Consider the following 56,306-nt stretch of genomic DNA (forward strand, 5'->3'; position numbering starts at 1 on the left):
CCACGTGCTTGTAGAGGCTCGGACCGCGGATGCCGACGGCGGCTCCGATGTCGGTCATGGTGGTGGACCGGTAGCCCTGCGCGGCGAACAGCCGCAGCGCCGCCTGCCGGATGGCCGAGCGGCGGTTGGCCGTAGGGGTGGCCTCCGGCCGCGCGGGCCGATGCGGCCGCTCGTACGCCCCGCCCTGGGCTGAGCTCATACGAACTCCTGAAGCTATTGCCAGTTAGCCTGTCCACTTTCCTCGAGCCGCTTACTATAGCCCGCCTTCTTGACACGCGGCCCCCTCCGCCCGTGAGATGGCTAATGGCCAGTAGCCAAGCTCGGGAGTGAACGTGTCCATCGGGTTCGAGATCGACGAGAGGGTCGCCGGGATCGCGCGGCGCACCACCGAGTTCGTACGGGATGTGGTGATACCCGAGGAGCAGGCGTGCGACGGCGATGTCCATGCCGGACCGGAGCCGCTGCGCCGCCGGCTGCAGGAAGCGGCCCGCGAGGCGGGGGTGTTCGCCCCCCATGTCGGCGCCGAGTGGGGCGGGCTCGGACTGGACCTGTGCGGGCAGGCAGTGGTGTTCGAGGCGGCCGGGTACTCGCTGCTGGGGCCTCTCGCGCTCAACTGCGCGGCGCCCGACGAGGGCAACACACATCTCCTCGAGGTGGTGGCCGCGGACCAGCAGAAGGAGCGGTATCTGCGCCCGCTGGCGGCCGGTGAGGTGCGCTCGTGCTTCGCGATGACCGAGCCGGCGCCGGGCGCCGGCTCCGACCCGCGTGCGCTGGCGACGACCGCGACGAGGATCGATGGCGGCTGGCGGATCGACGGCCGCAAGTGGTTCATCAGCGGCGCCGACGGGGCGGCCTTCGCCATCTGCATGGCCCGCACCAGCGGCGGCCCCGGTGACGCGGGCGGCGCGACGATGTTCCTCGTCGACGCCGACAACCCGGGCATGAAGATCGTCCGGAACATCGACACGCTGGACCGAGGCCTCTTCGGCGGGCACAGCGAGATCGTCTTCGAGGGCTGCGAGGTCAAGGACACCGCCGTACTGGGCGAGGTGGACCAGGGATTCGCGTATGCCCAGGTACGCCTGGGGCCCGCGCGCATGACCCACTGCATGCGCTGGCTCGGAGTGGCACGGCGAGCGCAGGACATCGCCCTGGAGCGCGCGGCGGACCGTTCGGCCTTCGGCAGGCCGCTGGCCGAACTTGGCATGGTTCAGCAGCAGTTGGCCGACTCCGAGATCGACATCGAGACCGGCCGGGCAGTGCTGTGGCGGGCCTGCTGGGAACTGGACCAGGGCCGCCCGGCCGCCCAGCACACCTCGATCGCCAAGACATATGTCTCCGAGGCGGTGAACCGGGTGGTCGACCGGGCCGTGCAGATATGCGGTGCACTCGGCATCTCGGCGGACACCCCGCTGTCGCGGCTGTACCGGGAGGTGCGCCCGTTCCGTATCTACGACGGCCCCTCCGAGACGCACCGCTGGGCCATCGCCAAGCGCGCGGTGCGGGCGGCACGGGAGCGGAGGGCCATGCGGTGAACACCTCCGAGACGACGGTCGTCGGCGTCGATGTGGCCGCACTGCGGCGTTACTTCGAGCGCCACGTACCCGAGTGCGCGGGCCCGTTGAGGGTCGCCCTCCTCGACGGCGGGCGCTCCAATCTCACCTACGAGGTGACCGACGGGAAGCGCCGGTGGGTGCTGCGCCGACCGCCACTGGGGATGCTGACACCGACCGCGCATGACATGGACCGCGAACACCGCGTCGTCGCGGCGCTCGGCGGCACCGGGGTGCCGGTCGCCCGGGCCGTGCTGTCGTGCACGGACCCGGAGGTGATCGGAGCGCCGTTCAGCGTCGTCGGCTTCGTGGAGGGCGCGGTGCTGCGCGACGGCGACAAGGCCGCCGCCCTACCGCCCGACGACGCCCGGCGCGCCGCCGACGCGCTGGTGGACGCCCTGGTCACGCTGCACTCGGTGGACGCCACCGCCGTCGGGCTCGGTGACTTCGGCCGGCCCGACGGGTATCTGGAGCGCCAGGTGCGGCGATGGCGCGGGCAGTGGGACAAGGTCGCCACGCGGACCCTGACCGACCTCGACGAACTGCACGGCAGACTGGCCCGCGCCCTGCCCACGAGCGGCACCCCAACCGTCGTGCACGGCGACTACCGCCTGGACAACGTCATCCTGGCACCCGGCGACTTCGGCCGGATCGCCGCGGTCGTCGACTGGGAGATGGCCACGCTCGGCGATCCCCTCGCCGACCTCGGGATGCTGCTCACGTACTGGGATCGGACATGCGAACCGGTCCTCGGGGCGCGCCACGTCCCGACGGCCAACCCCGGTTTCCCCTCGGGCCGCGAGCTGGCCGGGCGATACGCCGAGAAGTCCGGACGGGACATCGGCGCCCTCCCCTACTACCAGGCGCTGGGCTGTTTCAAGCTCGCCGTCATCGCGGAGGGCATCCATGCCCGCTATCGCGCGGGACAGACGGTCGGAACCGGATTCGAACGGGTGGGCACCGCGGTGCCCGCGCTGCTGCGCTCGGGGTTGGAGTTGCTGCCATGACCACTGACACGCCCAAGGAAGGAAAGCCCGTGCGAGACCGGCTGTCCGGACAGATCGCCCTGATCACCGGCGCGACCGGCGGCATAGGAACCGCCGTCTCGCGGCGGCTGGCCGCCGAGGGCGCCACCGTGGTGGTGACCGACATGGACGCCGGACGCTGCGACCAGCTGGCGGAAAAGCTCACGGCCGACGGAGCGCGGGCGCTGAGCCTCGCGCTGGACGTGAGCGACGAGGAGGCGTGGCGCGCCACGGTCGAGCGGGTGGTCCGCGACCTGGGCGGCCTGTCCGTACTCGTCAACAACGCGGGTATCGCCGAGATGCGCACCGTGGAGACGGAGACCCAGGAGTCGTGGGACAAGGTCATCGCGGTGACCCAAGGGGGTGTCTGGCTCGGCATGAAGCACGGTGGGCCCGCGATCGAACGCACCGGTGGCGGCTCGATCGTCAACATCGCGTCGATCTTCGGTACGGTCGGCGGCTTCGGCAGCCAGTTCTCCTACCACGCGGCGAAGGGAGCGGTCCGGCTGATGACGAAGAACGCCGCCCTGCACTGGGCCACGCGCGGCGTCCGCGTCAACTCGATCCATCCCGGTTTCATCGAGACACCCCTCTCACGCGAACTGTGGCAGGGAACGCCCCGCCACACCGCGATGGTCGAGGGCACCCCCATGAGGCGGCTCGGCAGGCCGGAAGAGGTCGCGGGGGCGGTCGCGTTCCTCGCCTCCCAGGACGCGAGCTTCGTCACCGGCTCCGAGCTGTACGTGGACGGCGGCTGGACGGCCCGCTGACGGAGCAGGAATCGTGCTTGTCTGGGGGCGGGAGACGGGCAGCAGGACTGGAGTGTTTGGGTGGGGACGGTACTCAAGGGCATGGGCCGCGTTCGGTGGCATGAGTTGACGCATGCGTACGGATCCGCGGAGGACGTTCCAGGCCGACTGTCACGGGTAGCGTGGGGTGACGCCAGGACGAGTGCTGCCGCGTTGAGTGACCTCGGCCTGTGGCTCGGTGAGCTGGCTGTCTTCGATGCGACTGTCGCGGCGGTTCCGTTCCTGTGGGATCTGGCCGTGACCGAAGCCGTCGCCAGCCGGCCCGGGGTGATCGAACTGCTGCTGGCGATCCTCGAACATGCCAACCCTCCGCAGATCGAGGTGCAGCGCGCTGCTCACCGAGCCGTGCTGGACGGCAGGAACATGGTGGACGTGCTGACTCGTGAAGAGGATCCCGCGGTGCGGGCAGCGGCTCGCGACCTGGCGGCCGCGATCGACAGCCACGTCTGCGCGTCCTGCCGGCCGACCTGACGGCAGGCCCTCCCGGTATATCCGTTCGAGCCCGTCGGGAAGACGGAGTCCGAAGATCGGCATGAAAACACTTGGACGCCGCGAGCCCCGTCACGGGACACTGCGGTTCCTGCCTGTCCGTACTCGCGCATCGGTGGCACGTGATGGGCTGCCACACGACAACGTAGGGGTGGGATGGGAACGCCTGAATCGCGCGAGGTCCCGCCGGGCAGGGGCCCGGTCCTCCTCGCACTTCGTTATTACGGACGGGAGTTGGCCAGGCTCCGGCGGGTGACGGTGCCCGCGATGCTCATGCCTGCGCTGGGCAACATCGGCATCAACTACATCGCGCCGCTGATCGTCGCGAAGCTCGTCGCTCGAATCGCCGGCGACGCCGATGTCTCCATCGGTTCGATGCTGCCCTACGCCTTCGGCTTCGCCGGCGTCCTGCTGCTGGCGGAGGCGCTGTGGCGCATCGGCCTTCACTGTCTGAACCGCCTTGACGCTTACGGGATCGAGCATCTGTACGTCATCGGCATGGACGAGCTGTTCGCCAAGGACGCCGCGTTCTTCCACGACAACTTCGCCGGGTCGCTGACCAAGCGGGTCCTGAGCTTCGCCTCCCGCTTCGAACAGTTCATCGACACGCTGACGTTCTCGGTCGTGGGCAACCTGGTGCCACTGTTGTTCGGCTCTGTGGTGCTGTGGCACTACGAACCGCTGCTCGTTGTCGGGCTCTTGGCGATGATCGCACTGACCGCGCTGTGTGTGGCGCCCCTCATCCGCCGCCGCCAGGCCCTCGTTGACCAGCGCGAGGAGGCGATCGCCCGGGTGGCGGGCCATGTCGCCGACAGCCTGATGAACATGGATACGGTCCGGGCGTTCGCCGCCGAGGAACGGGAGGCCGCGGAGCATCGGTCCCGCGTCGCGGAGTCACGGCGGCTCTCGCTGAGGTCGTGGGACTACGGCAACCTGCACATCGACACACTGGTCGCGCCGATGTCCGTGCTGACCAACACGCTGGGCCTGCTGCTCGCGGTCGCGCTCGGCGGGGGCAGCCACGGCGTGGAGGCGGTCGTGGTCGCCTTCACGTACTACACCAACGCGACGCGGATCATGTTCGAGTTCAACCAGATCTACCGCCGCCTGGAGAGCTCGATGACGGAGGCCGCGCAGTTCACCGAACTGCTGCTGACGCCGCCGACCGTGCTCGACCCGGCGTCGCCGGAGCCGCTGCAGTCCCGGGCCACCGACGTCCGCTTCGAGCAGGTGACCTTCGCCCACGCGGGCGCCGAGCCACTCTTCGAGGGCTTCGACCTGGCTGTGCGCAGCGGGGCGAAGATCGGTCTCGTCGGCCGGTCCGGCGGGGGCAAGACCACCCTCACCCAACTGCTGTTGCGGTTGGCGGACATCGACGCCGGCCGGATCCTGATCGGGGGGCAGGACATCAGCCGACTGCGCCAGGCCGATTTACGCAGCCTGATCGCCTACGTGCCGCAGGACCCGGCGATGTTCCACCGCACCCTGCGGGACAACATCGCGTTCGCCCGGCCGGACGCCACCGACGCCGACATCCGCCGCGCGGCCGAGGCGGCGCACGTCACCGAGTTCGCCGATGCGCTGCCGGACGGCTTCCACACCATGGTGGGCGAGCGCGGTGTCAAGCTGTCCGGCGGACAGCGCCAGCGGGTCGCTCTCGCCAGGGCGATACTGCGCGACGCGCCGATCCTGCTGCTCGACGAGGCAACCAGTGCCCTGGACTCCGAGAGCGAGCTCCTCGTCCAGGAGGCGCTGTGGCAACTCATGGACGGGCGGACGGCGCTCGTGGTGGCACACCGACTGAGCACGGTCGCCACCATGGACCAGCTGGTCGTCCTCGACCGCGGACGGATCGTCGAGCAGGGCACGCACAAGGAACTGCTCGCGTCGGACGGCGCCTACGCGAAGCTGTGGCAGCACCAGTCGGGCGGCTTCCTCGATGACGGTCCCGGACGGGCCGACCTGCGCTGACGCGTCTCATGCCGGACGGACCAGTCCGGTGTCGTACGCGAAGATCACCGTCTGGACCCGGTCCCGGACGCCTGTCTTCGCGAGGATGCGGCTGACGTGGGACTGACGGTGGTCTCGGCGACGGAGAGCCGCTCGGCGATCTCGGCGTTGCTGAGACCGGTGGCGATGGCTGTGAGGACCTCGCGTTCACGGTCGGTGAGGGTGGCCAGTTGTTGCCGCTGTACGGGGGTCCGGCCGGGGAGGCGGTCGGAGAACGCGTCGATGAGCTTGCGGGTCAGGCCCGGGGAGATGACGGCGTCTCCGGCGGCCACCGCGCGGATACCGGCGACCAGTTCCTCCGGCTGCACGTGTTTGAGCAGGAAGCCGCTGGCTCCGGCGCGCAGGGCGTCGTAGGCGTGCTCGTCCAGGTCGAAGGTGGTCAGCACCAGGACGCGGGAGCGGCCGCCGGACTCCACGATGCGGCGGGTGGCCTCGATGCCGTCCATGCCGGGCATCCGGACGTCCATCAGGACGACGTCGGGGCGCAGTTCGGCGGTCTTGCGGACCGCCTCGGCGCCGTGGGCGGCTTCCCCCACGACGGTCATGTCGGGGTGCTGTTCGAGGATCATGCCGAAGCCGAGGCGTTGCAGGGCCTGGTCGTCGACGATGAGCACGGTGGTCATACCGAGTGGTTCTCCGTGGTCGTGGCGGTCGCCGGGTCGGGCGGGGTGGTGGTGAGGAGGGCGCGGACGGTCCAGCCGCCGCGGGTGTTGGGGCCGGCGGCGAAGCTGCCGTCGTAGAGGGCGGCGCGTTCGCGCATGCCGACCAGGCCGTGGCCGCTGCCATGGGTTCCGCGGTCTGTTCTCGAGGTGTGCGGCGGGCCGGTGTCCTCGACGATGACGCGGACCAGTTCGCGGTCGGTTGTGACGGAGACGGTGACCGTGGTGTCGGTGGCGGCGTGCTTGAGGGTGTTGGTGAGGGCTTCCTGAACAATGCGGTAGGCGGCGAGTTGCAGCCCCTGGGCGAGGCCGGTCAGGTGCTGGCGGCGGGGTTGCCGGAGGTCAGCTTCCGCCCGCCCGGCGCCTCGAACACGACCCGGGCCGTGGCACCATCGGCGGAAGCCTGCGGGAACTCCTTCCGCAGCAGGTCGATCGCCTGCTGCGACTGCGTGCCGGGCAGGGTGAAGCCATCCGTCGTCTTGCCCGACACGGTGGCCGCGCCGATCCCCACGGCGGCCAGGACGACTATCCACACCATCACGAAGAGCCGTCGTCGCCGGAAGGCGAGCCGGCCCAGCCGGTAAAGGAACGTGGCCACGGAAGTACTCCCACGCAAGAGAGAGGCTGTGCTGGACGGGGCCGCTGCGGCCCGAGCACCACGCTAGGAACGGTCACAGCCGACTTCGGGGCCCGAAGGAACACACTTCGCGACCGGCCGTGTCGTTCGAAAGTAGGAAGGGAGCTCATCCTCGGAGCTCATCCTCGGAGCCCTGCTGATCACCTGGGGCCGCCTGGAACTCGCCGAGTCCGGCAGGGGCGGGCCGGCCCGAGATCGGCGCCGCCGCGGACCGGGCCGCGGCCCCCTCCACCGCCGCCCGCCGCGCGGCCCTGGTTACCGCCGTCGAGCGCCTCTTCCCCCGCGCGGCCTGAGGCGCCCCCAGGGTCGGCCACTCGGCCGCACGAGCGCGGGCCGGCTACTCGAAGCGCGCTGTGTCTCCCGCCCCTCGGCGTACGATCTCGGCTTCGCCGCTGGAAAAGTCGATGACCGTGGTCGGCTCGGTGCCGCAGTCTCCCGAGTCGACCACGGCGTCCACCACGTGGTCGAGCCTTTCCTTGATCTCCCAGCCCTGTGTCATCGGCTCGTCCTCGTCGGGCAGGAGCAGGGTGCTGGAGAGCAGTGGCTCACCGAGGTCGGCGAGCAAGGCCTGGGTGACGACATGGTCGGGAATCCGGACTCCGACCGTCTTCTTCTTCGGGTGCGGCAGTTGGCGCGGCACGTCCTTCGTTGCGGGGAGGATGAAGGTGTAGCTACCGGGCGTCGCTGCTTTGATCGCGCGGAACACGTCTTTGTCGATGTGCACGAACTGACCCAGCTGTGCGAAGTTCTGGCACACCAGGGTGAAGTGGTGGCGGTCGTCCAGGTTCCGGATCGACCGGATCCGGCTGATCCCGTCACGATTGCCCATCTGGCATCCCAGCGCGAAGCAGGAGTCCGTCGGATAGGCGACGAGCGCGCCGGAGCGGATCCGGTCAGTCACATTGCTGATGGTGCGCTGCTGAGGGTTTTCGGGGTGCACGTCGAAGTACTTCGCCATCTGCCGAGCCTACGTCATCAGGAGACGCCTGCTCCGACGCCGAACCATCGCCTGCCGGAGCGTCCGCAGGGCCCGGTCACTGGGCGCCGCCGAAGGCGCCCGTGGCGCGCGCGTCCCAGGCAGCCAAACCCAGCAGGACGGTCGCCGCGCCACCGATGAGCATCAGCGGTGTGGCGATGCCCGCTGCAAGGCTCAGCGCGGCGAGCCCCGCGATCGCGAGCAGCCGTGACCGCGGCACCTGCCCGAAGACGGCACGGGTGAAGAGCAGATGTCCGGTGAGGAAGAGCGCCGGCCCGCCCAGGACCGCGCACGCGGTCCCCGCGGTCACCCGGCCGTCGGGGTGCGCGATGGTGATCTCGACGGCGACGGCGGTGAGGATGACCCCCGCGATCATGGGGATGTGCAGATAGGTGTACGCGGAGCGACCGAGCCGTCCTGGATCATCGGATGCCGCGATCCGTTCGCCGGCGGCATCGGCGGCCCGGTGGAAGTAGATCCACCACAACGCGACGGCAACGGTGAAGGCGGAGAGGAACGCCGCCACCCGCGCCGCCGACGGCTGGCTGTCGCTGAACGTGGCGCCGGCGACCAGGAGCGACTCGCCGAGCACGATGATCATGAACAGCTGACACCGTTCGGCCATGTGCTCGGCGTCGATCGTCCACTCGGAGGTGCGCGAGCGACCGAGGAACGGAGTGGTGTAGCCGTGCCAGGGCGCGGCGTACTCCAGGGCCAGCGCGGCCAGCCACAGGACGGTTCTCGCCGGTCCGACGGTGAGGCCCCCCACGATCCAGACCACGGCGGTGAAGCTGTGCCAGGCCAGGACGCGCTGGAACGTGGGCCCCAGGGGATGGGACCTCGCGGCTGCCGCGACGAAGAGCGACCGGCCCACCTGGATGACGGCGTAGGCGCCGGCGAACCACAGTCCGCGCCCGTCGAACGCCGACGGGATCGCGGCCGCCATGACCAGGCTGGCCAGCATCACAACGACCAGGGTCAGCCGGACCGCGACATGGTCGGGGTGAAACCAGTTCGTGGTCCAACTGGTGTACATCCACGCCCACCAGACCGCAGCCAGGAGAAGCAGTGTCTGTGCTGCGCCTTTGACCGTGAAGTGCGCCACCAGCCCGTGGGCGAGTTGCGTCACCGCGAAGACGTAGACCAGATCGAAGAACAGCTCGAACGGCGTGACCGGCGTGCCCCGTGGGCCACGCCGCCGGAACATCCCGTCGGCGAATCTCTCACCATGCGTGGTCACGACGTGGTGCCGGCCTGCGGTTGCCACGGCGGCAGAGCCCGGTCCCACACCGGCACCGGCACCGGCTCGTCCGTGCCCGGTGTGCTGGCGCCGGGCCGGGAGAACCGCACCGCCATCCGGGTGCCCCACTCCAGGCAGCCTACGATGGTGGCGCGGAACTCGGGGTCTTCCGGCAGCCCGACCTCGTCCGCGGTGTCGAGCAGCAGGTTCATCCAGCGGCGTCGCTGCCGCTCGGTGATGGCCTTGCCGAGATGGCGGCCGAACATGTGCGTCTGAACGCCGTGCTTGTCCGAGTGGACGGGCGGGCCGCCGAGCGCCTCGCCGAACCAGGCCGCGACATGGTGTGGGTGTGCCGGATCCATGTCCTTGGACAGCGGTGCGAGCTCCGGATCGGCGGACACATGGGCGTAGAAGGCGGTGAACAGCCGCTCGAGCGCACTCGCTCCGCCCGCCCAGGTGTACGGGGTCGGTGCCGCGGAGCCCCTGCCCTTGATCCCGGTCGGCCGGTAGTGGCGCATCTCCTCGATGGCGCTCACGTACGGCTTGATCTCGGCGAAGAACGCGCGGAACGCATCGCTGCCCCGGAACCCCTCGAGATGGTCGGCGGTGGAGGTCCAGGTGATCCGCAGGATGTAGTACTCCGGGTCTTCCTCACAGCGCGTCAGTTCGTAGTCGGCGCACTGCGGGGCGCTCGCCAGCGGTACCGACGCGCGGCGGTAGGCCACCTCGAAATCGGCGGCCTGCGCTTCGGGTATCCGGTAGCGGATGTACTCGATGCTCATGCGGCACAGTCGATCACCGCGTATATGTGGTGACAAGAACGAACCTTGTGGTGCGTAGCGGGGAGGAGACGGCGTGAGCATCGCCCGGAAGCGGTATTACTGCCCGGTGGAGGTCGCTGTCGATGTACTCGGCAAACGGTGGACACCGGTGATCCTGGCCCATCTCAAGGAGGGCGTGCACCGCTATGGGGAACTGCGCCGCAGGATGCCGGAGGTGAGCGAGAAGGTGCTGACCCAGCGGTTGCGAGAGCTCGAACGCGACGGGCTGGTGGAGCGGACCGTGCACTCGGGCACACCGGCACCGGTGTCCTACCGGCTCACCGAGGAGGGCCGCGGCCTCGCGCCCGTACTCCAGGCCCTTTACGACTGGGGATGCGAGCGGGCCGGCCGGCACGGCGTGGCCATCGAACCCGTCGAGCCCGTGACACCCGCCGGGCCGTCGGGGTGACCGGCTGAACGATTCCGTGCCCGCGGCCAGGTCATGGACGCGGGCACCGAGGGCGTTGCCTCGCCTTGACGCGGCAGGCACCGTGCAGCCGGGACACCCGAGCACGGTCCGGAAACGGTGAAGGCCGTCTCCGCTACCCGCGGAAACGGCCTCCGACCCAACATCCTACGAGGCGATCGACTCGGCAGCGCCCCCGACACAGACCCACACTGTCTGAACAGTGTGGGCGCAACAGGTCCGCGGTCCGTGACCGTCAGCTGTTGGAGAAGCGACCCGCCTGGGCAAGGATCTCCTCCGGGTCGTCAATCGGCGGGTAGATCCACAGCGTGTTGATGTTCTCCTTGAGGGTCTTTGCTTCCTCCCCGGTCGACACGACCTTGCGGTCCCAGCCCTGGGTGACAACGGCTCCAACAGGGCCGAGGTCCAGGCAAGTGACGTAGGGGTCAGGCGTGAAGGGCAGCAGAGCGTTGCCGAGGAGCTCGGCCACCACGTTATGGCCGGCGAACTTCCCCATCGGCAGGGCGTGCTGGCAGCTCTGCAGCGTGGAGTGCCCCTCTTCCGCGGGGGCGAGTGCGGTGTCGCCGGCCGCGTACACGTCGGGGACTCCGGTCACCCGGAGGTAGGTGTCGACAGTCAGCCGCCCCAGCCGATCGCGTTCGCCCGGGATCTGTGCCGTGAGGGGGCTCGCGGCCATACCGGCCGTCCACACGATGGTTGCCGCGGGGATCACTTCGCCGTCCGAGAGTGTGACGTCCCTGCGGGTCGCCGATGCCACGGTGCGCCCCAGGCGCCGTTCGACCTTCAGTTCGTCGATCGCAGTCTCGATGGTGGAGCGGGGGCCCGTGCCGAGCTCCGGGCCGACGACGTCGGCACGGTCGACCAGAACGACCCGCACGTCGTCGGCATCGCCCTGTCGTTCGGCGATTGCCCGAAGCCGCTCGCCCAGCGCGGTGGCAATCTCCAGACCAGTGAAGCCGGCCCCGACCACGACGGCCGTGTACCGGCCCTGGGACGGAGCCTGCTCGGGCAGCCGCCGCAGGTGAATGTCGAGTGCGGCCGCCGCAGACAGGGTGTCGATGTCGAAGATGTCCTGCGAGCCGGGGAAGTCCGGGCGCACCGCCTGACTGCCCGTGGCCAGGACAAGCTTGTCGTAGGCCAGGTCCAGTTCCTCACCGGTCCGATCGACGGCGCGGACGGTGCGTGCCACGGTGTCGATCCCGGTGACGGTCGCCGTAACACGGCGTACGCCGATGGGACCGAGAACGCGGTCCAGAGGCACCCGCATCCCCTCCGGGTCAGCCTCGTACAGACGCGGGCGAATAACCAAGTCGTCGCCACCGCTGACCAACGTCACCTGCAGGTCCTCACCGGCGGTCGCTGCCTCACGCGCGGCACGAACGGCTCCCGCGGCGCTCCACACGCCGGCGAAACCCCCGCCGATGATCAGGACATGCTTCATGAACTTCTCCCTCTTTCAACACGTTTCAACACGACGGGAAGGTGCCTCTCTCTGACGGGCGCGCCTGCTGCGGTCGCCCGAACGGCAAACCCACCGTCAACAATTCAGGACACTACATATCCTGGATATATAGTGTCAAGATTTCCGCTTCAGTGTGTCCACTTCAGCCACGGCCGAGTCCTCGACCACGGATGTCTCCACGTGGGTCGATCTCAGGCATGTAATGTCCGCGATATGCGAATGGCTAAGGGTGTTGAGTGGGCACTGCACACACTGCTCAACCTGGACATGGTCGGCGGCGGCCCCGTGGGCAGCGGCCAGCTTGCCGAGGCTCACGGCCTGTCAGCTTCCTACCTGAACAAGCAGCTCCAGCAACTCGCCAGAGCGGGGCTCGTGATCTCTGTTCCCGGGCCGCGTGGAGGTTTCCGCCTGGCGAGATCTCTCGGCGACATCACGCTGCTGGACGTGGTCGAGGCCATCGAGGGGGACACGCAGCTCTTTCACTGCACAGAAATCCGTTGCTACGGCAAGATCGGCGAACTTTCACCGCCGCCTACAGACGCTTGTGCCGTCAACACAGCCATGCGTCGCGCAGAACAGGCATGGCGCCTGGCTCTGGCCGCCCAGAAGCTTGCCGATATCAGGTCAGAGCTGGACCAAACTCCGATGATACGCCAGGTCGTACAAACTGCTTTTGACTGAGCGTGCGACCTGGCAAGCGAGTCGTATCCAGCGCCACGCCTCCTCTCGGTTCGGTGTTCAGCGTGCGGATCGGCGCAATGACGGGTGCAGAGCGGTCATGCCACGATGTATTGAGGAACGCACAGCGACCATACAGTGGGAAGCAACATACTGTCACACGCTACCGACCGCCGCTGCCCGCCTGCACCCAGGGTCGCACCGCTTCGACGACACAGACGAGACGCACGTCACGCCGGCCTTCCTGTCACACTTTGCCGACCTATCCCGTCAGTAGTGTGTATCTGCAACGTGGCTAGGAGATCTCCATGGATTCGCGTCTCAACTACTTCGGCAATCCCCTCGCGGCCAAGGTGCTGAAGCACATCAACTCAGCCGGCAAGGCGGTATCGGACTCGACGCTGCCGACCGCGACACAGGAACTGGTGAAGATTCGCGCAAGCCAGATCAACGGCTGCGGCTTCTGCACTGATATGCACACCAAGGACGCCGCCGCCGCGGGGGAAACCTCGCTGCGCCTCAACTTGATCGCGGCCTGGCGGGAGGCCACAGTCTTCACCGACGCCGAGCGCGCCGCACTGGAACTGGCGGAGCAGGGCACCCGCATCGCCGACGCAGCCGGTGGTGTCACGGATGCGGCCTGGGCGAACGCTGCCAAGCACTTCGACGAGGAGCAGCTCGTCGCCCTGATGTCCCTCATCGCCATCATCAACGCCTACAACCGCATCAACGTCATCAACCAGCAGCCCGCCGGGGGCTACCAGCCCGGCCAGTTCGGCTGACCGGCGAACTGTCCCGGCCCGGACTCGTGCTGTCCGTCTCCGCGCCACACCGGCCTGTGGTGTGGGGACGGGCCGCCGACGCGTGACCGTGAGCGCGTACTGCCGCGGCTTGTAGACTGGTGCTCCGAAGTTGGAGGACCAATATGCACGCCGGGGACGACGCAGCCTCCCTTGAACAGGCAACGCGAGAGTTCGTCGCAGCGCGTCCACAGCTTTTCGGCATCGCGTACCGCGTACTCGGTAGTAGCGTGGAAGCCGAGGACATCGTTCAGGAGGCGTGGCTGCGATGGCAGAACGCCGACCGTGCCGACGTCCGCGAGCCGGCAGCGTTCCTGGCAACTGTCACCGCGCGTCTGGCCATCAACCACGCCCAGTCCGCCAGGGTGCGGCGCGAATCGTATATCGGTCCCTGGCTTCCGGAACCAGTCGATACCAGCCTGGACCCGCAATTGGGCGCGGAGCGGGCTGAGGCGCTGGAGCTGGCGGTTCTCTTTCTTCTGGAGAAGCTGAACCCGGTGGAACGGGCCGCTTACGTGCTGAGGGAAGCCTTCGGCTATCCATACAAGCAGATCGCAGACATGCTGGAGACGAGCGAAGCCAATACACGCCAGCTGGTGAGCCGCGCCCGGAAGCACCTGGTCGCCGAAAGAAGGGAGCCGACCAGCCCGGCTGCTCACCGGCGTCTGATGGAAGTTTTTCTCGCCGCAGCACAGACAGGCAATCTATCCGCGCTCGAGGATGTTCTCGCTGCGGACGTTGTCAGCTATTCCGACGGCGGAGGGGTACGCGGAGCATCCAAGATTCCAGTCATCGGACGTCTGCATGTCTCCAAGTACCTTGTGGCCTTCGCACCACGCTTCTGGCCTCAGTCCGACATTCGTTGGGTCGAGGCCAACGGTCGGCCGGCGGTCCTCATCTCGTCCGGCGGAAAAGATGTGGCTCTGCTGTCCGTCGACGTGTCGGCAGAGGGTATCGACCGGATCATGTGGGTGATGAACCCGGCGAAGCTGACGCCTTACGTGGCCTCGCTGAGCAGCTGAGACCGCCTGTTCACCGAGCACGCGGCGGCGGCAAGTGTCACAAACACCCGGATCACCTGGTCGTAGTGAACGACAACCCGGCGATCGGAGTAGAACAGTGGCTGTCATCGAACGACGTCTTTCCACCATGGTGCTGGTGATCGGTACGGGGGGAGCGGGACTGCGGGCAGCGATCGAACTGGCCGAAGCCGGTGTCGACGTCCTCGCCGTCGGCAAGCGCTCCAAGGAAGATGCCCATACGGCACTCGCTGCCGGGGGAATCAACGCGGCCCTGGCCACGATGGACTCCGAAGACAGCTGGCAGCAGCATGCCGCCGACACCCTCAAGGAGAGCTATCTGCTCGCCGACCCCCGCACCACGCAGATCGTCACCCAGGGCGCGGCCCGGGGCATCGATGATCTGGAGCGGTACGGCATGGCCTTCGCCAGGGAAGAAGACGGCCGGATCTCCCAGCGCTTCTTCGGCGCGCACAAGTTCAGGCGCACCGCCTTCACCGGGGACTACACCGGCCTGGAAATCCAGCGCACTCTCGTCAGGCGCGCGGAGCAGCTCAATATCCCGGTGCTCGACGGCGTCTACATCACTCGGCTCCTGGTGCATGACGGTGCCGTTTTCGGCGCCTACGGTTTCGACCTCACGCGTGGCACGCGGTACCTCATCCATGCCGACGCCGTCATTCTCGCGGCGGGTGGCCACACCCGCATCTGGCGGCGCACGTCCTCACGGCGCGACGAGAACACCGGTGACTCGTTCCGTCTGGCCGTGGAGGCAGGAGCCCGCCTGCGCGACCCTGAGCTGGTTCAGTTCCACCCCTCCGGGATCATCGAGCCGGAGGACGCGGCCGGCACCCTCGTGAGCGAGGCAGCACGCGGTGAAGGCGGCATCCTGCGCAATGCCCTCGGGGAACGGTTCATGGCCCGCTATGACCCCGAACGCATGGAGCTGTCCACCCGCGACCGCGTGGCCCTCGCCTCATACACGGAGATCAAGGAGGGACGCGGCACCCCCAAGGGCGGAGTGTGGCTCGACGTCTCTCACCTGCCACGGCAGACGATCATGACGCGGCTCCCCCGGGTCTATCAGACTCTTCTGGACCTCCAGATGCTGGACATCACGCGCGAGCCCATCGAGATCGCCCCCACCGCGCACTACTCGATGGGCGGGGTCTGGGTACGGCCCGAAGACCACAGCACGGACGTCCGCGGCCTGTACGCGATCGGCGAGGCATCGAGCGGGCTGCACGGCGCCAATCGCCTCGGTGGCAACAGTCTGATCGAGCTGCTGGTCTTCGGCCGGCTCACCGGCCAGGCCGCCGCCGCCTATTCACTGGCGCTGACCGCGCAGCAGCGGTCGGCGTCAGCAGTGGCCCAAGCCCGTGCCGAGATCGACGATCTCCTCGCAGCGGACGGACCGGAGAACGTCCGCGCCCTGCAGCGCGCCATCCGCAACACCATGACCGAGCACGCGGGAGTCGTACGCGACGAAGAGGGGCTGCGCGCCGGGCTGGCGGAGCTCACCACGATCGAGAAGAGGATGGAAGACGTCGGCGTCCACCCCGATATAGCCGGCTATCAGGATCTCGCACACGCCTTTGATCTCAAATCCGCCGCTCTGGCAGCCCGGGCCACGCTCGAGGCAGCACTTGAGCGCCGTGAGACCCGTGGCTGCCACAACCGCAGCGACTACCCGGACCTGGATCCCGCGCTGCAGGTCAATCTCGTCTGGTCCCCGGCGACGGGTGTCACCCACGAGAGCATTCCGGCCATCCCGGACGAGATTTCCTCTCTGATGGAGGAGGTCTCGACCGAAGGAAAGCTCGCTGAATGATCAGCTCGTCGCAGCATACGCGCCACGCATGACAGCGACCGAAAGGATTCGTCCTGCAGGGCGCGTCGGTCGTCGTCGACGTATCCAATTCCCCCTCGTTCGAGGACGAGGCCGTCATGGACTTCTTCCGCACCTCGACCACCAACCTTCTGAAGGCGGAGGCCGAGGCCGGCGTGACCCACCACGTGGCCCTGTCCGTGGTCGGCACCGACCGGCTGCAGGAGAGCGGATACTTCCGCGCCAAGCAGGCCCAGGAAGAGCTGATCAAGGCATCCGGGATCCCGTACTCCGTCGTCCACGCCACCCAGTTCTTCGAGTTCATGAAGGCGATCGCGGCCTCGGCGACGGAGGGCGACACCGTGCGCCTCGCCCCCATCAAGATCCAGCCCATCTACTCCGACGATGTGGCCGCTGCCGTCGGCCGCACTGCGGTCGGCGCCCCAGTCAACGGTGTGGTGGAAGTCGCCGGACCCGACGAGTTCCGGCTCGACGAGCTCATCCGCACGGAACTTGCCGCCAAGAACGACCCCCGCACGGTCGTCAAGGATCCGCATGCCCCCTACTACGGTGCCGAGCTGAAGGAGACCACGCTCCTGCCCGGTCCTGACGCGCACATCGCCGTGACCCGGTTCGCCGACTGGCGCGCGCGGCAGTAGAGATGAGCTGATCGGCGAGGTCACCGCGGCGATTGCGGTCGGTCCGGATGCGCATCAGCGGGAGCGTGAATCAAGGAACGCGGCGATTTTGTCCGGGTTCCACAGCCACATCAGCTGGTAGATGCCTTCCCGCGAGGCCGCTGTCGTCAGGAGAGTTGTGGGTTCGCCCGCTCGGTAGATCATCACTCCCGTACGCCCGTTGGCCTCAACGGATCGGAGATCCACACCGCGCCAGAATCGCGGATAGGCAGTCGCCAGGTTCGCCACGCGCGCACGGCCCAGAACGGGTACGCGAGCAGCGCCCCGGATACCGTTGCCGTCGGACAAGCTGACGGCATCCGGGGCGAGGAGGGCCTCCAGTGAGGCGACATCGCCCGTTTGGGCCGCGGAGACGAAGGCTTCCAGGAGGCGTCGGTGTTCCGCCGCGTCCACGGTCTCCCGCTGTTCTGCTGACAGATGCTTGCGGGCACGGCTTACGATCTTCCGCACATTGACGAGGCTGAGTTGCAGGATTTCAGCGATCTCGGAATAGGCATAGTCGAACGCCTCACGCAGTACAAAAACCGCGCGCTCCGTAGGGCTCAGCTTCTCCAACACCAGTAGCAGCGCCAGCTCCAGAGCCTCCGCCCGCTGCGCGCCCACCTCCGGGTCCGAGCTCGTATCAATGGGCTCGGGCAACCACGGCCCGATGTAGGTTTCCCGGCGCACGCGAGCAGACTGGGCGACGTTGATGGCCAAACGGGTCGTCGTACTCGACAGAAAAGCCACCGGGCTGACCACCACGGAGCGGTCGGTCTTCCGCCACCGCAGCCACACGTCCTGGACCACGTCCTCAGCCTCGACCGCGCTACCGAGCACGCGGTACGCGATACCGAAAAGGCGTGGCCGGAGCTGCACAAAGACAGAAGCAGCCTCGTCGAGGGCACTGGCCGTGTGGGACGGCTCGGGATGCATATTCCTGCGGTCTCCGTTCCTCCGGTCGCAGCCCCGGAGCGGCAGGCTTCCCGCGAGTACACAGAGTTTCCATGCGCTCACAGCCCGACTACCGGATCGCATCACATATCCGAGTAAAAAATGGTTTCCGACGCTGCCATTTAAAACATTGACGCGTTACTGATCGTTGGCTGGTGTCGCGCTGCGCCCACCCGGAGGCCGCCGGTCGCTCAGCGTCGGAGAAAACACCGTGTGACTCTAATGCTCGGACACACGGTCCGGGCCAGGCGACACGAGGCACGGCATCCAGCGCACGGCTGTCACAGCTCCCGCAGCTGTTCGGTCAATCCGGGTAGCGGCTTGCACGCCGCTCACACAAGCCCTCGCAGCGAGGAAGGGAGCACATATGACTTCAGAAGTCAGGGACCGCCGATGCATCCGCGCGATACCTGCTCACGGGGCCGCAGCCGGTTCGGGGTACCGGCCGCAGGCCGTCCTCAGCAGCGTGCGGCTGCGCCGCCCGGTGTCCTTCTGCCCATCCACACGCACTCGGGTTTCGCACGACTCCCGACTTGAGCCGAAGAAAGACGCATGATGCCCCGAGACCCTGCCATGCACTTCGACCCTGCCGCCGTCAGTGTGTCTCTGGCAACCGAGGCCGCCCTGCTCGAGGCTCGGCTCCGCATGCTCCGAGAGGCGATTGACACTGTCGACGCACGCATCAAGACGGTCTCCGACGCGCTGCACCGCACGGGCTCCGCCAGAGCTGTAGAGGGTGAGGATCGCTCCATGCCGTGCCGGCCGTGACGGAACAGCTGATGACACGGCTCGGCCCCGTAGCCGGTGGGCGGTGCCCCGCCCACAGGTCGGGCACTTCGCTGAAGTGTCATGCCCATTGCGTTTGCCGCGGACAACGTGTGGGACGTCTGGTTCATCTATGTCCCACGTGGGCTACTGCATATGATGTCCGGGGATACCCATCCCGGGTCCGGACCGAACAGCACCGCAGGTGGGCCGGGGCGTGGCAAGAAGGGTCGAGAATGAGAGGAACACATGGTTTCTGTGACCCACGCGGCGCATAACGTTGAGATCACGGCTGAGAGCCTACAGAAGGACCTGGTTCGCCTGCAGGTCCAGAAGCAGGCGCTGGAGAGAGAACTGGCTGCGGTCGTAGCGCATCTTGGTTCGGTGCAGCAGGCCCTCAGCGTTCTGGAGAGCCTCATGCTCGACTCAGCTGCTGCGGCCGCTACGAGCACCGTCGGTGGTGCCTCTGCGGAACAGGACCAGGCTTCGACACCCTCAGAGCCGCACCCCGGCGTTGTCCCCGCCGAGTCCGCGGACGTCACAACGAAGGCCGGGTTTCCGGTTCAGGAGCCACAGGGCCGCGCGAGCGCACAGCATCCCGTTTCCGCCGGAGCCGGAGCCGGAGCCGACCCGGACCGGCAGCGGAAGTACGGCAAACTCACCGAGCAGATCATGGAGTACTTCGCCGGAGTAGGCGACGTCGATGTGCGTGCCCGCGATGTTGCCGCGGCTCTTGGCCGTGACTCCGACAGTGGAAGCATCAACGCGGTGCGGAGCACGCTCGATCGTCTTGTCGGTACTTCCCGTGTCCAGCGGTCCGGCCGAGGCCTGTACCGCGCCAAGCGTTCCTAAGACTTGTCCCGTATGTGTGTGCGGGGGCGGCCGGTGTGCGGTCGTGTCGTTCCGGCGTGGGCCTTGGGCCGCTGGGGTGCGGGTCGGGTCTCATCCGGGGTTGCCACGGTGCAGGGTCCGGCATTTCGCCGAGCAGAGGCCGTCCGTTGCCGGGGAAGGGTGTTCCGGCGGGGTTCGGCTGCCGCGCGGGTCCGGCCCAAGGGCGCGGACTTCGGTGCGGTTGACTCGGTCAGGGCTTCTTGCAGCCCCTGGGCGAAGAGAATCTGGGCGGTGCGGGCGCGGGTGTGGTCCAGGCGCGCGGTGGTGGGGTCGTCGGGGTCGGTGAGGGTGGTGAAGGCGGCCAGGGCGGCGGAGACCAGGTCACGGTCGCCTTTCAGCCCGCAGCCGCCTTCGGCCGGGTCACAGTGATGGATGCGGTCGCGCAGGGACTTGGGTACGTGTCGGCCGCACAGGCAGTGCTGGGACAGGGCGGTGGTGAAGGTCGAGGCACGCAGGAGCCGTCCGCTGGTGGCCGTGCACTCGGCGGCGAGTGCGGCGATCAGCCGTCCGGGGGTGGTGGCGGAACAGGCACGGCCCCACAGACGGAACCAGGTACGGATGTCACAGTCCTCGATGGTCAGGTTCGGACCGTGGGCGGCGACCAGAGCAGCGGCGATCTTCCTCGCGCGATGGCGGGAAGCCTCGGCCGCGCTCGCGGCCGAGGCACTGTGACGGGCCCGCAGATTCCGGTAGCCGGCGCTCACCATGTCGCGACGGTACGCCTGCTGGGGTTTTCCGGCCGCGGTGGTGCGCCGGGGCCCGGCCGGGACGGCGACAGCCTTCGGGGACAGGCCTGCTGCCCGCCGGCGTTGGCTGCGGGTCTGTTGGCGGCGGGAGGGCCGGTACTGGGCGGGGTTGGTGGCGCGCCGCGAGCGGTCAAGAGCGCGCTGGCGCCCCCGGGCCTTCTTGCGCGCTGCGGCCCAGGCGCGTTGCTCCTGCTCGCTCAGGGTAATCCTGGAGGAGCGTACCGGCCCGTCACCTTCGTCATTGGTGGTGGGGAAGGAGACGACGGCGAGGTTGGAGACGTTGCCGTCCACCCCGCCCACGCGCTGCAGGACGGCGGCCTGCCGGCGCCGGATACGGGTGGCGGCCGAGGCGTAGCCGGGGGCCAGGACCATCAGATGGGCCTCATAGGCCCAGCCGCCCGGGGCAGCGGGATCTCGCCTGCGCACCAGGTCGATCTTGTGCCACCGGCTCGGGTCGTTCAGGTAGTGCAGCAGATAGGGCCAGCGTCCGGCGCCCTGCGCAAGCCGCACCGGCAGGACGATATCCCCGCGCCCGGTGGGCCCTCCAGCGAAGACAACGGTCAGCGGCCCGGTGTGGTCGAACCAGGTCGCCGCCCTCGCGCGGGGGCGGCCTGCGGCGTCGGTGGTCCCGGTGGGGATGCGGCCGGTGGGCCGGGCGGGGGCGGGCATCTTCCGGGACTGGGCCAGGACGGAGATGCGCGGTGACAGGGCTGCGGCCTGCGCGGGGGCGGTGACCGAGGGCGGCAATGCGGGGTGCCGGAAGGTGTCCAGGTGTCCGGCGAGGGTGCCATGCAGGCGGAAGGTCTCCCACTTACGCTCGGTGGTGTGCGAGCGGGCCCGGCCCGGGATGCGGGTGTACTCCCACCAAGTCCCGGCCCTGGGACGCCCCGCCCGCCGCCCTGACGCGTCCGGGTGCAGGTGCCGGGCCACACCGGCCCACACCTCGTCGGCCTGGTGCATCACCAGCGCCTTCGACACATGATCGCTCAACCACCCCGAGCGCTCCAGATGCCGGTACGCGCGGTGCTCCAGCCCGGTGCGGGACAGGCCCAGCTCGGCCCGCCAGGCCTTCACGTCGCTCTCGCGCCGCACGTCACCGGCCCAGTAGGCGTCCACCACATCCCGCGCATCACGCTGCAGGGCGCGTTTGACCTGCCACATCGCCGAAAACAACTGCTCGACCCGGCGGCGGACATCCGCATCGGCGACCACCAGCGGCAGCCGGATCACCGACACCGGCGCATCCTTCGCCCGCCGCCACACCTCACCCCGGTTCGCCCCCCGAAACCGCCGCCCCGGCCCAGACACAGCCGATGACCGACTCACCACACTCCCCCTCTCCCGGACCGTCAGCGTCAGCGTCAGCGTCAGCGTCAGCGTCAGCGTCAGCGTCAGCGTCAGCGTCAGCGTCAGCGTCAGCGTCAGGCATAACGTCATGAAGTCAGTTCGGGTTACGGTCAGTTGTACGGAACTTCGTCCCGCCACCTGCTCTTCTGCTCAGTTGAAGGCGTGGACGGGGCTGTCCGGGCCGCAGCTGGATGCCCTGATCACCCGTCTGTGGCGGCGCCGCCCGGACAGCGGGTGTGGCCGGCCCTGGTCACTTGCCTTCGGCTACCGGGTGCTGCTGGTCATCCTGGGCTACCGCACGAACCTCACCATGGAGCAGCCGACCGGGCTGTTCGCCACCACCCACGCCGCCGTGCACCGGGTCACCGCCGACCTCGCGCCGCACCTCGCCGCCCTGCCCGGCCCGCCGCCCGCCGACCGGCGGGAGCTGTGGCCGACGGACGACACCCTCATTCCGGTGCACGACCAGCGGAAGACGAAGAAGCCGAAGAACTACCGGCGCAGTGTGAATGTGCAGATCGTCTGCCGGGCAGTTGACCGCCGCATCGTCGCGGTCGACGACGCCTGGCCGGGCAACCGCAACGATGCGGTGGTCTTCCGGGAGACCACCGGCAAGACCCTGCCCGATCATCCCCGCCTGTCCGGCGATGGTGGTTATCCAGGGATCGAGCGGATCCGCTCGCCCCGGCGCGGGCCCGACCGGAAGATCATCAAGGACCGGGATCACCGGCGGTTCCGCAAGCGCCGCGCCGTCGCCGAACACACCATCGCGCGCCTCAAGGACCACCAGGTCCTCCGCCAGTGCCGCCGCAAAGGAGAAGGGATCAACCACACCGTCGCCGGCATCGCCGCCCTGCACAACCTGAAACTGGAGATCAACGACTGACCCCAGACCGCGACTGCCCACAGGAAACCACGTTTGACCTGGCATTACGGGATATCTCTTAACAGGCATGCGCCTGGTGTGCGCCTCCGGCCGGGCGGGCGGCCGGAGGCGCGGTAGTCCTGCGACCGGGTGTCAGTCGAGGGTGGGATAGTCGGTGTAGCCGGTGTGGTCGCCGCCGAAGGACGTGGCACGGTCGGGGATGTTGAAGGGGCCACCGGCGGCGAGGCGCTTGGGCAGGTCGGGGTTGGCGAGGAAGAGGCCGCCGTAGGCGATGAGGTCGGCGGTGCCGTCCTCGATCAGTTGCAGCTCCTCGGGCCCGGTGGGCTCCATGCCGGTGAAGGGGTTGAGGATGAAGGTGCCCGGCCACTGCTTGCGCAGGCGGACGGTGAGGTCGCGGACGTCGGGAGCCTCCATCTGGTGCAGGTAGGCCAGGCCCAGCGGGGCGAGGGCGTCCACCAGGGCGGTGTAGGTGGCGTCGAGGTCGGTGCGGTCGGTTTCGTCGATGTCGTTGTAGGGGTTTCCGGGGGAGATACGGAAGCCGGTCTTGTCCGGGCCGATGGCCTGGGCGACGGCCTTCGCGGTCTCGACGGCGAAACGGATACGCGCCTCGGGAGAGCCGCCCCAGGCGTCGGTGCGCCGGTTGGAGTTGGGGGCGAGGAACTGGTGGATGAGGTAGCCGTTGGCGCCGTGCAGTTCCACCCCGTCGAAGCCGGCCTCGATCGCGTTGCGGGCGGCCGCGGCGTAGTCGGCGATCGTCTCCTGGATCTCGGTCCCGGTGAGTTTCTTGGGGGTGACGAAGTCCTGCGGGCCCTCGTGCGTATAGACCTGGCCCTTGGCCGCGGCCTCGGAAGGGCCGACCGGGGTGAGACCCGTCAGGGTGGGGTGGCCGACCCGGCCGGTGTGCATCAGTTGCAGATAGATCACGCCGCCCTTGTCGTGTACGGCGTCGGTCACCGTGCGCCAGGCCGCGATCTGCTGGTCGGAGTGGATGCCGGGGGTGTCGGGGTAGCCCTGGCCGATCACCGACGGCTGGGTGCCCTCCGTGACGATCAGGCCGGCGCCGGCGCGCTGGGTGTAGTAGTCGGCCATCAGCTCGGTGGGGCTCTGGCCGGGGCCGTAGGCACGGCTACGGGTCATCGGTGCCATCACGATGCGGTTGGCCAGACGGGCTGCGCCCAGTTCGTACGCTTCGAAGGCCTTCGGCATGATCATCTTCCTTGCTCGCGAAAGACGGGCCGCCTCACGGGGGCGGCCCCTTGACTGACAGGCGCCGGTACTGCCGCTCCGGAGCCGTTCCCTGTCCGAACAAGTAAATCCCATGAACCCATCCCGCTCCATACGTGATCCACGTCACCGTGAAGTAAGGACTCCGGTGTTGTGGCAGGCGACAGCCGCACCCGGCATCCCCCGGCACTCCATCCGCTGTACCCTTTACTTGCTCAGTCAACTACACAGGCCACACGAGGAACCCATGAGCCAGCCGGAGACCGCAGACGCCCATCGGCCGACCACAGCCGACACCACGGGACCGGCGAACGTGCGCATGCCGGATTCCGTCGCGGCCGGCGCCATCAATCACGCGATCCTCCGCGTGGCCCGCTTGCACCGCATGCTGGCCGGCCAACTACTTCGCCGAGTAGGTCTTCACCCCGGCCAGGAACTGGTCATGATGCAGCTGTGGGATCGAGGCCCCCAGCGGCAGACCGATCTGGTCCGGCTGCTCGGTTCCGACGCCGCCACCATGACCCGCACCATCCGGCGCCTGGAGAACGCGGGCTTCGTCCGCCGCCGCTCCTCCACCACCGACAAGCGGGTCACCATCATCGAACCCACTGCGGCCAGCAACGCCCTGCGCAGCGAGGTGGAACAGCTCTGGATGGACCTCGAAACCAGCGTCGCCGAAGGCATGACGCGGGCCCAGCAGGCCGAGGCCATCGAAGTCCTGAGCCGGATCGAGGAGAGCCTCGCCCGCGCCACGTCGCAGGACACCTGAGCCTGGCCGGCCCAGACGACGGCCAGGCGCAGGGGCCGGCGGGTGCTCACGTGCGGCCGACGGCCCGCGCGCTCCACGGCACGCGCTGCGACCGCCCGGGTTTGCTGTCGGCCTGTGCGGAAGAGCATCGTTGACATAGCCAGGCCGGACAGGACACGACGATGAAGCCCCACGAGCCGCCGGGGCGGCGCCATCCGCAGCCGCCCGGCACCGTCCTCGACACAGCCCTCGCGGTCGTGGTCACGGACGCCGACAGCCGCATCACCCACTGGAGCGAAGGTGCCCGGGCGCTCTGGGGGCACACCGCGCCAGAGATCGTCGGCAGACCGCTCGCCGATCTGTTCACCGGGGCGGAGGGCGGACCCCGGCATCGCGACGGCCGTCCGCTGACTGCCCAGGTGCACGTGGTTCCCCTGTCGAAGGACGGAGAGGACGGAAGGGAAGCCGGTTTCCTGCTCACGGCGCGTCCGGACGCGGCTCAGGGCGCGGCTCAGGACGCGGCCAGGCTGGAGCCGCTCAAGGGGTGGGCGTTCGACCAGCATCCCTCCCCGCTTTCGGCATACGGTCCAGACGCGCGAGCACTCCACTCGAACGAGGCGTTCGCACGGGCGACGGGGTTCCCCGAGGACCAGGCGCGCGGCAGGCTCATCACCGAGATCGTCCAGGGTGACGTGCACGAAGACACCGAGAACCGCATCCGACGGGTTCTGGAGACGGGCAAGCCGGAGTTCGTCGAGTGCTTCGTCAGGCTGCCGGGCGAGTCGAGGGAGCACGCCTGGGCCATGGACGTCTATCCGCTCAAGGACACGTCCGGCCGGGTGTGCGGCGCGGCCCTGTCCGCGTACGACTACTCCGAGCAATACGACTCCCGGGAGCGGCTCGCGCTCCTGGGTGAGGCCCGCACCCGCATCGGCAGCAGCCTGGACGTGGCGGGCACAGCCCGCGAACTCACCGAGGTCACCGTGGACCGCTTCGCAGACGTGGTCTGCGTCGACCTGCTGGATGCCGTTGTCCGAGGCGACCTGCCCCTGCCGGTCACGCCGGGCCCCGTCCGGCTGAACCGGGCCGCCGTCCGGGCGGCGCACCCGGTGTCCTGGCCGCACCCCGCCCCGGGCGAGACGACACACCATCCCGCTTCGTCACCCGTCGCCCGATGCCTGGCCACCGGCCACGCGGAACTGCACCACGTCACCGACCCCGCCGTCACCCGCTGGTTCGCCGAAGATCCCGTTGATGCGGCTCAGGCGCGGGAATGCGGAATGCACTCGCTGATCGCAGTCCCCATCCGGGCACGGGACACCGTTCTGGGAGCGGCCCTCTTCCTCAGGTGCGCGCCGCTCCACGAGCCGTTCACCCAAGCCGATCTGGCCATCACCGAGGACCTGATCACGCGGGTCGGCATCTCGATCGACAACGCGCGCAGGTTCACCCGCGAGCGTGACGTCGCGCTGGCGCTTCAGCGCGCGCTGCTGCCGCCGGGCCCTGGCCCGCACCCGGCCGCGGAGACGGCGGCACGCTACCTTCCCGCGGGCGGTGACGCTCAGGTGGGCGGAGACTGGTTCGATGTGATTCCGCTGCCGGGAGCGCGGGTCGGCCTGGTCGTCGGCGATGTCGTCGGCCACGGCATCACCGCCTCGGCGACCATGGGGCGCCTGCGCACCGCCGTCCGTACTCTCGCCGACATCGAGCTGCCGCCCGACGAACTCCTCACCCATCTCGACGACATCGTGACCCACGCCGCCGCCGAACGGAGCGACATCGCCGACGAGATCCCCGGCGATGTGGGAGCCACCTGCCTGTATGCGGTCTACGACCCGGTCGCCGGGACCTGCTCCCTCGCTCGCGCCGGTCACCCGGCTCCGATCCTGGTCCATCCGGACGGCACCAGCGGTGTCGTCGGCGCGCCGGCCGGTCCACCGCTGGGGCTGGGCAGCCTGCCGTTCGAGGCAGCCGAGGTGGCGGTGTCCGAGGGAAGCCTGCTCGCACTGTTCACCAACGGCCTGCTCGCCGCCGGCGACGTGGACGAGAGGATGGATGAGCTGCGCCACGCCCTGACGCGGCGCGCCTCCTCACTCGACGGGCTGTGCGACAGTGTCCTGCGCACGATGAACCCGGAACCAGCAGTCGATGACAGCACCTTGCTGCTGGCCAGGTCTCACGTCTTCGGCGAGGACCGGGTTGCCGAATGGGATGTTCCGGTCGACCCCGCTGCCGTGGCCGAGACCCGCCGACGTGCCACGCGGCAGCTCGCCTCATGGGGGTTGGAGCACGTCGCCTTCATCACGGAACTGGTCGTCAGCGAGCTGGTCACCAACGCCATCCGGTACGCCACCGGACCGATCCGTTTCCGGCTCATCAGGAACGAGACCCTGGTGTGCGAGGTCTCGGACGGCAGCAGCACCAGTCCGCACCTGCGCAGGGCACGGCTGCACGACGAGAGCGGCCGCGGTCTGTTCATGGTCGCAGAACTGACCCAGCGCTGGGGCACTCGCTACACCTGGGCGGGCAAGACGATCTGGGCGGAGCAGTCCCTGTCGGAGGAGTGAGCGCGTCAAGGCGCACTGCGTGGCCAGCGGGCTGCTGCCGGTCCTTCCCCTGACTGCGCTCCGTCTCAGTGCCCGGCGCCGACGACGGAGCCCAAAGACCCCACCGGCGGGCGACGGGCGGCAACGCGATCCAGAACGTACTGGAGAGCAAGGCAGCCCAAGCCCCATGCGGCCAGGGTCAGCATGGCTCCGGTGAGATGCGCGTCGTGGAAGTAGGAGGCGCCCCGCAGACCACGTACCGCCGCCGCCGGAGGCATGAACGAAGCCAGTGGGGAGAGCCATGCGGGCAGAAATGTGGCCGGCAGGACTCCACCGGAGGTGGCGTTGCCGAGGATCAGCAGCACCACCGAGGCCACCGGCATGCCGAGTGGCCCGAACAAGCGCAGCAGCAGCCCGGCCGCCGCGGCGGACGCCCAGGCCAGCAACCCCACCACGACGGCGACCACGGCGAACGACGCCGGCAGCGCGCTCAGGGCGGTGTGCGCGATCAGTGCCACCATCACGCCGGAGGCGGCGGAGAAGACCAGCATCGATGTGACGCGGACAGCCAGCCGCAGCCGCGGAGCGATCTGGTAGGAGGACATCGCGAAGAGGAAACCGGCGAGCACCACGCCGAAGGCGGCGTAGAACACCGACAGCCCGCGCGAGTCCCCCGCTGCCAGCGGCAGCACATCCTGCACGGGAACGGGCTTCCCGACCGCCGTCGTCATCGCCGTGGCGAGGCTGGAAACGGTGGACGGCCCCTGCGCACCGGCCACCAGAACACGCGTCCCCCGGCCGTCGGCGACCAGGGCTGCCGGGACCTGGTCGTGGGTGACGGCCTGGCGAGCGGCCTCGGCATCCGGGTAGCGGTAGAAGGTGTACGCGTCGGGTGCCGCGTTGTTGAGGGCGAGCTCCGCGTGGGCGGCCACCTTGTCGGGCGCGGCGATGCCCAAGGGCTGGTGACGCATTGACGGCGCATGGAACGCCGCGAGATAGACGGCGACGAACACGGTGCCGATCGCCAGCGCGGTGACCACAGGTACGAGCATGGCCTTGCGGGCGCCGGCGGCCGCGGCGAGCACCTGAGCGGGAACGCCGGGCTCGGAGTCGACCAGCACGCGCCTGGCATGTCGCGCACGATCGGCTACGGGGTCCACACCGGGATCGTGAGGGGTGTCCCGGGGCGGGACGCCGGGAGGGAAGGTGGTGCCGTGGTGCATGGGGTGAGGAACTTTCCGATGTCAGCGGGGCCGCAGCCCCTTCGGTGGTGTGCTCCTGACGAGACTGCGGGCAGGGGAGGACGAGGGGCGGGTTCGTCACCCCTTGGTGGTCGACCTGTCCCTGGCACCGTAGCACTAATCGCAGGAAATCCTTCACTTACGCGGTTCGAGGGGCGCTGCTGACGTAATCTCAAGGGATCGGCCGACAGCGATCAGCGCTGGTCGGCACGGTCGAGAAAGGACGGGCTCACGGTGACTTCCCGCACCGCCGGCGAGGGCAGCAGGCCGCGGTTGAGGGCCGACGCGGCCCGCAACCGGGCACAGATCCTCGCCGCCGCCCGCACCGCCTTTCGCGAACTGGGCACCGCCGCGTCGCTGGACGAGATCGCCCGCCGCGCCGGGGTGAACATCGCCACGCTCTACCGGCGCTTCCCCGACCGCGAAGCCCTCATCCAGCAGGTGGTGCTCGACGGGTTCACCCTGGTGCTCCAGGCCGCCCGCGACGCGCTGGACACCGCACCGCAGGACCCCTTGGCCGCCCTTGAGAGGTACCTGCTGCGCCTGGTCGAGGAGCGGGACATGCTCGTGCTCCCCTTGATCGGCGGCCCGGTCGTCACCGCACCGGAAGCGATCGAGGTCCAGAGCCGGATCCCCCCCGTTCTCGAGGACCTGCTGGCTCACGCCCGCGCCCAGGGGGCCGTGCGGCCCGATGCCACACCCATGGACCTGATCACCACCGTGGCTCTGGCCTGCCGCCCCCTGCCCTACCTCCCCGCGGCCGAGGCCACCGCTCTCGCCACCCGCCACGTGCACATCTTTCTGGACGGGCTACGCCCGGACGGCGCGCGGCCGCTCCCCTCGTCCCCGACACACGAGGAACTCACCGTGCACCTGCGCACGAGGACCGCGCAGAGCTGAGGTAAACGGCCCCGTCATGCCACCGTCTGCCTGTTCGGCGCGCAGTTGAGGTCCGGCATGCGCAGCAGCTCCGCGGCGTCCTCGCTGGTCATGCTGGCCCGTAGTAGCACGGCCATGGGAGTGTGCGGGTCGGCCGCCCAGGCGTCGAGCATGCCCCGCAGGTAGTTCTCCACCGTCTCCCCGGGATCATCGGTGGTGAGTTCGGCGATGGGAATGCTCCAGTGCACCGCCTCGCGAAACAGTGCGCGCCATCAGGGCGTAACCCTCAGCCTCCGGGTCTTACAGCTCTCTACAAACCTGTAGATTCCTTTCTGCATCACGTGATGGGTTGTGCTGACAAGGAGATGCAGATGGCGCTGTGGGACCGCCTCAAGGACTCGGTCCAGACGATGCAGGCTCAGCTCACGGCGAAGAAGAACGAGTTGAAGAGCGGGGCCTTCCGGGACGCGAGCATGGCGATGTGCGCCCTGGTGGCAGCGGCGGACGGCACGATCGACCCGTCCGAGCGACAGCGCGTCGCCCAGCTCATCGCCACCAACGACGCGCTCCAGAGCTTCCCCCCGGAGGACCTGCACCGCCGCTTCGAGGATTACATCGACGAGCTGACCGCGAACTTCCCTCTCGGCAAGGTGAGCGCCTTGCAGGAGATCGGCAAGGCGAAGAAGAAGCCCGCCGAGGCACGGGCCGTCATCCAGATCGGCATCGTCATCGGCTGCGCCGACGGCCACTTCGACGACAGCGAACGGACCGTTGTCCGCGAAGCCTGCTCGGCCCTGGACATCCCTCCGGCCGAGTTCGACCTGCACCAGCCTCTCCGCGTTCCCCGCCGACACGGAGGCCGGGACGGACTCCCGCGGGTGGCCGGCGACCGGGTGTCACCGCGAGCGGACTCCGGTACGGAGCGGGAGGCGCGTCCCGAAGCCGCCATACCCGGCGACGACCTTCAGGTCTTTCTCAAGGCACTGGCCAGCGGGACCCGCCAGCGGCTCTTTTCGCAGTTCACCGATGGAGAGGAGCTGACGGTCGGCGAGGCAGCGGAGCGTGCCGGCCTCGGCCCGTCGACCACCTCCGAGCACCTCGCCGTCCTCCGGCGCGGAGGCCTGCTCCAGTCAACGCGCACGGGAAAGCTGGTCCGCTACCGCGCTGACAGCGAGAGCATCACCGAACTGCTCGGGCAGCTCCATTTCTATCTCCTCGCCTCATCGGAACCGCAGGACACTCGTCCAGTCTGATGTCCTCGCTTCCGGCCCCGCCGTAGATCGACCGCACCGGTGCGCCGTCCCCGCCCGGCGGGCGACGGTCCGCTCGTCAAGCGATGCTTGTGGCCGTGGCGAACGCGCCGTCGTGGTGGATCAGGGCGGGGCCCTCGGCGGGGCCGCCGCCGGACTGGACCTCGCCGATGACGAGGAAGTGGTCTCCGATCCGTTCGTACCGGGTCACACGAGCGGTGAGCCAGGCCGGTACCCCGTCCAGCACGGGAAGTCCGTCGCCCGCGTCCTGCCAGGAGACACCCGAGAAACGGTCGATGCCGCTGCGGGCGAACCGCTGGGCGAGCGCGGTGTTGTCGGCGCCCAGCACATGGACGGCGAAGCGGTCCGCGCGCTGGACGGCGCCGGCGGTCGAGGCGGTGGTGCCGAGGTAGAACGAGACCAGGGGCGGGTCGAGCGAGACCGAGGTGAACGAGGTCGCGGTGAACCCGGCGGGGCCCGGCACGGTGATGACCGTGACGCCGGCCGCGTGCCGCCGCAAGGTGCGGCGCAGGATGGCGCCCCCTTCGGCTCCGGTGAGGGCGGTGTCCGGTTCGGCGGAGCGGTCGGTGGACACGGTCATGCCGCTTCCCTTCCTAGGGGTGGTGTCGGGTGGTCAGGAATGTGCGGGTGACGCGCCGGTTTCGAGGGTGAGGAGCGGGCGCAGCGCCCCGTCGGCGCGCAGGCGTTCCAGCCACAGCACGATGGTGGCGGCCGTGGTGCGGTGCGTGGCGTCGTTCAGCACGTCGTGCACGCCCTCGTGGAGCACACCGAAGGTCGCGCGCGGCAGCCGGCCGGCCAGTCCGCGGGCCTGCTCCAGCGGGGAGACCGGGTCCGCCTCGCCGTGCAGGACCAGGGCGGGCAGGTCGGGCCGGGGCTCGGGGAGCAGATGTGCCGGTACGGGGCCGAAGAGGCGTCCTCGTACGAATGCCTGGTCGTCGGTGATCCGCTTGCGGTGGGTCGGACATGCGGTGCGCGCCGCCAACTCGGCGTCCCAGCCGGGGTTTTCACCGGTGCCGACGGAACCGGTGGGCGGCGTGGAACCGGTGGGCGGCGTGGCGCCATCCGCCGCCGGTGCGGTTCCGGCGAGGATGAGGCCTGCCGGTGCCAGTGGCGGATCGGCGGCAGCCGCCGCGTGCAGGGCCTGAAGGGCGCCGGTGTCGCTGCCGACCAGGACGAGCGGAGCGACCGGGTGTTCGCCCGCCGCTGCCCGCGCCTCGGCCAGCACCTGCGGCGCCGTGTGCTCCGGTGTCGTGCCGAGGGCGTGCACGACATAGCCGTCGGCCGACAGCCGGCGGCCGAAGCGCTCGTAGGTGCCGCCGTGTTCGCCGCGGCCGGGCAGGACGAGCAGGGTGCCGCGCGGCGCGATTCCGATGGGCGGCTGCCAGCTGTGGACCGTGGTGGCGGGTGCGGTGGTCATCGGGCGTTTCCCGCGGTGGTGAGGGCGGACGGGGCGGTGGCGGCGCGGTGGGCGAGTTCCTGGCGTACGAGGGGGATCAGGTGGCGGCCGTAGTCGATGGCGTCGTCGAGGGGGTCGAAGCCACGGATGAGGAGGGTGGTGACGCCGATGTCGACGTAGTCGAGCAGCGCCTGGGCGACGGTCTCGGGAGTGCCCACCAAGGCTGTGGTGTTGCCGCCCGCGCCGGTCGCGGTGGCGGTGGGGGTCCACAGTGCGCGGTCGTGGAGGTCGGCCCTGGCGGCGGCCGCGAGCAGCCGTTGGGACCCGGTGTTCTGGGGCGCGCGCTCGCCGTTCTGGTGGTGGAAGAACGGGCGTCCGGGGCCGGCCTCGATGGTGTCCAGGATGCGGTGGGCCCGTTCCCAGGCCAGTTCCTCGGTGGGTGCGAGGATCGGGCGGAAGGACACGCTGATCCCGGGCGGCTCGCTGCGTCCCGCGGCGGCCGCGGCGGCGCGTACGGAGGCGATCTGCTCGGCGGTCTCCGCGAGGGGTTCGCCCCACAGCGCGAAGGTGTCGGCGTGCTTGCCGCCCACCCGGTAGGCGGCTTCGGAGGAGCCGCCGAAGTACAGCGGGATGCCGGAGGCACGGGAGGGGAGCACCTGGGAGGAGTAGTCCTCGAACCGGTAGTGGCGGCCCTCGTGGCTGAACGGCTCGGTGGAGGACCAGGCGGTGCGCAGGATGCCCAGGTACTCGTCGGTGCGGTCGTAGCGCTCCTCCTTGTCCAGGTAGTCGCCGTCCTTGCGCTGTTCCGCGTCGTTGCCGCCGGTGATGGTGTGCACGGCGACGCGGCCGCCGGTGAACTGGTCGAGGGTGGCGAAGCCGCGGGCGGCGAGAGTGGGGGCGACGAAGCCGGGGCGGTGGGCGATGAGCAGGCCGATCCGTTCGGTGCGGGCCGCGACATACGCGGCCACCTGGGTGCCGTCGGGCCGGCCGGAGCTGTAGCCGATGAGGATCCGGTCGAAGCCCGCGTCCTCGTGGGCACGGGCGAAGCGGGTGGTGTAGTCGGGGTCGATCGCCGGGCCGGTGGCGGGCCGGGTCTCGGAGGCGTCGGAAGTCCCGATCATGCCGATGAACTCGACTGACGGTGCTTCCGGCGCGGATGGTGCGGTCATGGGTCAGTTGCCTTTCGGTACGTGCGGGTGGGACGGGTCGGACGCGGTGGGCGTGGACCGGCGGGCCAGTGCCGCACGGCCGGTCGCGGTGAGGACGGAGTCGTCCTGCGGGGTGTGCACACGGCCGCAGAGCACGTCCCGGTGGTGCCGCTGAAGTGGGTTGGCGTGTGTGAGGCCGTGGTTGCCGGTGAGTGAGACGGCCTGGTCGACGGCGCTGATGGCGGCACGGATGCCGAGGACCTTGGCGACGCCCGCGTGTTCGGCGGCCTCCGGGTCGCCCGCGTCGACGCGGGCGGCGAGGGCGTCCACGAGCGTGTCGGCGCCGATGAGGGCGGCCTCGATCTCGCCCACGGCGCTCTGGAAGCGGGGCAGGGTCGCGAGCGGCGCGCCGAGGGCGGTGGGCACGCGCTCGTGGAGGAAGCCGATCAGCCAGTCGCGGGCGGCGCCGGCGACGCCGAGGTACAGCGCGGTCAGCCCGAGGGCGTTCCAGGCACCGGTGACCGGGTCGGGGCGGGCGCCCGGCGTGTCGCCGGGCTCGGCGAGGTCGATGACGTCACCGGCGGGGATCCGTACGGAGTCCAGGACGACGTCGTCGCTGCGGCTGGCCCGCAGGCCGACGTGGTCCCAGGTCGGCTCCACGGCCAGCCCGGGGCTGCCCGCGCGGACGATGAAGGTGCCGACGCGTACGGGCTCGCCACTGGTGGGCTCGGTGCGCGCGAAGACCAGCATGCGGCTGAGCCCCACCGCGCCCGTGGAGTAGATCTTCCGGCCCGTCAGCAGCCAGTGGTCGCCGTCGCGCCGGGCGGTGGTGGCGGGCAGCCCGCCGCGGATCGGGCTGCCCAGTTCCGGCTCGACCCGCAACGCGTTGACCAGGGCCGGCCCCGCCGCCGACTCGGCGAGCAGATCGGCGTAGGCGGTGGCCGGCCAGGCGGGCGTACGGGCCTCGACGGCGTGGACGAACAGGGTCATGGCCGTCACCAGGGCCACGGCCGGGTCCCCGGCGCCCAGGGCGCGCAGGATGCGGACGGTGTCGGCGAGTCCGGCCCCGGGCCCTCCGTGCCGCGCGGCGACGGTGGCTGTGAGCAGCCCGGCTTGGTGGACGAGGGCGACCCCTTCGGTGGGGAAGGAGGCGTCGCGGTCGTGTGCGGGGGCGCGGGCGGCCAGCGCCGCGGCGAGCGCGGGAAGCCGGGCGGGGTCCGGGGGCGGGAGCGCGGTGGGGCGGTGGGTCCGGTCGGTGGTGGAGGTCACGGGGTCTCCGGGGTGGCTGTCTCGTCGGCGGTCGTGGTTGCTTTCTCGTCGGTGGTCGTGGCGGTGCGGTGTGCGGCGCCCGCGGTGGGCCGGGGCCCGGCGGGCGTGGCGAGCACAGGCGGCGGACGCCGGACGGTCACCGGCGGGGGCTCGCCCGCGTACTTCTCGGCCTGGACGAGCGCATGCTGGCCCGTGCACCCCTGGGTCAGGCGGGAGCTGGGGATGTCGGCGGTCAGCGTGTTCGGGTTGCCATGCGCGCACAGCACGCCATCGCCGTCCGGCACGCCGTCGCTCTCCGGTACGGGGTCGAACCAGGCCCCGGTGGGCAGCCGCAGCACGCCGCGCCGCAGCCCGTCGCTGAGTACCGCGCCCGCGAGCACCGCGCCGCGGTCGTTGAAGATCCGGACGATGTCGCCGTCCTGGATGGAGCGGTCGGCGGCGTCGTCCGGGTGGAGTTCGACGGCTTCGCGGCCCGCGACCTTGCCGGCGAGGCTGAGCGCGCCGACGTCGTGCTGGCTGTGCAGCCGGGAGGCGGGCTGATTGGCGATCAGCAGCAGGGGGTGCCGGTGGGTGTCGGGGCTGCCGGGCCACTCGTCCGGTTCCAGCCAGGCGGGGTGGCCGGGGCAGTCGGGGAGGCCGAGGGCGGCGATGGTGGCCGAGAAGATCTCGATGCGGCCACTCGGGGTGGTCAGCGGGTGGGCTCGGGGGTCGCGCCGGAAGTCCTCGAAGAGGGTGAAGTGGCGCGGGCCTTCGGGCAGCCGGTACTCCCCCGCCGTCCAGAACTCCTCGAATGCGGGTACGTCCTGGTGGCCGAGGTCGCGCATCCGCCCGCGCCACTCGCCGTAGAGGTGCTCCAGCCACTGGCGCGGGGTGCGGCCCTCGGTGAAGCGGTCGGCGAAGCCGAGGCGGGTGGCGAGGGCGGCCAGGACGGTGTGGTCGTCGCGGGCCTCGCCGACGGGGTCGACCGCGCGGTGCATGGCGATGAGATGGGTGTCGCGCCGCCCGCCGCCCATGTCCTCGCGTTCGAGGGTGGTGGTCGTGGGCAGGACGATGTCGGCGTGCCGTGCGGTGGAGGTCCAGTACGGTTCGTGGACCACGATGGTGTCCGGGCGGCCGAAGGCCCGCCGCAGCCGCCCCAGGTCCTGGTGGTGGTGGAAGGGGTTGCCGCCGGCCCAGTACACCAGCCGGATGTCGGGGTAGGTGCGGCGCTCACCGTCGTAGTCGTAACGCTCCCCCGGCGACAGCAGCAGGTCGGCGATGCGGGCGCAGGGGATGAACTCGGCAACCGGGTTGGGGCCCTGCGGCAGCCGGGGCAGGGGCAGCTGGGGGCCGTCGTCGCCGACGTCGCCCATCGAGCCGTAGCCGTGTCCGAAACCACCGCCGGGCAGGCCGATCTGGCCGAGCATGGCGGCGAGGGCGAGCCCGGCCCAGACGGGCTGTTCGCCGTGCTGGGCGCGCTGGAGGGACCAGGTGACGGTGATCAGGGTGCGGCGGGCGGCCATCCGGCGGGCGAGGCCGCGGATGTCCTCGGCGGGGATGCCGCAGATGCGGGCGGCCCAGTCGGCGCTCTTGGGCGTGGCGTCGGTGTGTCCTTCGAGGTAGCGGGCGAAGACGTCGAAGCCGGTGGTGCAGCGGTCGAGGAAGGCGCGGTCGTGCAGTCGCTCGCTGAGGAGGGTGTGCGCGAGACCGAGCATGAGCGCGGTGTCGGTGGCGGGGGCGACCGGGTACCAGGTGGTGTCCAGCTCCTCGGGCAGGTCGGCGCGGAGCGGGCTGACCAGCGCGACATGGGTGCCCGCGGCGGCGAGTGCGCCGAGGTGGCCGGGGGTGCGGTGGCGCGTGATGCCACCGGGGGTGACGTACACGTTCTTGGCGGGGATGCCGCCGAACGCCACGATCAGCTCGGTGTGCTCGACGATGGTGGGCCAGCTGCTCGCGGAGCGCAGCACGGCATCGGCGCCCGATGGCCCGACGAGGTGGGGCAGCAGGACGAGCGAGGCGCCGAGGCTGTAGCTGTTGCGGGAGGCGGTGTAGCCGCCGTACTGGGCCAGGAAGCGGTGCAGCTGGCTCTGGGCATGGTGGAAACGCCCGGCCGAGCCCCAGCCGTACGAGCCTCCGAAGACGGCCTGCGGACCGTGTTCGTCGCGGACGCGGGCGAGTTCGGCCGCCACGAGGTCGAGCGCCTCGTCCCAGCCGACCTCGACGAAGGGCTCGTGGCCGCGCCCGCCGGAAGGGGCGGGTCCGTGGTCGAGCCAGCCCCGGCGCACGGCGGGCCGGCGCACGCGGGTGGGGTGGCGCAGTGCTCCTTCGATGTTGCCCAGCAGCGGGGACGGCGACGGGTCCTCGGGATGCGGCCGGATCCCGAGGCCGCCGTCGGGCCGCGGGCGCACGCTGTAGGCCCCCCAGTGGGAGGTCGTGGGCCGGGCCGGGGCCGCGGAGTCGCTGCTCATACGGGGACCACGGCCTCGTCGCCGGCGGGCTCTTCGGCGGCCAGGCCCGCGCGCCAGGTGGCTGCGTGGTGGCAGGCGACCGTACGGCGTGTCGCGTCCTCGTCCAGCTCGTCGGCGGCCGGGGCGACGGGGCGGGGCTCGTCGCGGCAGTGCGCGTCGGCGAACCGGCAGCGGGGTGCGAAGGCACAGCCTTCCTCCTCCGGCCAGGGCTCGCGGTTCGCGTGCGGGCGCAACTGGGCGGGAAGCAGCACGTGTTCGCTACGGACGCTCGGTGCGGAGGCGGTGAGCAGGGCGGTGTACGGGTGCCTGGGGCGCTCCAGTACGTCGCCGATGGGGCCCTGTTCGACGAGTCGGCCGCGGTAGAGGACGGCGACCCGGTCGGCGATGCCGGCCAGTGTGCTCAGGTCGTGGGAGATGACGACGACGGCGAGGCCGAGTTCGCGGCGCAGCCGGTCGAGCAGGCCCAGCACGAGGTTGCGGTTGGACGCGTCCAGGGCGCTGACCGGCTCGTCGCTGAGCAGCAGCCGGGGCCGGGTGACGATGGCGCGGGCCAGGGAGACGCGCTGCCGCTGCCCGCCCGAGATCTGGGCGGGCGCGCGCGATCCGAGCTCGGCGGCGTCCAGGCCGACGAGGGCCAGCGCCTCGTCGGCCCGCTCGGCCCGCTCCCGTCTGCCGAGCTCCCCGGCGACCGCGAGCGGCTCGGCCACGATCTGTCGTACCGTCAGGTCCGGGTCCTGGGACCGCAGCGGGTCCTGGAACATGTACTGCACGCGCCCGGAGCGCCGGAAGGCGCGCAGTTCGCCCCGGCGCAACCCGGTCAGCTCGCGTCCGTCGAAGCGAATCCGCCCGCTGTCGGGGGCCACAAGACCGACGGTGGCGCGCGCCAGGGTGGTCTTGCCCGAACCGGTCTCGCCGATGATGCCGACGATCTCCCCGGCCCGTACGGTCAGGTCGACGTCGGCCAGAACGCGGGTGGCGCCCGCGCGCCGCCAAGAGGTGGCACGGCGGCCGTACGAGGCGGACAGTCCGCTGATCTCCAGCAGCGGCGCCGCGTCCCCCCTCGTGGTGTCCTCAGGCCTGAGGAGGACACCCGCGCGGACACCCGCGCCGTCCCCGGGCCAGGAGGGGTGGGCGGTGGTCATGCCGGGGCTCCTTCGGGCTCGGGCGCGGGGGCCACCGTGGCGGCCGACGGGTCGGGCAGCCCGGCGGTGCGCAGGCAGCGCGCCCGGCGCCGGTCACCGGCGGTGCGGAGGGCGACGGGTGCCGCGGCGCACTGTGGTGTGGCGTACGCGCAGCGGTCGGCGAACCGGCAGCCGGGCAGTTCCGCACCGGTTTCGGGGGGCCGGCCGGGGATGACGTCGAGTTCACGGCGTCCCCATGCGCCGATCGAGGCGACCTTGAGCAGTGCCTCGGTGTAGGGGTGTGCGGGCGCGGCGAGCACGTCGGCGGTGGGGCCGTCCTCCACGATCTCCCCCGCGTACATCACCAGGACGCGGTCGCAGTGCTCGGCGACCACCGCCAGGTCGTGGGTGACCAGCAGCAGGGCGAGCCCCCGCTCGGCGCGCAGCCGCCCGAGGAGTTCGAGGATCTCGGCCTGGATGACGACGTCGAGCGCGGTCGTGGCCTCGTCGGCGATGAGCAGTTCGGGTTCCAGGGACACGGCGATGGCGATGAGGACCCGCTGGAGCATCCCGCCGGACAGCTCGTCCGGGTACTGGTGGAAGACCTCGTCGGGGCGGTGCAGGCCGACGGCCGAGAACAGCTCGACGGCGCGGGCGTGCGCCGCGGACCGGGACAGGCCGCCGCCCACTCTCAGTTGCTCGGCGAGCTGGCGCCCGACCGTGAGGGAGGGGTTGAGGTACGAGGCGGGGTCCTGGAAGACCGCGCCGACGCGCCGGCCCCGGACGGCGTCCCACCCTCTGCGGGTGAGTTCGGTGAGTTCGGTGAGTTCGGTGAGTTCGGTGGCCGCGCCTTCGCCGCCGGCGTCCGTGCCCAGGCCGATCCTTCCGCCGGAGATCTCACAGCCGCCGGGCAGCACGCCCAGGACGGACCGGCAGGTCAGGCTCTTGCCGCTGCCGGACTCCCCCACCAGGCCGACAGCTTCGCCACGGGCCAGGGTGAACGACACCCCACGGACGGCCTTCACCTGCCCGCCGATGGTGACCTCGAGGCCGTCGACGCTCAGTGCGGGACCGGCCCGCCCCTCGGCTCGGGACTCAAGCGGTCGGGACACGGCCGGCCTCCTCGGGGCTGGAGTGGGACGACGAGCGGGGGCGGGAGGTGGCGCGGACGGCGGCATCTCCCGCGCCCGGCGCGTCGCTGTCGCGGATCGCGTCCGCGAGGATGTTGAGGGCCCCGACGGTGATCATGATCGCGGCGCCGGGAATCAACGGGGCCCAGGGCTGCTGGGCGAGATAGCTCAGGTCGGAGGCGAGCATCCCGCCCCAGGTCGGGGCCGGTGGCTGGACGCCCAGGCCCAGGAAGGTCAGGGAGGCGACGACCAGGAGCGCCTGGCCGATGGCCTGTCCCGTGGTGACCGCGATGGTCGGCAGGATCTTGCTCCAGACGTGGGTGCGCAGGATCCGCCGTCGGGTCGCCCCCATCAGTTCGGCCGCCTCGACGTACTGGGCCTGCTTGAGCCCGAGGGCCGCCGCCCGCGTGACCCGGAAGTACAGCGGCGCGAACAGCACGCCGAGCGCGAGCATCGCCTGGTGCATGCCGTTGCCGAGCGCTCCGACCACCGCGATCGCGAAGACCGTGAACGGCATGATCATCAAGGTGTCGGCGGCGCGCTGGGTGCTCCACTCGACGGCCCGCCCCAGCCACACCGACGCCAGGCCCGGCACGATCCCCAGCAGCATGGCCGCGGCCACGGCCTCCAGCGCGCCCGCGACGGACAGCCCGGTCCCGGCCAGCAGTCTGCTGAGGACGTCGCGCCCCAGATAGTCGGTGCCCAGGAGGTGTTCGGCGCTGGGCCCGCGCAGCATGCTGGCCGGGTGCTGCGCCAGCGGGTCGTACGGGGCGAGGGCGCCGCCCGCCACGGCCAGCACCGCGACCACGCCCAGGACGGCCAGCGCGACGCGGGCCGACGGAAGCCGCCAGGTGCGGCGCAGTGTTCTCAAGGGGTGCTCCCTTCCCGCGCCGGGCCACGGCCCCCCGACGCCTGCCGGCGTGCGGCGGCCGGATTCAGGGCGGCGAGCGCCGCGTTGACCGCGAGGTTGGCGATGAGCACCACGCCGATGGTGACCAGCAGGGCGCCCTGGATGACGGGGATGTCGTGCTCCTCGGCGGCCTGTAGCGAGAGCCGGGCGATACCGGGCAGGTTGAAGATCTTCTCGGTGACGACGGCGCCGCCGATGATCACCGGCACGCTCAGGCCCAGGACGCTCAGCGCGGGCCCGGCGGCGTTGCGCAGCACATGCCCGAACAGCACCCGCCGAGTGGAGAACCCCCGCATCTCCGCGCCGGTCACGTAGTTCTCGCGCAGCGCCCCGACCAGCGAGGTGCGCAGCTGACGGGCGATGGCGGCGGCCGCGTCCAGGCTGAGGGCGACGGCGGGCAGGAGCGCGTACCGCAGCCACTGTCCCGGGCTCTGCCCGAGCGGTACGTACCCTCCGGTGGGCAGCGTGCCGAGTTGCACCGCGAAGACCACGATCAGCACGATCCCGATGAGGAACGGCGGCAGGGTGGCCAGCACCGAGCAGAAGAGGGTGATGGCCCGGTCGAGGCGTCCGCCGTTGTTCATCGCCGCCGCGATGCCCGCGCCGCCGCCCAACACCACGGCGAGCAGCAGCGCGAGACCGGCGATGGACAGGTCCACCGGCAGCGCTTGGGCGATGCTGTCGGCGACGGGAACGCCGGTGAACCAGGAGACGCCCAGGTCGCCGGAGAGCGCGTTGCCGAGCCAGCTCAGGTACTGCGCGTACAGGGGCCGGTCGAGACCGAACTGCGCCTCCACGCGGGCGATTTCCGCCGGAGTCGCGTTGTCACCGAGCACGGCGGCGGCCGGGTTGGCGTCGGAGAGGGCGCCGAGGGCGAAGGTGAGGAGCGAGGCCAGCAGCAGGACCGTCGCGGTGGCCGCGAGCACCCGGCCCAGCGCGCGGGGCGCGCGGGCCAGCCGCCGCGTCACCGCTGCCGGCGGTGAGGGCCACACCGGCCGCGCCCGCTTCGGTGGCGCCGCCGACCCGCGCGACCGGGCCCCTTTCCGGCCGTCGCCCGTCAGGGCGGGAGCGCTCATGAGACGGTGACCCCCTCGAACCGCTGGACGACGGTGTAGTGCGGGATCTCGGAGACCTTGGGGTTGCGGGCCAGGATCCGCGGGATGGTGTAGAGGAAGATGTTCGGCATGGTCCGTACGGCGATGCCGACCGCTTTCTGGAGCCGTGCCGGGTACTCGGCGGCGTCCAGCGGGGTGCGGCGCACGGTCTCGAGCGCCTTCTCCAGCTCGGGCGAGGTGGTGCGGCCGATGTTCATCAGCCCTTGCTTGCCGAAGAGCACCTGGAAGGCCTGGGTGGCGGACTCGCGCCCGGCGAACTGGTCGAGGTAGAAGGACTTGCCCCGCTGGACGTAGACGATCTGGGTGGCGCGGGCCTGGGGAATGGTTTCGAGCTTCGCCGTGACGCCGACCTTCTTCAGCTGGGCCTGGATCAGCTCCGCGACGCCTTCGGCGTTCTGTGCGGTGAGCGTGATCTCGAGACCGTCCGCGTGACCCACCTTGGCCAGCAGCTCCTTCGCCTTCTCGGGGTCGTAGGGGAACAGCTTCTCCAGCTCCGGGTCATGGCCCGGATAACCCGCGGGGAAGGGCTGGTGGGAGACCTCGCCGTAGCCGAAGGCGCCGGTCTTGAGGAGTTGCTCGCGGTCGATCGCGTGCTTCAGGGCGCGGACGACGTCGGGGTCGTCGAACGGCTCCCTGCCGTTGTGCACATCGATGACGGACACCACCATGGAGGGGATGACCTGCACCTTCAGACCCGCCTTCTTCGCCGCCTCGACCTGGCTCCCGGGGATCTGCGCGACGTTGTACTCGCCGGACTTCAGGGAGGCGACGACCGTCGAGGGCTCGGGAAGCGGGTGGACCTCGAAGTTCTCCACCTTGATCTGCCCGGCGTCCCAGTAGTCGGGGTTGCGGCGAAGCACCGCCTTGGAGTTCTGGACGTAACTGACGAGGGTGTACGGGCCCGCGCCCGCGGGCTTGGTGGCCAGGCTCGCCGGGTCGCTCTCGAAGACCTTGTAGTTGACGACCATGCCGGTCTTGCCGGCGAGGAGAGCGGGGATCTGGAAGTCGGGCTCGGCCAGGCGCAATTCGACGGTGTGGTCGTCGACTGCGGTGACCTTTTCGACACCGGTGAGCTGGGGGGCGACCAGCGACTTCGCGTCGTCACGGCCGCGTTCGAGGCTCTTCTTCACGGCGGTGGCGTCCAGCGGTGTCCCGTCGCCGAACTTCAGGCCCTTGCGGAGGGTGAAGCGGACCACGGTCCCGTCGTCGTTGTACGTCCAGGAGCCGGCGAGGGCGGGGACCGGGTCGCCCTTGGGGTCGAGCTTGGTGAGCGCGGCGTAGACCAGCGAGAGGTCGTGTACGTCCCATCCGGCGGTCGAGGTGACCGGATCCCAGGAAGTCGGCAGCTGCCAGCCCCACTTGAGGGTGGCGGCCGCGCCTGCGGCGCCCGTCGTGGACTGGCCTCCGCAGGCGGTGAGTGCGAGCGCCGCTCCGGCGCCGAGGGAGAGCCCGAGGAAGGAGCGCCGGCCGAGGCCGGAGCCGGACGGGGGGAGGTCGGTGACGGGAGGTGGGAAACGGTGGTTCGGCACGGGGGCGCGCACCTTTCTCGGCCGTGCCGGTCCTTTCGGGTACGCGGGCAGAGCCGTACGGCGCCGGGTGGGGGCGCGAGGCGGAAGGGGGCGGAGACAGGGGTGTTACGGGAACGGCAGGTCGGGGGATGGGCCGGTCGGGCTCGTGCGGTGCGTCGGCCCGCCTGGCGCACCTCGCGGTTGCGCCGTGAGGGCCGCGGCGTGGCGGGAACGGCTCCGGGCGCTGACGCCCATCGGGGGCCACCGCCGCGGGTTGCGACCCGCCGCGAACGGCTCGCTGCTGGTCCGGCCAGGTGTCATACCGCGGCCCGAGAGCCGACGACCGGCTCTCCGGGCGGGAACTGACGAAGTTTCCCGGGCCCGTCCGGCGGGAGGGGACCACCGTCTACGGTGTGCCGGAGCCTCCCCGGACGGCGAGACCGCCGGATCAGCGACAGAGGGCGCTGGAGGTGCGCAGGTAGTCCACGTAGCGGCAGAGCACGCCCGGATGCGTCGAATGCATGTCCCACATCGTCGTGGTCGCGGGAGCCGCTGTCAATGGACACCTCGAGGTGTCTCATTGTTCGGGACCTCGACGACCTGCGCTTTCGTCAGCGCGTCAGGCCACCCCGCCGTACGGCGGGGTGGAAGCGCGCCTCGTCGGGGTGCAGCCACAGCGGGCCGTTCCCCGTCTCGATCCGGACGGCCTCGCCCGGCGGGGCCGTCGTGTCGGACACCCCGGCGAGCAGGGCCAGTTCGGGCCCGGTCAGACTCCGCCAGCGCGCCAGCGCCTCACCCGCCGACATCGCCACGGGGTCGGGCAGGGCCACGTCACCGGCAGCGGCCCGGGAGGCGTCGAGGTAGACCGCGAAGGGACGCCGGCCCGGCACGCACACCCGGCCGCCGGGCCCGTCCAACAGGAGCGTCGGCAGGGCGTATCGGCGCCGCTCCCCGACCTCCTTGGCCCGTCCGCCGTGCGGCCCCGGGGCGTCCAGGCCGATCACCTCGGGGATCGGCCGCCGGGTCTCGGCCCAGTCCTCGCGGACCGCCTCCCGGACCCGCGAGGACCCGAGGTCGCGCAGCAGCCGTTCGACGTCCAGACCGGACACGCCGCACACGGCGTCGCGGATGCCGTCCTCGGTGTCAGCGGGAGTACCCAGAACGAAGGTGGTCTCCCGCAGACGTCGCAGCACCCGCTCCGCCACGTCCACGCCCTGCTCCTCCGACGCCTTGGCGGCGAGGGAGGCGGGCCAGCTGCTGCGTGTCAGCCAGTGCAGCCGGTGCGCGTACGGCGCGCCCGTGTGAAGGGCGACATCGCCGATGAACCGCTGGTACCAGCGGGCCTCGGCATCCGGGTCCGGGGCGGGGTCGTCGTCCTCGTCGAAGAGAATGCCGAACACCCGCCGCCACGCGGCGCGCGGCCCGAGCGTGTGCCGCAGCAGCCGGAAGGCCGGCTCCGAGCCCCAGGCCCACGGACAGGCCGCGTCGGTGAACTCGGTGATCCGCAGGACCGGCGACACCTCCCCTCCGTCCTCTCGTCGGACCCGCCCGCCGCTCTCCGCACGCACCCAGCTCATGCCGGCACCGCAGAGCCACGCGCCGCGGCGCCCTCGGGCGCTCCGCCGGCCGGCGGCTTCGCGCCCCGCTCCGCGAGTGCGGCGATGGTCGTCCGTCCGAGCACCTCGTACGCGGCGGCCTCGACCGAACGCCACAGCTCCGGAAGGCCCTCAGCGGCCCCCGGGTAGGCCAGCGCATCCGGCCGCAGGCCCCGCAGGGTGAGGAACTCACCGTCGACGGCGGCCATCACCTCGGCGACACTGATCATTTCCGCGTCGCGGCCGAGCCAGTAACCGCCCTCACAGCCGCGCTGACTGCGGACCAGGCCCGCCTTCCGCAGGTCCTGGACGACCGACTTCAGGAAGCGGAACGGGATGTCCTGCGCGGAGGCTATGCCCTCACAGGTCTGGGGCCGTCCGCTGTCCGCCGCGAGTTCGACGAGCGCCCGCACCGCGTAGTCCGCCTTCGCCGAGATCTGCATGTGCACCGTCTCTCCGGGGGGTTCTGTCCGTGGCCGCCACCGCGTACGAACGGGGAAACGCCAGCTCGGCGGCAATGGACACATCTTGACATCCATTCGCGCGGCTCTCTACGGTCGGCGCCGGGACCGCACGCCCGGCACCGCCTCTTCCCGCACCGCTCCCTCGGGCGAACGGGCTCAGACCGACGCGACCCCGCCCTCCCCCACCCCGACGAGCAGGACTCACATGCCCTCCCCCGCCTCACCCCAGCCCGGCAGCGCTCCCTCCGGTGATCACGCCGCCGAGCGCCAGAAGGACGGCTTCCACCCCGATCTCCCCGACCACGACACAGGCGGTGCCTCGCTGCCGCTCCACGCACGGCTGCACCACATCCGCGCCGACGCCCTCGACGGCGACACCGCACAGACCGGCGGAATGCGGCGCTTCGCCGCGATCAGCGGCCGCAGCGTCGGCTCGGAACGCATCTGGATGGGCCAGACGCATGTCGCCCCCGACACCGCATCCTCCAACCACCACCACGGAGCCTCCGAGACAGCGATCCACGTGGTGAAGGGGCACCCGGAGTTCGTCTTCCTCGACGACTCCAGCGGCACGCCCGAGGAGGTCCGCATCCGCACCTCGCCCGGCGACTACATCTTCGTACCGCCGTACGTCCCGCACCGCGAGGAGAACCCCAGTCCGGACGAGGAGGCCGTCGTGGTGATCGCCCGCAGCACCCAGGAAGCCATCGTCGTCAACCTGCCGGAGCTGTACGTGCTCGACACCGCGCCCGACAGCGATGACCACCGGCCGGACTGAGCGCGCCGGCCGTCAGCCGCGAAGCCGGGGCGGGTCCACCGCCGTCGCGCGGACGGACCGCAGACCCGCTTTCCGGACTGGTCAGTGCTGCGGGTCGCGTCCGGCCTTGATCGCCGGGCTGAGGTCGAAGACGCTGATCAGGTGGGTGATCTTGCCGTCCTTGACGGTGAGGTAGTCCATGCCGCGGAAGTCCTTCGCGAAGGGCACTTCGGTGGTGTAGACGGTCGCCGCGTGGGTGTCGTCACCCAGCACGTCGATCACCGTGCCGCTGATGAGGGTGCTCGCGAACGGCTCCAGGAACTCGCGGTAGCGGGCCAGGCCCTCGTAGCGGCCGTTCGGGGCTTCGCACACAACGTCGTCGGCGAGGAAGCCCAGCGCCTTCTCGACATCGCGGCCGAGCCAGGCACGGGCGAACTCGTCGGCGACCTTCTGAGCGGAGCCGCTGGTGGCAGTCATGGGAAATATTCCTTTCGAGGTGTTTCGCCCCCCGCTGTGCGACAAACGGGACCGTGGCACGGGCGCACGTGGGTCGCATGTCAGGGGGAGCCGGATCGCCTGGTCGGCGGCCGGGCAGGTTCGTGTCCCATCCTGACTAGAGATACCTGACAGCGAGCGTCATGTATTTCTGAGTTTCTTTCCTGGCCGTACTCGGCGGACGGCATCGTGTCAGGCGCCGCGGCCCTCGGTGTACAGGGAGATCGTCTCCTGTGCCCGGCGCACCAGGACCTCGCGCAGTTCCGCAGGCTCCATCACCTCGACCGCCGGGCCGAACACCAGCAGTTGTTCGGCCGCCCGCAGCGCGGGGAACCGCAGCTCCAGCTCCACCGGTTCACCCTCGCCGCCCGTCTCAGCCTCCTCCAAGGCAGGCGCAGGACCTGCGAGGTCGGCTTCGTGGTAGCGCAGGAACCGGGCCAGCACCGACCGCTGCACCCGCGCGACCACCCGCACCGGTGCCGGGATCTGGTCGATGCTCTGCCGCAGCGCCTCCCACACATCCGCCAGCTCCACCCCGTCACGGCGGCGCACCGACTCGTCGACCAACGACGCCGACAGCATCCGATCCGAACGGAACATCATCGGCTGCCCCCGGTGGTCCGCCACCAAGTACCAGGCCCCGGCCTTGCTCACCAGCCCGTACGGATCCAGCGTGTACGAGCGCACCTGAGCGTCACGGCCGTGCCGGTAGCGCAGCCGCAGCCGCCGGTCGTTGAACACCGCCGCCTGTAGCACACCGAGATCGACCGCCGAAGGCCGCGGGCTGCTGCGCCAGCGCACCGGATCGATCATGATCCGCCTGCTCGCCAGATCGGCGTCCCCGCGAAACGGCGCCGGCAGCGCCGCCATCACCTTGCGCAACGCCGAACCGATCGCCTGCCCCAACCCCAGATCCGCATGCGCCTGCTCCGTGACCAGCACGAACAGTGCACGGGCCTCGTCGGCGGTGAGGCCGGTGACATCGGTCCGGTACCCCGGCAGCAACGTGATACCGCCGTTACGCCCGCGCTCCGCGTACACCGGCACCCCTGCGGCCGACAGCGCCTCGACGTCCCGGAAGATCGTGCGCACCGACACCTCCAGGCGCGACGCCAGCTCGCTGGCGGGCACTTGCCCGTGTGTCTGCAGCAACAGCAGGATGGAGAGCAACCGGTCCGACTTCATGCCTCAAGCATGGCGCATATACATGACGGACGGTGTCAGGTATGCCCCGCGCCACCGGCGCGTGAGGCGGGCACGCCGACGTGGCCCTGCGCGGACGGGAAGGACAGGGGTGGGCCATTGACAAGCCGCTGAGATCAAGCGGAGACTCATCGCGCCAATTTATGAATGAAAGTTCATTGGGCGAACAGCCTACCGACCCCTCCGGGAGTAACTGATGCGCACCACCGTCGGCATCATCGGCGGCGGTCCCGCCGGACTGCTGCTCGCCCGGCTGCTCCACCGCTCCGGCATCGACTGTGTCGTCCTGGAGAGCCGAGACCGCGCCTATGTCGAGTCCCGCCAGCGCGCCGGTCTTCTTGAGCAGGGCACCGTCGACATCCTTCGCCAATCCGGCGCGGGCGAGCGGCTGGATCGCGAAGCCCTGGTCCACGACGGGGTGGAACTGCGCTGGAACGGCCGCAGCCACCGCCTCGACTTCCCCGCACTCACCGGCGGCCGCACCGTGACCGTCTACGCCCAGACCGAGGTCGTCAGGGACCTGATCGCCCTCCAACTGCAAGACGGCGCACCCCTGCTGTTCGAGGCGCAGGCACAATCCGTCGAAGAAGTCGACGGCGACCGCCCCGTCATCCGCTTCACCCACGAAGGCCAGGACAAGACCCTCGAGTGTGATTACGTCGTCGGCTGCGACGGCTACCACGGAGTGGCCCGCCACGCGATACCCGGCGCTCTGCGCCGGGTATACGAGCGGTCCTACCCCTACTCCTGGTTCGGCATCCTGGCCGACGTCCCGCCCTCCTCCGACGAGCTGGTCTACGCCCACTCGCCGCGCGGCTTCGCCCTGCTCAGCATGCGCTCAGCCGCCGTCAGCCGCCTCTACCTACAGGTGCCCAACGGCACGGACCCCGCCGCGTGGTCCGACGAGCGCATCTGGGACGAGCTCGACGCCCGCTTCGCCGTCGACGGCGACTGGACACTGCGGCGCGGCCCCATCACCGCCAAGGCCGTCCTGCCGATGCGCAGCTCCGTCACCGAGCCGATGCGGTACGGACGCCTGTTCCTCGCGGGCGACGCCGCCCACATCGTGCCGCCCACCGGCGCCAAGGGGCTGAACCTCGCCGTCGCCGACGTCGTGATCCTCGCCCACGCCTTCACCCACCTCGACGAAACCGGCTCCGCCGAGCTGCTCGACGCCTACTCCGACACCTGCCTGCGCCGGGTCTGGCGGGCCGAACACTTCTCCTGGTTCATGACCACCACCTTGCACATCGACCCGGAACAGACCGCCTTCGACACCCGTCTCCAGATTTCCCAGCTGGACCGGATCGCCACCTCCCCGGTCGCCGCGCGGGAGCTGGCGGAGAACTACGCGGGCCTGCCGATCGGCTGGGGAGTGTCCTGAACCAGGACGCGACAGCTCGTCACTCAACGTAACAACAAACTGGGCCGCCACTGGCTCAGCAAAGAACGGTGACCGCCGTACGGTAGAGGACGCTCTCGGCCCGATCCCACGACCAGCCGTTGTCGACCACCAAGGTGCGCCACCCGGCCGGGCCGAACCAGAACCACAGCAGGCCGGCCGTCTCCTCCACGGCACAGGAGGGCGGCGGAGTCAGCGTGTGGAGGTGATGGGCGGCAGCGTGGAGTGCGTCCCGGTACGCGGCGGTGGCGCGCCCCCATAGTGTCTCGCCGCTTTCATGGACGGGCAGTGCCTTGCGGATCGCCTCGTGCACCGTGAACTGGCCCTCGTTGCCCATTCGCGTGCCGTGCGCCAGTGCTTTGAGGACCGCCTCGGGTGTCGGCAGGGCGAGTATCTGCCGCATGGCCTGCTCGTAGCCGGAGTCGGCTACGCCTTGGTCCACGATCCGGTCCAGGATGTCGCCCTTGCTCCCGACACTCGCGAAGACGGTCTTCGCCGCGACGCCGGCCGCCGAGGCGATGTCCGCGATCGTGACACGCCCATAGCCCCGCTCGGCGAACAGTTCTGTGGCCCGCTGGAGGATCAGCGCGCGAGTCTGCGCGGCAGCCTGCTCGCGCAAGGGGGAGACGTAGGTGCGCTTGGAGGGCATGACGCCATCCTAACCAACATCATCACACGGTTGGACTATTCATTAGACTCCCTCTAACCTCAATTTCCGGTCAACGCGAAGGGCTCGGGGCCCGGCCGCGGCCTGGCCCTGCCGGAGAGAGGTATCCACGCAATGAACGTCACGGATCTGGCCCATGGGCTCTTCCGAACACTTGAGACGGGAGACGCGGCACTGGCCACCGACGTGGTGCACGAGGACTTCCGCAACCGTGAGGCGGTTGCGTCACCCCCGGCCTGCGCGACTCCGGGACCGGCGGGGGTCCTCGCCTCGGGCGCGTGGATGCGGTCGGCCTTCAGCAACCTGCACTTCGCCATCCTCGGCACCGCCCGCGACGACGACCAGGTCTGGGTGCGGCTGCGCATGCAAGGCCACCACACCGGCCCCTTCATCCGCTTCCGCGAAGGCGCCCTCGACCAGGCAGTACCCCCCACCGGACGCCAGATCGACTTCGAACAGATCCACGTGCTCGGCCTCCGCGACGGCAAGGTGGCCGTACACGAGGCCGTACGCGACGACATCACCATGCTCGGGCAGCTCGGCATCTTCCCGCCGGCCCCGGCCACCGCGGTACGCATGCTCACCTGGCGAGTGACCGGACGAGCCGCCCGCGCGGCCGCACACGTCACGGCACAGGCAGCCGACGCGGCCGCCCTCCTTCACCTCACACCGCACCCGAGCCACTGAACAACCGCCACCGGCAGGGCTTCTTCGAGCGTTTGAGGCGCGTGTGATCACAGGGGCCCGCCGACCGGCCTGTACCGGATCATCCGGTTCCGGTACACCGGGGCGCAATCTTCTGAAATAGCCGTCGCAGCAGGGGAGTTGTCCTTACTCTGACGTGGGCCTTGCATGATCGGCAGGGCCGCGGGTGACCGGGAGGCGACTGGTCGCCGCCGGTCGATCAGCGAGGGGGAAACACATGAACTTCCGGCAAACGCGTCTCAGACGCTCCGCACACTCCGTGGCGCTGGTCGCGGTCACGCTCACGCTCGCCTCGGGCGTGGCCGTATCACTGCCGCCGGCCACCGCCCGGGCGGCCGACGCCACCGAGGTGGTCATACCGTCGCCCGATGCCTACGGCGATCGGGCCGAGACGCTGCTGTCCACCGGCGGAAACGGAGTGCTGCACCAGGAGCAGGGCTCCAAGAGCTATCTGTGGACCAACACCTACAACCGCCAGACCATTCCCGTGAAGGCGCTGGACGGCGTGGCGCGGGAGTCGTTCTTCTCGCAGCACGATCAGTCCAACCGCGTCGCCTACGCCACCACCGACGCGGATGGCGGGACCACGATCACCCTGCTCAACATCGACCAGAACACCAAGTCGACCCTGAGACTGCCGGACGGATACGCGCACCCCCGGGTGCACGGCGGGTTCGTCCTCGCCTCCCGGACGCTCGAGGACGGCACGTACGAACTGCGGGTGCTCCGGGGCCGCAGCGGGGACACGCCCTACGACATCCAGGTGCGGCTGCCGGCGGACGCCACCGCCGAGTCCGAACCGGTGCTGCTCGGCGTCGAGGGCACCTCGCTCCTCATCCGCTACCGCACCGGCTCCACCCACGGCTATGGGATCCTCAACGGCCTCACCGGCGCGGTCGCCCCGCTGCCGGTCACCGGCGAGGCGAGCAGCTTCCGCATCACGCGCGATGCGGTGACATGGTTCAGCCGGCAGGACGAGCAGGGGGTGCGTGTACTGCCGCGCGACGGCACCACGACCACGCCGCGAGTCGTCCCGCTCACTCCCCAGTCCGCCGACAGCGAGGTCACCGCCTACACGGTGGGCCGGAACGTGCTGTGGCACGAGGGTGACCGAGGACCGCTGCGCCTGACGCCGATCGACGGGGCGGAGACCTCACGCGTCCTGCTCACCGAGATCGAACAAGGTCTACAGGGGTCCGACAGCACGCTCACCGCCCTGGGCCGCGACGCGGACGGCACGCGAGCCATCCACCACTTCGCCGTGGACGGCAGCGGGCTCGTGTTCGATCTGCCGCTGCGCGAGGTGACGCCGGTCACGGAGGCCTACGGCTCGATCCAGGCGCTCGGCCTGGACCGGGGCACCGTCCGCTACGTCAACGCGCTCCAGCAGACGGAGCGGCTGCACGGCAAGGACGTCGGCACCGCGCTGGACCCGTCCGCCGGGGACGATCTGCCCGTCCACGGCTCCTCCGCACCGGGGCGGTTCGCCGACGGCGGCGACGAGGGCCTGGCCCGGCTGGTGGCGGACGCGGCCAACGGCGGCAAGGACGTGCTGGTGACGGGTGACGACCCGGACCGGCCCGCCGACCGGCTACCGCTGCCCGCCGCGGGCGGCCGCATCCTGGACGTCTCCCCCGAGTACGTCCTCTACGAGTCGCAGGGCCCCTACAAGCGGCAGTACGTCATCGACATCGTCCGCGACCGGATCGTCCGGGAACAGGCCACGCAGGCCGCGGCCCTGGACTACGCCACCCTCTGGACGCCGTCCCCGGACCGGCCCGGCACCGTGATCGCCACCGATCTGCAGACCGGAAAGCAGACCGACACCGTGTCGCTCGGCACCTCGTGCACACCTGAAGAGCTGCAGAGCAACGGCACGCTGCTCTACTGGAGCTGCCCCGAACAGGGCGAGGCCGGCGTCCAGGACCCCGCCACCGGGCTCACCTACCCCGCCTCGTCCGACGACGCCCTCCTCGGTGACGGCTTCATCGCCTCCCACAACGAGGTCGACGGCGCACTCAGCCTGACCGGCCTCAACGAGGACGGCACCACCACCGATCTGGGCACCGTCCTCGGAGTGAAGCCCACCTCCGCCGCCGACAGCCGTGGCGTCACCTGGGCGGTGGACCGCCGTGCGGGCAAGCTCGCCTATGTCGACAGGGCGGAAACCGTTCACATCTTCGCGCCCCAGCACGACGTCTCCGCGCTGTCCGTCCCGGACCGCAGCGTCCCCGCCACCTGGAACCGCGGCGAGGAAACGGCCGCCTGGAACGCCCAGTGGTGGCTGTCCAAGCCGGCCACCTCCTGGAAGCTGACACTGCACAACCGCGACACCGACGCCGAGGTGCGCACCTGGACCGGCAAGTCGGCGGCGAGCACCGTCAAGGTCTCCTGGGACGGCACCACCACCGATGGCCCCACCGCCCCCGACGGCGACTACACCTGGACCCTGACCGCCACCCCCGCGGACGGGCAGGGTGACCCCGTCACGGTCTCCGGGGCGCTCGTGATCACCGGTTCATGAGGCCGGGCGACTCGCCCGGCACAGAGGCACAACTCTGACGCCACGTCACCGAGGATGCGGTCGGCGGAGCGCGGCACTCGCCGCGCCCCACCGACCGCTGCGGGTCGCACAGCAGCCGCCGGCCGCCACCGGTGGGCGCGCTACCGAGAGGCCGAGGGCCGGCCCTCGCAGAGCGCCGTCCGGACGGCGGCCTTCATGTCGTCCTCCTGTGCGTCCGAACCACCCGGGCCGAGGTTCACCATGACCGTCGCCTGCCTGCCGTCGACCGTGGCACCACCCGCCGTCTGGTACCCGAGGATGTCGCCGCTGTGCCCCCAGTAGAGGCCGCCGCAGGGCAGCGGCCGGCTCTCCAGGCCGAGGCCGTACGCCCGGCCGTCCGGGTTGCCGGTCGGCCGGGTCTTCATCATCTCCCGAAGCTGGGCCGGGCGCAGCAGCCTGCCGCGTACGAGCGCGTCCAGGAACCGGTTGAGGTCGGTGCCACTGGAGATCATCTCGCCGGCGGAGCCCGCGACCGAGGGGTTGATCGCGGTGATGTCCATGAGCGGCGCGTCCTCGCCCGGCCGCACGTACCCGCGCGGGTGCGGTCCGGGGATCGCCGAGGCGTCACCCGGCACGTATGTCTCGCGCAGGCCGAGCGGCGTGATGATGCGCCGGCGGATCTCCTCGCCGTACGTGTGGCCGGTCACCTTCTCGATGATCAGGCCGGCCAGCAGGTAGCCCGTGTTGGAGTAGCGCCAGCCGGTGCCCGGCTCGAAGGTCGGGGGGTGGGCGAGCGCGATGTTCACGAGGTCACGCGTGTCGTGGTGGGCCAGGGGGTCTTTGAGGATCTCCTGCGGGGTGAGGTGGTCGAGGATGTCGGGCACACCGCTGGTGTGCTGGAGCAGCTGACGGACCGTGATCACCCGCCCGTCGTTGCCGTGTCCGCGGACGACGCCGGGCAGGTAGCGCTCCACCGGCGCGTCGAGGGCGACGCGTTGTTCTCCCACCAGCTGGAGCACGACTGTCGCCACGAACGGTTTGGTCATGCTGCCGATCCGGAACCTGCTGTCACGGCGCACCGGCGCGTGGCTCTTCACGTCCGCGACACCGCTGGTCAGCACCGCGCTGCCGTGCCGGTCCCGCACTTCGACGAGCGCTCCGGGCCCGCCGTCGACCGTCGTCAGCCGGTGCAGGAGTGCGCGCAGCCGAGCGTGGTCGGCTGCGTTGGTGGACTTGGCGGCGGTGGAATCTGCGGCGGTGACCGTCGCGGCGGCGTTCCACCGCGACACGTTGTCACCCCCCACCGCGCCCACCACGGCGCCGACCGCCACGGCCAGTGTGAGTGCGCCACCCAGCGCACGCTTGTGCTTGATCACGGGTGCCCCCTTGAACGTGAGGCCCGCATGTTAGGGATCGCGGTGTTCGCCCCACATCACCCCCGGGAGCCATCGTTCGTGTCGTACCGGAGTGGGACCAGGGTGACAAGAACCCGGTCAGTGCCCGCGCCCGGCCGTCGCACCATGCAGACGTCGATCGGGTCCTGAACCTCGACGGTGAACCCATGGCGCTCGTACAGCCGCCGGGCGGCACTGCCCTGTAGGACATTCAGACGGACGAGCACGCCGTCGGCATCGATCCGCTTCAGCAGTGTGCGCAGCACGGCCGATCCGAGCCCCCGGCCCTGGAGGCCCGGAGCGAGATAGAAATGCTCCAGCCACCGCCCGTCCTCGGCCGGGCGCACCGTGACACAGCCCGCGAAGGCGCCATCGGCCACGATGACCGACGTGTGCCGCGGGGAGAACGAATCCCGCAGCCGCTGCCGGACCCGATGCTCGTCGAACCGTCCCAACCGCTCCAGGTCCGGGCGCATCACCGTCGCCCGCAGCTCCGCGATCGCCTCGACATCCGCCGGCTCCGCGGGACGCAGCGCCCATTCCATGGGACGGCCGCGCGCAGCAAGATCGTTCACCGAGCGGGCCCGTCTTGGCCGGGCGTCTCTGACGACGGGCCGAGCACGCCGCGCTCGCGCAGCTGGGCGAGGTGCTCCAGTCCGCCGGGCCGGTACAGCGGCGTCACGTCGATGTCGGCCTCGGCGGCGCTCACCCGGCGGGCGCTGCCCGCCCCTTGCTGGGTGACGGCAGGAGGCTGTGGCTGCGGGCCGTGGCCGAGCGGTCGGCGCATGGTACTCATGGCAGCTGATCGTACGTTCCGAGAGCGGACGGTGGATGGTGGACGGCGTCGCGCGCGAGCCGTCCAGCCAGGTGCGGCAGCGGCCCTGGCAGGCGCCGCGTCGGTGGCTCCGGCACGGGTGGTCACCCGGGCGCGGCAGGATTCGCCTTGTACGAGCACGTCGGAGTCTGAAGGGATCAGGGGATGGCGGGTGAGGACGACATCGGCCGGGCATCTGTCGGGTTCGAGATGGCTACCGGCGCCGGAGCACTCCCTGCGGGGAGCGCCCGGGGGCGGGAAGCTGCGGTGCGGGCGGCGTTCGAGGGATTGCTGCAGATCCGGCGGCTCATGAGCACCGGGACCGCTGCCCCTGATGGTGTGCCCGCTGAATGGGAACGGCGCCAGCCAGTACGCGCCGTGGCCCTCGCTCTGGAGGCCGCCGGCATCCCGCCGTCTGCTGTCGACTCAGAGGGAGGCCGCATCGCAACCGGATATTGCGTTCGCGCGGCCGACCAGGCCGGTGTCGTGCGCGTCGAGTGGCTGGGTCCGCCGGGAAGCGGTGCCGCATACGCGGCCCAGGATGAGCTGCGGAACTGTGTGGCCGTGCTGCGCCGGCTGGGCTGGGAGGCCTTGGAGTACCGGGGACCACGCGGCCGCCGTTACCTCGAGGTCGAGCCTGAGTCACGCGTACCTCGTACGCCGGGCTGGAATGGTTAGTGGCACACACTCGCGCCACCAGGGCCACTCCGGCGAGGACCGTCCGAGGAACGGCTACCTGTGGTGGGGCGGGTGTGGGTGCGGCGGGGGGATGGTTGCGATGCCCGGCGCGGGTTCAGGCCAGACCAGCAGCACCGGACAGGGAGCGTGATCGACGACGAACCGGCTGGCGGGACCGAGACTTCGGGGGCCGAGGCGGGAGCGGTCTCCATCGCGGGCCAGGATGAGCAGATCGGCGCCTTCGGACGCGGCGACAACCTCCCTCTCGGGGCGTCCGGTCCTCTCCTGTCGGGTACACGGGTGGCCAAGGCGTTGGGCTGCGGCGTCCAGGAGCTGGGCGGCGGAGGCGGCGCCGAGGTCTTCCAGGCGGGTGCCCGGGTCGTGTTCGCGGTGGCCGCGGCCGAGCAGCCCGGCGTAGGCGCCGTGCGCGATGCCGGGGACATCGGGGCCGGTGACGTGCAACAGCACGACGTCGGTGGCCTCGGGCGCGTGGGCGCGGGCGGCGTCCACGCAGGCCGGCCAGGTACCTTCAACGATCCAAGCGATCACGGTCACGGCTGTCAGCCTCCCAGGACGTGCAGCGATGCCCACAGTGCCACCACGGCCAGGCCGAGCGCAGCGGGCACGCTGAGCAGGCCGAGGCGGGTGAACTCCTTCAGGTCGACCTCATGTTCGTGGCTGTGCATGATGCGCCGCCACAGCAGGGTCGCCAGGGACCCGGCGTAGGTGAGGTTGGGTCCGATGTTCACCCCGAGCAGGACGGCGAGGACCGCGCCGGGCCCCTGCGGGGCGGTCAGCGGCAGCAGCACCAGCACGGCGGGCAGGTTGTTGATCAGGTTCGCGAGCACCGCGGCCAGGGCTGCGATACCGAGCAGGGCGGGCAGGGTGGTGCCGGAGGGGACCAGGTGGCCCAGGGCATCGGCGAGTCCGTTGTCGACCACCACGCGCACCACGATGCCCAGGGCGAGGACGAAGGC

The 56,306-nt window shown here is 70.4% G+C and carries 52 protein-coding genes and 4 pseudogenes (2 of these 56 running past the window's edge); 23 read left to right on the top strand and 33 right to left on the bottom strand.

The window, feature by feature from the left end:
• Positions 1-199, bottom strand: the beginning of a protein-coding gene (locus tag ACWY4P_RS03810; protein ID WP_456208670.1) for a TetR/AcrR family transcriptional regulator. 488 nt of this gene lie to the left of the window's left edge; only the first 199 of its 687 coding nucleotides appear in the window; it begins with the start codon at positions 197-199; its stop codon lies off the left edge, out of view.
• A 133-nt stretch (positions 200-332) separates the two neighbouring features.
• On the opposite strand from ACWY4P_RS03810, the gene ACWY4P_RS03815 reads away from it, so the two are divergent.
• The 5 genes from ACWY4P_RS03815 (at position 333) to ACWY4P_RS03835 (ending at position 5,847) form a co-directional block, all read left to right on the top strand.
• Complete coding sequence (locus ACWY4P_RS03815; RefSeq protein WP_456208671.1) at positions 333-1,535, top strand: acyl-CoA dehydrogenase family protein; 1,203 nt, start codon at positions 333-335, stop codon at positions 1,533-1,535.
• Positions 1,532-2,560 carry a phosphotransferase family protein gene (locus ACWY4P_RS03820; protein WP_456208672.1) on the top strand — a complete coding sequence of 343 codons (1,029 nt, stop codon included), beginning with the start codon at positions 1,532-1,534 and terminating at the stop codon, positions 2,558-2,560. The genes ACWY4P_RS03815 and ACWY4P_RS03820 overlap by 4 nt, the downstream gene beginning before the upstream one ends.
• 29 nt (positions 2,561-2,589) lie before the next feature.
• Entirely contained in the window at positions 2,590-3,348 is a 759-nt protein-coding gene (locus tag ACWY4P_RS03825) for an SDR family NAD(P)-dependent oxidoreductase (protein ID WP_456212798.1), read from the top strand.
• Between the two features lie 192 nt (positions 3,349-3,540).
• A complete protein-coding gene (locus tag ACWY4P_RS03830; RefSeq protein ID WP_456208673.1) occupies positions 3,541-3,858 on the top strand; it encodes a hypothetical protein in 318 nt (105 codons plus the stop codon).
• Positions 3,859-4,032: 174 nt separating this feature from the next.
• The gene (locus ACWY4P_RS03835; protein ID WP_456208674.1) at positions 4,033-5,847 is read left to right on the top strand and encodes an ABC transporter ATP-binding protein; all 1,815 of its coding nucleotides are present in this window, start codon (positions 4,033-4,035) and stop codon (positions 5,845-5,847) included.
• A 6-nt stretch (positions 5,848-5,853) separates the two neighbouring features.
• On the opposite strand, the pseudogene ACWY4P_RS03840 reads toward ACWY4P_RS03835, so the two are convergent.
• The 6 genes and pseudogenes from ACWY4P_RS03840 to ACWY4P_RS03865 all read right to left on the bottom strand — a co-directional run bounded on the left by ACWY4P_RS03840 (position 5,854) and on the right by ACWY4P_RS03865 (position 10,180).
• A pseudogene (locus ACWY4P_RS03840) lies at positions 5,854-6,509 on the bottom strand (response regulator).
• On the bottom strand, positions 6,506-6,862 hold the full coding sequence (locus ACWY4P_RS03845; protein ID WP_456212799.1) for an ATP-binding protein: 357 nt from the start codon (positions 6,860-6,862) through the stop codon (positions 6,506-6,508). Before ACWY4P_RS03845 ends, ACWY4P_RS03840 begins: the two are co-directional and overlap by 4 nt.
• A gap of 17 nt (positions 6,863-6,879) precedes the next feature.
• Positions 6,880-7,143: pseudogene (locus tag ACWY4P_RS03850) on the bottom strand (MMPL family transporter); the annotation flags it as partial.
• A 376-nt stretch (positions 7,144-7,519) separates the two neighbouring features.
• Positions 7,520-8,140: an L-threonylcarbamoyladenylate synthase gene (locus ACWY4P_RS03855; RefSeq protein WP_456208675.1), complete on the bottom strand. Its 621-nt coding sequence runs from the start codon at positions 8,138-8,140 to the stop codon at positions 7,520-7,522.
• Positions 8,141-8,216: 76 nt separating this feature from the next.
• Positions 8,217-9,398, bottom strand: coding sequence for a low temperature requirement protein A (locus ACWY4P_RS03860; RefSeq protein ID WP_456208676.1), 1,182 nt, complete (start codon positions 9,396-9,398; stop codon positions 8,217-8,219).
• Positions 9,395-10,180, bottom strand: a complete 786-nt coding sequence (locus ACWY4P_RS03865) for a globin domain-containing protein (RefSeq protein WP_456208677.1) — start codon at positions 10,178-10,180, stop codon at positions 9,395-9,397. Before ACWY4P_RS03865 ends, ACWY4P_RS03860 begins: the two co-directional genes overlap by 4 nt.
• 73 nt (positions 10,181-10,253) lie before the next feature.
• Here ACWY4P_RS03865 and ACWY4P_RS03870 point away from each other — a divergent pair, with 73 nt between their 5' ends.
• Entirely contained in the window at positions 10,254-10,628 is a 375-nt protein-coding gene (locus ACWY4P_RS03870) for a winged helix-turn-helix transcriptional regulator (RefSeq protein WP_456208678.1), read from the top strand.
• A gap of 253 nt (positions 10,629-10,881) precedes the next feature.
• Here ACWY4P_RS03870 and ACWY4P_RS03875 read toward each other — a convergent pair whose 3' ends face one another.
• Positions 10,882-12,048, bottom strand: coding sequence for an NAD(P)/FAD-dependent oxidoreductase (locus ACWY4P_RS03875; RefSeq protein ID WP_456208679.1), 1,167 nt, complete (start codon positions 12,046-12,048; stop codon positions 10,882-10,884).
• 273 nt (positions 12,049-12,321) lie between these two features.
• Between ACWY4P_RS03875 and ACWY4P_RS03880 the strand changes: the two genes are divergently transcribed.
• The 5 genes and pseudogenes from ACWY4P_RS03880 to ACWY4P_RS03900 all read left to right on the top strand — a co-directional run.
• A complete protein-coding gene (locus ACWY4P_RS03880) occupies positions 12,322-12,789 on the top strand; it encodes an RrF2 family transcriptional regulator (RefSeq protein WP_456208680.1) in 468 nt (155 codons plus the stop codon).
• A gap of 305 nt (positions 12,790-13,094) precedes the next feature.
• Positions 13,095-13,568, top strand: a complete 474-nt coding sequence (locus tag ACWY4P_RS03885) for a carboxymuconolactone decarboxylase family protein (RefSeq protein ID WP_456208681.1) — start codon at positions 13,095-13,097, stop codon at positions 13,566-13,568.
• A 143-nt stretch (positions 13,569-13,711) separates the two neighbouring features.
• On the top strand, positions 13,712-14,608 hold the full coding sequence (locus tag ACWY4P_RS03890; RefSeq protein ID WP_456208682.1) for an RNA polymerase sigma-70 factor: 897 nt from the start codon (positions 13,712-13,714) through the stop codon (positions 14,606-14,608).
• Positions 14,609-14,735: 127 nt separating this feature from the next.
• Positions 14,736-16,436, top strand: coding sequence for an L-aspartate oxidase (locus tag ACWY4P_RS03895; protein ID WP_456212800.1), 1,701 nt, complete (start codon positions 14,736-14,738; stop codon positions 16,434-16,436).
• Positions 16,437-16,486: 50 nt separating this feature from the next.
• A pseudogene (locus tag ACWY4P_RS03900) lies at positions 16,487-17,092 on the top strand (SDR family oxidoreductase); the annotation flags it as partial.
• Between the two features lie 54 nt (positions 17,093-17,146).
• Here ACWY4P_RS03900 and ACWY4P_RS03905 read toward each other — a convergent pair.
• Positions 17,147-18,046: an RNA polymerase sigma-70 factor gene (locus tag ACWY4P_RS03905; protein ID WP_456208683.1), complete on the bottom strand. Its 900-nt coding sequence runs from the start codon at positions 18,044-18,046 to the stop codon at positions 17,147-17,149.
• 1,032 nt (positions 18,047-19,078) lie between these two features.
• Here ACWY4P_RS03905 and ACWY4P_RS03910 point away from each other — a divergent pair.
• Positions 19,079-19,681 (top strand): hypothetical protein, encoded by a 603-nt coding sequence (locus ACWY4P_RS03910; RefSeq protein ID WP_456208684.1) that lies wholly within the window; start codon positions 19,079-19,081, stop codon positions 19,679-19,681.
• On the opposite strand, the gene ACWY4P_RS03915 is transcribed toward ACWY4P_RS03910, so the two are convergent.
• Positions 19,678-21,903 carry a transposase gene (locus ACWY4P_RS03915; RefSeq protein WP_456208685.1) on the bottom strand — a complete coding sequence of 742 codons (2,226 nt, stop codon included), beginning with the start codon at positions 21,901-21,903 and terminating at the stop codon, positions 19,678-19,680. The genes ACWY4P_RS03910 and ACWY4P_RS03915 overlap by 4 nt on opposite strands.
• A 64-nt stretch (positions 21,904-21,967) precedes the next feature.
• On the opposite strand from ACWY4P_RS03915, the gene ACWY4P_RS03920 reads away from it, so the two are divergent.
• Positions 21,968-22,699, top strand: a complete 732-nt coding sequence (locus ACWY4P_RS03920) for a transposase (protein WP_456208686.1) — start codon at positions 21,968-21,970, stop codon at positions 22,697-22,699.
• 132 nt (positions 22,700-22,831) lie between these two features.
• On the opposite strand, the gene ACWY4P_RS03925 is transcribed toward ACWY4P_RS03920, so the two are convergent.
• The gene (locus tag ACWY4P_RS03925) at positions 22,832-23,905 is read right to left on the bottom strand and encodes an alkene reductase (RefSeq protein ID WP_456208687.1); all 1,074 of its coding nucleotides are present in this window, start codon (positions 23,903-23,905) and stop codon (positions 22,832-22,834) included.
• A gap of 265 nt (positions 23,906-24,170) precedes the next feature.
• Here ACWY4P_RS03925 and ACWY4P_RS03930 point away from each other — a divergent pair, with 265 nt between their 5' ends.
• Positions 24,171-24,692 carry a MarR family winged helix-turn-helix transcriptional regulator gene (locus ACWY4P_RS03930; RefSeq protein WP_456208688.1) on the top strand — a complete coding sequence of 174 codons (522 nt, stop codon included), beginning with the start codon at positions 24,171-24,173 and terminating at the stop codon, positions 24,690-24,692.
• A gap of 161 nt (positions 24,693-24,853) precedes the next feature.
• Positions 24,854-27,238: a SpoIIE family protein phosphatase gene (locus tag ACWY4P_RS03935; RefSeq protein WP_456208689.1), complete on the top strand. Its 2,385-nt coding sequence runs from the start codon at positions 24,854-24,856 to the stop codon at positions 27,236-27,238.
• Between the two features lie 65 nt (positions 27,239-27,303).
• Here ACWY4P_RS03935 and ACWY4P_RS03940 read toward each other — a convergent pair whose 3' ends face one another.
• Positions 27,304-28,338 carry an ABC transporter permease gene (locus tag ACWY4P_RS03940; protein ID WP_456208690.1) on the bottom strand — a complete coding sequence of 345 codons (1,035 nt, stop codon included), beginning with the start codon at positions 28,336-28,338 and terminating at the stop codon, positions 27,304-27,306.
• 354 nt (positions 28,339-28,692) lie between these two features.
• On the opposite strand from ACWY4P_RS03940, the gene ACWY4P_RS03945 reads away from it, so the two are divergent.
• Positions 28,693-29,358 carry a TetR/AcrR family transcriptional regulator gene (locus tag ACWY4P_RS03945; RefSeq protein WP_456208691.1) on the top strand — a complete coding sequence of 222 codons (666 nt, stop codon included), beginning with the start codon at positions 28,693-28,695 and terminating at the stop codon, positions 29,356-29,358.
• Positions 29,359-29,372: 14 nt separating this feature from the next.
• Here the strand turns inward: ACWY4P_RS03945 and ACWY4P_RS03950 are convergent, their stop codons facing one another.
• On the bottom strand, positions 29,373-29,585 hold the full coding sequence (locus ACWY4P_RS03950; RefSeq protein WP_456208692.1) for a hypothetical protein: 213 nt from the start codon (positions 29,583-29,585) through the stop codon (positions 29,373-29,375).
• A gap of 123 nt (positions 29,586-29,708) precedes the next feature.
• On the opposite strand from ACWY4P_RS03950, the pseudogene ACWY4P_RS03955 reads away from it, so the two are divergent.
• A pseudogene (locus ACWY4P_RS03955) lies at positions 29,709-30,161 on the top strand (tellurite resistance TerB family protein); the annotation flags it as partial.
• A 69-nt stretch (positions 30,162-30,230) separates the two neighbouring features.
• Positions 30,231-30,590, top strand: coding sequence for an ArsR/SmtB family transcription factor (locus tag ACWY4P_RS03960; protein WP_456212801.1), 360 nt, complete (start codon positions 30,231-30,233; stop codon positions 30,588-30,590).
• Positions 30,591-30,666: 76 nt separating this feature from the next.
• On the opposite strand, the gene ACWY4P_RS03965 is transcribed toward ACWY4P_RS03960, so the two are convergent.
• From ACWY4P_RS03965 to ACWY4P_RS04020, 12 genes are all read right to left on the bottom strand, one after another.
• Positions 30,667-31,188 (bottom strand): flavin reductase family protein, encoded by a 522-nt coding sequence (locus ACWY4P_RS03965; RefSeq protein ID WP_456208693.1) that lies wholly within the window; start codon positions 31,186-31,188, stop codon positions 30,667-30,669.
• 33 nt (positions 31,189-31,221) lie between these two features.
• Entirely contained in the window at positions 31,222-32,025 is an 804-nt protein-coding gene (locus ACWY4P_RS03970; RefSeq protein WP_456208694.1) for an alpha/beta hydrolase, read from the bottom strand.
• Positions 32,022-33,173, bottom strand: coding sequence for an LLM class flavin-dependent oxidoreductase (locus tag ACWY4P_RS03975; RefSeq protein WP_456208695.1), 1,152 nt, complete (start codon positions 33,171-33,173; stop codon positions 32,022-32,024). The genes ACWY4P_RS03970 and ACWY4P_RS03975 overlap by 4 nt, the downstream gene beginning before the upstream one ends.
• 3 nt (positions 33,174-33,176) lie before the next feature.
• Positions 33,177-34,421 (bottom strand): acyl-CoA dehydrogenase family protein, encoded by a 1,245-nt coding sequence (locus ACWY4P_RS03980; RefSeq protein ID WP_456208696.1) that lies wholly within the window; start codon positions 34,419-34,421, stop codon positions 33,177-33,179.
• Positions 34,418-36,868, bottom strand: a complete 2,451-nt coding sequence (locus tag ACWY4P_RS03985) for a molybdopterin-dependent oxidoreductase (RefSeq protein ID WP_456208697.1) — start codon at positions 36,866-36,868, stop codon at positions 34,418-34,420. The genes ACWY4P_RS03980 and ACWY4P_RS03985 overlap by 4 nt, the downstream gene beginning before the upstream one ends.
• Complete coding sequence (locus ACWY4P_RS03990) at positions 36,865-38,010, bottom strand: ABC transporter ATP-binding protein (protein ID WP_456208698.1); 1,146 nt, start codon at positions 38,008-38,010, stop codon at positions 36,865-36,867. The genes ACWY4P_RS03985 and ACWY4P_RS03990 overlap by 4 nt, the downstream gene beginning before the upstream one ends.
• Complete coding sequence (locus ACWY4P_RS03995) at positions 38,007-39,101, bottom strand: ABC transporter ATP-binding protein (protein ID WP_456208699.1); 1,095 nt, start codon at positions 39,099-39,101, stop codon at positions 38,007-38,009. The genes ACWY4P_RS03990 and ACWY4P_RS03995 overlap by 4 nt, the downstream gene beginning before the upstream one ends.
• On the bottom strand, positions 39,085-39,990 hold the full coding sequence (locus ACWY4P_RS04000) for an ABC transporter permease (protein ID WP_456208700.1): 906 nt from the start codon (positions 39,988-39,990) through the stop codon (positions 39,085-39,087). Before ACWY4P_RS04000 ends, ACWY4P_RS03995 begins: the two co-directional genes overlap by 17 nt.
• Complete coding sequence (locus tag ACWY4P_RS04005) at positions 39,987-41,105, bottom strand: ABC transporter permease (protein ID WP_456208701.1); 1,119 nt, start codon at positions 41,103-41,105, stop codon at positions 39,987-39,989. Before ACWY4P_RS04005 ends, ACWY4P_RS04000 begins: the two co-directional genes overlap by 4 nt.
• The gene (locus ACWY4P_RS04010; protein ID WP_456208702.1) at positions 41,102-42,673 is read right to left on the bottom strand and encodes an ABC transporter substrate-binding protein; all 1,572 of its coding nucleotides are present in this window, start codon (positions 42,671-42,673) and stop codon (positions 41,102-41,104) included. Before ACWY4P_RS04010 ends, ACWY4P_RS04005 begins: the two co-directional genes overlap by 4 nt.
• Before the next feature lie 590 nt (positions 42,674-43,263).
• Positions 43,264-44,229, bottom strand: coding sequence for a DsbA family oxidoreductase (locus ACWY4P_RS04015; RefSeq protein ID WP_456208703.1), 966 nt, complete (start codon positions 44,227-44,229; stop codon positions 43,264-43,266).
• The gene (locus ACWY4P_RS04020; RefSeq protein ID WP_456212802.1) at positions 44,226-44,690 is read right to left on the bottom strand and encodes an RrF2 family transcriptional regulator; all 465 of its coding nucleotides are present in this window, start codon (positions 44,688-44,690) and stop codon (positions 44,226-44,228) included. Before ACWY4P_RS04020 ends, ACWY4P_RS04015 begins: the two co-directional genes overlap by 4 nt.
• 226 nt (positions 44,691-44,916) lie before the next feature.
• Between ACWY4P_RS04020 and ACWY4P_RS04025 the strand changes: the two genes are divergently transcribed.
• On the top strand, positions 44,917-45,489 hold the full coding sequence (locus tag ACWY4P_RS04025; protein ID WP_456208704.1) for a cupin domain-containing protein: 573 nt from the start codon (positions 44,917-44,919) through the stop codon (positions 45,487-45,489).
• An 81-nt stretch (positions 45,490-45,570) separates the two neighbouring features.
• Here ACWY4P_RS04025 and ACWY4P_RS04030 read toward each other — a convergent pair whose 3' ends face one another.
• Together ACWY4P_RS04030 and ACWY4P_RS04035 are read right to left on the bottom strand one after the other, a co-directional pair.
• Entirely contained in the window at positions 45,571-45,945 is a 375-nt protein-coding gene (locus ACWY4P_RS04030) for a nuclear transport factor 2 family protein (protein ID WP_456208705.1), read from the bottom strand.
• Between the two features lie 210 nt (positions 45,946-46,155).
• Positions 46,156-47,148, bottom strand: a complete 993-nt coding sequence (locus ACWY4P_RS04035; protein ID WP_456208706.1) for a helix-turn-helix transcriptional regulator — start codon at positions 47,146-47,148, stop codon at positions 46,156-46,158.
• Between the two features lie 214 nt (positions 47,149-47,362).
• On the opposite strand from ACWY4P_RS04035, the gene ACWY4P_RS04040 reads away from it, so the two are divergent.
• Complete coding sequence (locus ACWY4P_RS04040) at positions 47,363-48,550, top strand: 4-hydroxybenzoate 3-monooxygenase (protein ID WP_456208707.1); 1,188 nt, start codon at positions 47,363-47,365, stop codon at positions 48,548-48,550.
• A 55-nt stretch (positions 48,551-48,605) separates the two neighbouring features.
• On the opposite strand, the gene ACWY4P_RS04045 is transcribed toward ACWY4P_RS04040, so the two are convergent.
• On the bottom strand, positions 48,606-49,217 hold the full coding sequence (locus ACWY4P_RS04045; RefSeq protein ID WP_456208708.1) for a TetR/AcrR family transcriptional regulator: 612 nt from the start codon (positions 49,215-49,217) through the stop codon (positions 48,606-48,608).
• A 132-nt stretch (positions 49,218-49,349) separates the two neighbouring features.
• On the opposite strand from ACWY4P_RS04045, the gene ACWY4P_RS04050 reads away from it, so the two are divergent.
• Positions 49,350-49,922, top strand: coding sequence for an ester cyclase (locus ACWY4P_RS04050; RefSeq protein ID WP_456208709.1), 573 nt, complete (start codon positions 49,350-49,352; stop codon positions 49,920-49,922).
• A 235-nt stretch (positions 49,923-50,157) separates the two neighbouring features.
• A complete protein-coding gene (locus tag ACWY4P_RS04055; protein ID WP_456208710.1) occupies positions 50,158-52,464 on the top strand; it encodes a FlgD immunoglobulin-like domain containing protein in 2,307 nt (768 codons plus the stop codon).
• A gap of 140 nt (positions 52,465-52,604) precedes the next feature.
• Here ACWY4P_RS04055 and ACWY4P_RS04060 read toward each other — a convergent pair whose 3' ends face one another.
• Genes ACWY4P_RS04060 through ACWY4P_RS04070 form a run of 3 tightly spaced genes read right to left on the bottom strand, consistent with a single transcriptional unit; the run spans position 52,605 to position 54,633 of the window.
• Complete coding sequence (locus ACWY4P_RS04060) at positions 52,605-53,819, bottom strand: serine hydrolase domain-containing protein (protein ID WP_456208711.1); 1,215 nt, start codon at positions 53,817-53,819, stop codon at positions 52,605-52,607.
• 56 nt (positions 53,820-53,875) lie between these two features.
• Positions 53,876-54,382, bottom strand: a complete 507-nt coding sequence (locus ACWY4P_RS04065) for an N-acetyltransferase family protein (protein WP_456212803.1) — start codon at positions 54,380-54,382, stop codon at positions 53,876-53,878.
• 26 nt (positions 54,383-54,408) lie between these two features.
• Positions 54,409-54,633: a hypothetical protein gene (locus tag ACWY4P_RS04070; protein WP_456208712.1), complete on the bottom strand. Its 225-nt coding sequence runs from the start codon at positions 54,631-54,633 to the stop codon at positions 54,409-54,411.
• Positions 54,634-54,816: 183 nt separating this feature from the next.
• Between ACWY4P_RS04070 and ACWY4P_RS04075 the strand changes: the two genes are divergently transcribed.
• Positions 54,817-55,329: a hypothetical protein gene (locus tag ACWY4P_RS04075; RefSeq protein WP_456208713.1), complete on the top strand. Its 513-nt coding sequence runs from the start codon at positions 54,817-54,819 to the stop codon at positions 55,327-55,329.
• A 54-nt stretch (positions 55,330-55,383) separates the two neighbouring features.
• Here the strand turns inward: ACWY4P_RS04075 and ACWY4P_RS04080 are convergent, their stop codons facing one another.
• Both ACWY4P_RS04080 and ACWY4P_RS04085 read right to left on the bottom strand, forming a co-directional pair.
• Positions 55,384-55,884: a universal stress protein gene (locus ACWY4P_RS04080; protein ID WP_456208714.1), complete on the bottom strand. Its 501-nt coding sequence runs from the start codon at positions 55,882-55,884 to the stop codon at positions 55,384-55,386.
• A 5-nt stretch (positions 55,885-55,889) separates the two neighbouring features.
• Positions 55,890-56,306 carry the end of an SLC13 family permease gene (locus tag ACWY4P_RS04085; RefSeq protein ID WP_456212804.1) on the bottom strand. 840 nt of this gene lie beyond the right edge of the window, so 417 of the gene's 1,257 nt are visible here — the last part of the coding sequence; its start codon lies off the right edge, out of view — the gene reads right to left on this strand; its stop codon occupies positions 55,890-55,892.

This window comes from Streptomyces sp. LZ34, from assembly GCF_053890475.1.

Bases quoted from the DNA above. Each gene is read 5' to 3' on its own strand.
- ACWY4P_RS04075 (WP_456208713.1), top strand. From the start codon at position 54,817: ATGGCGGGTGAGGACGACATCGGCCGGGCATCTGTCGGGTTCGAGATG.
- ACWY4P_RS03865 (WP_456208677.1), bottom strand. From the start codon at position 10,180: ATGAGCATCGAGTACATCCGCTACCGGATACCCGAAGCGCAGGCCGCC.
- ACWY4P_RS04005 (WP_456208701.1), bottom strand. From the start codon at position 41,105: ATGAGCGCTCCCGCCCTGACGGGCGACGGCCGGAAAGGGGCCCGGTCG.
- ACWY4P_RS03880 (WP_456208680.1), top strand. From the start codon at position 12,322: ATGCGAATGGCTAAGGGTGTTGAGTGGGCACTGCACACACTGCTCAAC.
- ACWY4P_RS04050 (WP_456208709.1), top strand. From the start codon at position 49,350: ATGAACGTCACGGATCTGGCCCATGGGCTCTTCCGAACACTTGAGACG.
- ACWY4P_RS04035 (WP_456208706.1), bottom strand. From the start codon at position 47,148: ATGAAGTCGGACCGGTTGCTCTCCATCCTGCTGTTGCTGCAGACACAC.
- ACWY4P_RS03935 (WP_456208689.1), top strand. From the start codon at position 24,854: ATGAAGCCCCACGAGCCGCCGGGGCGGCGCCATCCGCAGCCGCCCGGC.
- ACWY4P_RS04055 (WP_456208710.1), top strand. From the start codon at position 50,158: ATGAACTTCCGGCAAACGCGTCTCAGACGCTCCGCACACTCCGTGGCG.
- ACWY4P_RS03835 (WP_456208674.1), top strand. From the start codon at position 4,033: ATGGGAACGCCTGAATCGCGCGAGGTCCCGCCGGGCAGGGGCCCGGTC.
- ACWY4P_RS04040 (WP_456208707.1), top strand. From the start codon at position 47,363: ATGCGCACCACCGTCGGCATCATCGGCGGCGGTCCCGCCGGACTGCTG.
- ACWY4P_RS03965 (WP_456208693.1), bottom strand. From the start codon at position 31,188: ATGACCGTGTCCACCGACCGCTCCGCCGAACCGGACACCGCCCTCACC.
- ACWY4P_RS03885 (WP_456208681.1), top strand. From the start codon at position 13,095: ATGGATTCGCGTCTCAACTACTTCGGCAATCCCCTCGCGGCCAAGGTG.
- ACWY4P_RS03855 (WP_456208675.1), bottom strand. From the start codon at position 8,140: ATGGCGAAGTACTTCGACGTGCACCCCGAAAACCCTCAGCAGCGCACC.
- ACWY4P_RS04015 (WP_456208703.1), bottom strand. From the start codon at position 44,229: ATGAGCTGGGTGCGTGCGGAGAGCGGCGGGCGGGTCCGACGAGAGGAC.
- ACWY4P_RS04045 (WP_456208708.1), bottom strand. From the start codon at position 49,217: ATGCCCTCCAAGCGCACCTACGTCTCCCCCTTGCGCGAGCAGGCTGCC.
- ACWY4P_RS03985 (WP_456208697.1), bottom strand. From the start codon at position 36,868: ATGAGCAGCGACTCCGCGGCCCCGGCCCGGCCCACGACCTCCCACTGG.
- ACWY4P_RS03890 (WP_456208682.1), top strand. From the start codon at position 13,712: ATGCACGCCGGGGACGACGCAGCCTCCCTTGAACAGGCAACGCGAGAG.
- ACWY4P_RS03925 (WP_456208687.1), bottom strand. From the start codon at position 23,905: ATGCCGAAGGCCTTCGAAGCGTACGAACTGGGCGCAGCCCGTCTGGCC.
- ACWY4P_RS03975 (WP_456208695.1), bottom strand. From the start codon at position 33,173: ATGACCGCACCATCCGCGCCGGAAGCACCGTCAGTCGAGTTCATCGGC.
- ACWY4P_RS04070 (WP_456208712.1), bottom strand. From the start codon at position 54,633: ATGAGTACCATGCGCCGACCGCTCGGCCACGGCCCGCAGCCACAGCCT.
- ACWY4P_RS03910 (WP_456208684.1), top strand. From the start codon at position 19,079: ATGGTTTCTGTGACCCACGCGGCGCATAACGTTGAGATCACGGCTGAG.
- ACWY4P_RS03930 (WP_456208688.1), top strand. From the start codon at position 24,171: ATGAGCCAGCCGGAGACCGCAGACGCCCATCGGCCGACCACAGCCGAC.
- ACWY4P_RS03915 (WP_456208685.1), bottom strand. From the start codon at position 21,903: ATGACGTTATGCCTGACGCTGACGCTGACGCTGACGCTGACGCTGACG.
- ACWY4P_RS04025 (WP_456208704.1), top strand. From the start codon at position 44,917: ATGCCCTCCCCCGCCTCACCCCAGCCCGGCAGCGCTCCCTCCGGTGAT.
- ACWY4P_RS03990 (WP_456208698.1), bottom strand. From the start codon at position 38,010: ATGACCACCGCCCACCCCTCCTGGCCCGGGGACGGCGCGGGTGTCCGC.
- ACWY4P_RS03905 (WP_456208683.1), bottom strand. From the start codon at position 18,046: ATGCATCCCGAGCCGTCCCACACGGCCAGTGCCCTCGACGAGGCTGCT.
- ACWY4P_RS03970 (WP_456208694.1), bottom strand. From the start codon at position 32,025: ATGACCACCGCACCCGCCACCACGGTCCACAGCTGGCAGCCGCCCATC.
- ACWY4P_RS04030 (WP_456208705.1), bottom strand. From the start codon at position 45,945: ATGACTGCCACCAGCGGCTCCGCTCAGAAGGTCGCCGACGAGTTCGCC.
- ACWY4P_RS04065 (WP_456212803.1), bottom strand. From the start codon at position 54,382: ATGGAATGGGCGCTGCGTCCCGCGGAGCCGGCGGATGTCGAGGCGATC.
- ACWY4P_RS04020 (WP_456212802.1), bottom strand. From the start codon at position 44,690: ATGCAGATCTCGGCGAAGGCGGACTACGCGGTGCGGGCGCTCGTCGAA.
- ACWY4P_RS03895 (WP_456212800.1), top strand. From the start codon at position 14,736: ATGGTGCTGGTGATCGGTACGGGGGGAGCGGGACTGCGGGCAGCGATC.